Origin of the sequence: Pantoea sp. OXWO6B1, assembly GCF_001641135.1 — a bacterium.
Taxonomy (GTDB): Bacteria; Pseudomonadota; Gammaproteobacteria; order Enterobacterales; family Enterobacteriaceae; genus Pantoea; species Pantoea allii.
In genome coordinates this window covers 2,381,616-2,438,849 of the sequence record NZ_LWLR01000001.1, presented here as the reverse complement: position 1 = coordinate 2,438,849, position 57,234 = coordinate 2,381,616, and the positions used below count along the sequence as shown (strand labels likewise).

57 protein-coding genes (2 of these 57 running past the window's edge) are annotated in these 57,234 nt (G+C 50.7%); 21 read left to right on the top strand and 36 right to left on the bottom strand.

The annotated features are described in order from the left end of the window. The 4 genes in view from glnP to A6A26_RS25510 are tightly spaced (at most 21 nt apart) and all read left to right on the top strand, a layout consistent with a single transcriptional unit that may run on beyond the window. A protein-coding gene (gene glnP, locus A6A26_RS13610) for a glutamine ABC transporter permease GlnP (protein ID WP_063879225.1) crosses the window boundary here: on the top strand, window positions 1-630 show its 3' portion. Its footprint begins 27 nt before the window's first position; only the last 630 of its 657 coding nucleotides appear in the window; its start codon lies off the left edge, out of view; it ends in the stop codon at window positions 628-630. A gap of 2 nt (window positions 631-632) precedes the next feature. Next, window positions 633-1,355 (top strand): glutamine ABC transporter ATP-binding protein GlnQ, encoded by a 723-nt coding sequence (gene glnQ, locus A6A26_RS13605; RefSeq protein WP_063881156.1) that lies wholly within the window; start codon window positions 633-635, stop codon window positions 1,353-1,355. 21 nt (window positions 1,356-1,376) lie between these two features. Next, window positions 1,377-2,396 carry a C45 family autoproteolytic acyltransferase/hydolase gene (locus tag A6A26_RS13600; protein ID WP_063879224.1) on the top strand — a complete coding sequence of 340 codons (1,020 nt, stop codon included), beginning with the start codon at window positions 1,377-1,379 and terminating at the stop codon, window positions 2,394-2,396. Further along, on the top strand, window positions 2,368-2,547 hold the full coding sequence (locus A6A26_RS25510) for a hypothetical protein (RefSeq protein WP_156506665.1): 180 nt from the start codon (window positions 2,368-2,370) through the stop codon (window positions 2,545-2,547). Before A6A26_RS13600 ends, A6A26_RS25510 begins: the two co-directional genes overlap by 29 nt. Before the next feature lie 306 nt (window positions 2,548-2,853). Here the strand turns inward: A6A26_RS25510 and A6A26_RS13595 are convergent, their stop codons facing one another. Genes A6A26_RS13595 through A6A26_RS13585 form a run of 3 tightly spaced genes read right to left on the bottom strand, consistent with a single transcriptional unit; the run spans window position 2,854 to window position 5,118 of the window. Next, window positions 2,854-3,957, bottom strand: a complete 1,104-nt coding sequence (locus A6A26_RS13595) for a M20 peptidase aminoacylase family protein (protein WP_063879223.1) — start codon at window positions 3,955-3,957, stop codon at window positions 2,854-2,856. A 17-nt stretch (window positions 3,958-3,974) separates the two neighbouring features. Continuing rightward, window positions 3,975-4,442, bottom strand: a complete 468-nt coding sequence (locus A6A26_RS13590; RefSeq protein ID WP_063879222.1) for a YjiG family protein — start codon at window positions 4,440-4,442, stop codon at window positions 3,975-3,977. Then, the gene (locus A6A26_RS13585) at window positions 4,435-5,118 is read right to left on the bottom strand and encodes a nucleoside recognition domain-containing protein (RefSeq protein ID WP_063879221.1); all 684 of its coding nucleotides are present in this window, start codon (window positions 5,116-5,118) and stop codon (window positions 4,435-4,437) included. The genes A6A26_RS13590 and A6A26_RS13585 overlap by 8 nt, the downstream gene beginning before the upstream one ends. A gap of 375 nt (window positions 5,119-5,493) precedes the next feature. Here A6A26_RS13585 and A6A26_RS13575 point away from each other — a divergent pair, with 375 nt between their 5' ends. Together A6A26_RS13575 and A6A26_RS13570 are read left to right on the top strand one after the other, a co-directional pair. Next, the gene (locus A6A26_RS13575; protein WP_063879219.1) at window positions 5,494-6,390 is read left to right on the top strand and encodes a LysR family transcriptional regulator; all 897 of its coding nucleotides are present in this window, start codon (window positions 5,494-5,496) and stop codon (window positions 6,388-6,390) included. A gap of 52 nt (window positions 6,391-6,442) precedes the next feature. Next, window positions 6,443-6,673, top strand: coding sequence for a hypothetical protein (locus A6A26_RS13570; protein WP_063879218.1), 231 nt, complete (start codon window positions 6,443-6,445; stop codon window positions 6,671-6,673). 91 nt (window positions 6,674-6,764) lie between these two features. Here A6A26_RS13570 and A6A26_RS13565 read toward each other — a convergent pair whose 3' ends face one another. The 7 genes from A6A26_RS13565 to A6A26_RS13535 all read right to left on the bottom strand — a co-directional run bounded on the left by A6A26_RS13565 (window position 6,765) and on the right by A6A26_RS13535 (window position 13,263). Then, a complete protein-coding gene (locus A6A26_RS13565) occupies window positions 6,765-7,223 on the bottom strand; it encodes a GNAT family N-acetyltransferase (protein WP_063879217.1) in 459 nt (152 codons plus the stop codon). A gap of 100 nt (window positions 7,224-7,323) precedes the next feature. Further along, a complete protein-coding gene (locus tag A6A26_RS13560; RefSeq protein WP_063881155.1) occupies window positions 7,324-8,535 on the bottom strand; it encodes an MFS transporter in 1,212 nt (403 codons plus the stop codon). Window positions 8,536-8,550: 15 nt separating this feature from the next. After that, window positions 8,551-9,831, bottom strand: coding sequence for a tRNA lysidine(34) synthetase (locus tag A6A26_RS13555; RefSeq protein WP_063879216.1), 1,281 nt, complete (start codon window positions 9,829-9,831; stop codon window positions 8,551-8,553). A gap of 56 nt (window positions 9,832-9,887) precedes the next feature. Next, entirely contained in the window at window positions 9,888-10,070 is a 183-nt protein-coding gene (locus tag A6A26_RS13550) for a hypothetical protein (protein WP_063879215.1), read from the bottom strand. A 675-nt stretch (window positions 10,071-10,745) separates the two neighbouring features. After that, the gene (locus A6A26_RS13545) at window positions 10,746-11,366 is read right to left on the bottom strand and encodes a histidine phosphatase family protein (RefSeq protein WP_063879214.1); all 621 of its coding nucleotides are present in this window, start codon (window positions 11,364-11,366) and stop codon (window positions 10,746-10,748) included. Window positions 11,367-11,576: 210 nt separating this feature from the next. Next, a complete protein-coding gene (locus tag A6A26_RS13540) occupies window positions 11,577-11,999 on the bottom strand; it encodes a GNAT family N-acetyltransferase (RefSeq protein ID WP_063879213.1) in 423 nt (140 codons plus the stop codon). 361 nt (window positions 12,000-12,360) lie between these two features. Beyond that, window positions 12,361-13,263 (bottom strand): LysR family transcriptional regulator, encoded by a 903-nt coding sequence (locus A6A26_RS13535; RefSeq protein WP_063879212.1) that lies wholly within the window; start codon window positions 13,261-13,263, stop codon window positions 12,361-12,363. Between the two features lie 393 nt (window positions 13,264-13,656). Here A6A26_RS13535 and A6A26_RS13530 point away from each other — a divergent pair, with 393 nt between their 5' ends. Genes A6A26_RS13530 through A6A26_RS13520 form a run of 3 tightly spaced genes read left to right on the top strand, consistent with a single transcriptional unit; the run spans window position 13,657 to window position 16,838 of the window. Continuing rightward, window positions 13,657-14,319 (top strand): RraA family protein, encoded by a 663-nt coding sequence (locus tag A6A26_RS13530; RefSeq protein ID WP_063879211.1) that lies wholly within the window; start codon window positions 13,657-13,659, stop codon window positions 14,317-14,319. Beyond that, window positions 14,319-15,530, top strand: a complete 1,212-nt coding sequence (locus tag A6A26_RS13525) for an aminotransferase class I/II-fold pyridoxal phosphate-dependent enzyme (RefSeq protein WP_063879210.1) — start codon at window positions 14,319-14,321, stop codon at window positions 15,528-15,530. The genes A6A26_RS13530 and A6A26_RS13525 overlap by 1 nt, the downstream gene beginning before the upstream one ends. Window positions 15,531-15,569: 39 nt before the next feature. Beyond that, window positions 15,570-16,838, top strand: coding sequence for a cation:dicarboxylate symporter family transporter (locus tag A6A26_RS13520; RefSeq protein ID WP_063879209.1), 1,269 nt, complete (start codon window positions 15,570-15,572; stop codon window positions 16,836-16,838). 379 nt (window positions 16,839-17,217) lie between these two features. Here A6A26_RS13520 and A6A26_RS13515 read toward each other — a convergent pair whose 3' ends face one another. Together A6A26_RS13515 and A6A26_RS25505 are read right to left on the bottom strand one after the other, a co-directional pair. Next, entirely contained in the window at window positions 17,218-19,275 is a 2,058-nt protein-coding gene (locus tag A6A26_RS13515) for a sensor domain-containing protein (RefSeq protein ID WP_063879208.1), read from the bottom strand. Between the two features lie 883 nt (window positions 19,276-20,158). Next, complete coding sequence (locus A6A26_RS25505) at window positions 20,159-20,422, bottom strand: hypothetical protein (protein ID WP_156506664.1); 264 nt, start codon at window positions 20,420-20,422, stop codon at window positions 20,159-20,161. Between the two features lie 434 nt (window positions 20,423-20,856). Here A6A26_RS25505 and A6A26_RS13500 point away from each other — a divergent pair, with 434 nt between their 5' ends. Beyond that, window positions 20,857-21,480, top strand: a complete 624-nt coding sequence (locus A6A26_RS13500; RefSeq protein WP_063879205.1) for a pyridoxamine 5'-phosphate oxidase family protein — start codon at window positions 20,857-20,859, stop codon at window positions 21,478-21,480. Window positions 21,481-21,720: 240 nt separating this feature from the next. On the opposite strand, the gene A6A26_RS13495 is transcribed toward A6A26_RS13500, so the two are convergent. The 8 genes from A6A26_RS13495 to A6A26_RS13460 form a co-directional block, all read right to left on the bottom strand. Next, a complete protein-coding gene (locus A6A26_RS13495) occupies window positions 21,721-22,050 on the bottom strand; it encodes a DHCW motif cupin fold protein (protein ID WP_063879204.1) in 330 nt (109 codons plus the stop codon). A gap of 578 nt (window positions 22,051-22,628) precedes the next feature. Beyond that, window positions 22,629-24,389: a beta-glucuronidase gene (gene uidA, locus A6A26_RS13490; protein WP_063879203.1), complete on the bottom strand. Its 1,761-nt coding sequence runs from the start codon at window positions 24,387-24,389 to the stop codon at window positions 22,629-22,631. A gap of 37 nt (window positions 24,390-24,426) precedes the next feature. Further along, window positions 24,427-25,677 carry a glucuronide uptake porin UidC gene (uidC, locus tag A6A26_RS13485; protein WP_063881154.1) on the bottom strand — a complete coding sequence of 417 codons (1,251 nt, stop codon included), beginning with the start codon at window positions 25,675-25,677 and terminating at the stop codon, window positions 24,427-24,429. A gap of 178 nt (window positions 25,678-25,855) precedes the next feature. Further along, a complete protein-coding gene (locus A6A26_RS13480) occupies window positions 25,856-27,133 on the bottom strand; it encodes a PTS sugar transporter subunit IIC (protein WP_063879202.1) in 1,278 nt (425 codons plus the stop codon). Between the two features lie 53 nt (window positions 27,134-27,186). Next, window positions 27,187-27,492, bottom strand: a complete 306-nt coding sequence (locus tag A6A26_RS13475) for a PTS sugar transporter subunit IIB (protein ID WP_063879201.1) — start codon at window positions 27,490-27,492, stop codon at window positions 27,187-27,189. Between the two features lie 16 nt (window positions 27,493-27,508). Further along, window positions 27,509-27,829 (bottom strand): PTS lactose/cellobiose transporter subunit IIA, encoded by a 321-nt coding sequence (locus tag A6A26_RS13470; protein ID WP_063881153.1) that lies wholly within the window; start codon window positions 27,827-27,829, stop codon window positions 27,509-27,511. 107 nt (window positions 27,830-27,936) lie between these two features. Then, complete coding sequence (locus A6A26_RS13465; protein WP_063879200.1) at window positions 27,937-29,850, bottom strand: BglG family transcription antiterminator; 1,914 nt, start codon at window positions 29,848-29,850, stop codon at window positions 27,937-27,939. A 570-nt stretch (window positions 29,851-30,420) separates the two neighbouring features. Continuing rightward, entirely contained in the window at window positions 30,421-31,389 is a 969-nt protein-coding gene (locus tag A6A26_RS13460; protein WP_063879199.1) for a D-2-hydroxyacid dehydrogenase family protein, read from the bottom strand. A 328-nt stretch (window positions 31,390-31,717) separates the two neighbouring features. Between A6A26_RS13460 and A6A26_RS13455 the strand changes: the two genes are divergently transcribed. From A6A26_RS13455 to A6A26_RS13440, 4 genes are read left to right on the top strand one after another with little or no spacing between them, the layout of a single operon-like run. Further along, on the top strand, window positions 31,718-32,296 hold the full coding sequence (locus A6A26_RS13455) for a cytochrome b (RefSeq protein ID WP_063879198.1): 579 nt from the start codon (window positions 31,718-31,720) through the stop codon (window positions 32,294-32,296). A 13-nt stretch (window positions 32,297-32,309) separates the two neighbouring features. Beyond that, on the top strand, window positions 32,310-32,861 hold the full coding sequence (locus A6A26_RS13450) for a tetratricopeptide repeat protein (RefSeq protein ID WP_063879197.1): 552 nt from the start codon (window positions 32,310-32,312) through the stop codon (window positions 32,859-32,861). Next, window positions 32,842-33,399: a sigma-70 family RNA polymerase sigma factor gene (locus A6A26_RS13445; RefSeq protein ID WP_063879196.1), complete on the top strand. Its 558-nt coding sequence runs from the start codon at window positions 32,842-32,844 to the stop codon at window positions 33,397-33,399. Before A6A26_RS13450 ends, A6A26_RS13445 begins: the two co-directional genes overlap by 20 nt. After that, window positions 33,396-34,211 carry an anti-sigma factor family protein gene (locus A6A26_RS13440; protein ID WP_063879195.1) on the top strand — a complete coding sequence of 272 codons (816 nt, stop codon included), beginning with the start codon at window positions 33,396-33,398 and terminating at the stop codon, window positions 34,209-34,211. Before A6A26_RS13445 ends, A6A26_RS13440 begins: the two co-directional genes overlap by 4 nt. A gap of 32 nt (window positions 34,212-34,243) precedes the next feature. Here the strand turns inward: A6A26_RS13440 and A6A26_RS13435 are convergent, their stop codons facing one another. Further along, complete coding sequence (locus A6A26_RS13435; protein WP_063879194.1) at window positions 34,244-34,819, bottom strand: YceI family protein; 576 nt, start codon at window positions 34,817-34,819, stop codon at window positions 34,244-34,246. A gap of 121 nt (window positions 34,820-34,940) precedes the next feature. Between A6A26_RS13435 and A6A26_RS25500 the strand changes: the two genes are divergently transcribed. After that, window positions 34,941-35,105, top strand: a complete 165-nt coding sequence (locus A6A26_RS25500) for a hypothetical protein (RefSeq protein WP_156506663.1) — start codon at window positions 34,941-34,943, stop codon at window positions 35,103-35,105. Between the two features lie 27 nt (window positions 35,106-35,132). Then, window positions 35,133-35,690, top strand: a complete 558-nt coding sequence (locus A6A26_RS13430) for a GNAT family N-acetyltransferase (RefSeq protein WP_063879193.1) — start codon at window positions 35,133-35,135, stop codon at window positions 35,688-35,690. Between the two features lie 236 nt (window positions 35,691-35,926). Here A6A26_RS13430 and A6A26_RS13425 read toward each other — a convergent pair whose 3' ends face one another. Next, window positions 35,927-36,136 (bottom strand): hypothetical protein, encoded by a 210-nt coding sequence (locus A6A26_RS13425; RefSeq protein ID WP_063879192.1) that lies wholly within the window; start codon window positions 36,134-36,136, stop codon window positions 35,927-35,929. Window positions 36,137-36,695: 559 nt separating this feature from the next. On the opposite strand from A6A26_RS13425, the gene cspA reads away from it, so the two are divergent. Beyond that, on the top strand, window positions 36,696-36,908 hold the full coding sequence (gene cspA, locus A6A26_RS13420) for a transcription antiterminator/RNA stability regulator CspE (protein WP_063879191.1): 213 nt from the start codon (window positions 36,696-36,698) through the stop codon (window positions 36,906-36,908). 179 nt (window positions 36,909-37,087) lie between these two features. Here the strand turns inward: cspA and A6A26_RS13415 are convergent, their stop codons facing one another. The 12 genes from A6A26_RS13415 to A6A26_RS13360 form a co-directional block, all read right to left on the bottom strand. Further along, window positions 37,088-37,273, bottom strand: coding sequence for a hypothetical protein (locus tag A6A26_RS13415; protein ID WP_063879190.1), 186 nt, complete (start codon window positions 37,271-37,273; stop codon window positions 37,088-37,090). 32 nt (window positions 37,274-37,305) lie between these two features. Beyond that, the gene (gene excA / locus A6A26_RS13410) at window positions 37,306-37,959 is read right to left on the bottom strand and encodes a plasmid IncI1-type surface exclusion protein ExcA (protein ID WP_256392091.1); all 654 of its coding nucleotides are present in this window, start codon (window positions 37,957-37,959) and stop codon (window positions 37,306-37,308) included. Window positions 37,960-39,292: 1,333 nt separating this feature from the next. Further along, window positions 39,293-40,201 carry a LysR family transcriptional regulator gene (locus tag A6A26_RS13405; RefSeq protein WP_063881152.1) on the bottom strand — a complete coding sequence of 303 codons (909 nt, stop codon included), beginning with the start codon at window positions 40,199-40,201 and terminating at the stop codon, window positions 39,293-39,295. A gap of 638 nt (window positions 40,202-40,839) precedes the next feature. Next, a complete protein-coding gene (locus A6A26_RS13400) occupies window positions 40,840-41,661 on the bottom strand; it encodes a M55 family metallopeptidase (protein WP_063879188.1) in 822 nt (273 codons plus the stop codon). Next, window positions 41,658-42,701: a DmpA family aminopeptidase gene (locus A6A26_RS13395; RefSeq protein WP_063879187.1), complete on the bottom strand. Its 1,044-nt coding sequence runs from the start codon at window positions 42,699-42,701 to the stop codon at window positions 41,658-41,660. The genes A6A26_RS13400 and A6A26_RS13395 overlap by 4 nt, the downstream gene beginning before the upstream one ends. 2 nt (window positions 42,702-42,703) lie before the next feature. Beyond that, a complete protein-coding gene (locus A6A26_RS13390) occupies window positions 42,704-43,588 on the bottom strand; it encodes an ABC transporter permease subunit (protein ID WP_063879186.1) in 885 nt (294 codons plus the stop codon). Further along, on the bottom strand, window positions 43,585-44,517 hold the full coding sequence (locus A6A26_RS13385; protein WP_063879185.1) for an ABC transporter permease subunit: 933 nt from the start codon (window positions 44,515-44,517) through the stop codon (window positions 43,585-43,587). Before A6A26_RS13385 ends, A6A26_RS13390 begins: the two co-directional genes overlap by 4 nt. A gap of 82 nt (window positions 44,518-44,599) precedes the next feature. Next, window positions 44,600-46,141, bottom strand: coding sequence for a glutathione ABC transporter substrate-binding protein (locus tag A6A26_RS13380; protein WP_063879184.1), 1,542 nt, complete (start codon window positions 46,139-46,141; stop codon window positions 44,600-44,602). 22 nt (window positions 46,142-46,163) lie between these two features. Then, complete coding sequence (locus tag A6A26_RS13375) at window positions 46,164-48,029, bottom strand: ABC transporter ATP-binding protein (RefSeq protein WP_063879183.1); 1,866 nt, start codon at window positions 48,027-48,029, stop codon at window positions 46,164-46,166. 15 nt (window positions 48,030-48,044) lie between these two features. After that, a complete protein-coding gene (gene dgcA / locus A6A26_RS13370) occupies window positions 48,045-49,010 on the bottom strand; it encodes an N-acetyl-D-Glu racemase DgcA (RefSeq protein ID WP_063879182.1) in 966 nt (321 codons plus the stop codon). A 1-nt stretch (window position 49,011) separates the two neighbouring features. After that, the gene (gene dgcN / locus A6A26_RS13365) at window positions 49,012-50,019 is read right to left on the bottom strand and encodes an N-acetyltransferase DgcN (RefSeq protein ID WP_063879181.1); all 1,008 of its coding nucleotides are present in this window, start codon (window positions 50,017-50,019) and stop codon (window positions 49,012-49,014) included. 454 nt (window positions 50,020-50,473) lie between these two features. Then, the gene (locus tag A6A26_RS13360) at window positions 50,474-50,863 is read right to left on the bottom strand and encodes a tautomerase family protein (protein ID WP_063879180.1); all 390 of its coding nucleotides are present in this window, start codon (window positions 50,861-50,863) and stop codon (window positions 50,474-50,476) included. A 119-nt stretch (window positions 50,864-50,982) separates the two neighbouring features. On the opposite strand from A6A26_RS13360, the gene A6A26_RS13355 reads away from it, so the two are divergent. The 3 genes from A6A26_RS13355 to A6A26_RS13345 all read left to right on the top strand — a co-directional run bounded on the left by A6A26_RS13355 (window position 50,983) and on the right by A6A26_RS13345 (window position 54,276). Beyond that, window positions 50,983-51,900, top strand: a complete 918-nt coding sequence (locus A6A26_RS13355) for a LysR family transcriptional regulator (protein ID WP_063879179.1) — start codon at window positions 50,983-50,985, stop codon at window positions 51,898-51,900. 612 nt (window positions 51,901-52,512) lie between these two features. Beyond that, complete coding sequence (locus tag A6A26_RS13350) at window positions 52,513-53,376, top strand: arginase family protein (protein ID WP_063879178.1); 864 nt, start codon at window positions 52,513-52,515, stop codon at window positions 53,374-53,376. Window positions 53,377-53,703: 327 nt separating this feature from the next. Continuing rightward, window positions 53,704-54,276 (top strand): TetR/AcrR family transcriptional regulator, encoded by a 573-nt coding sequence (locus A6A26_RS13345; protein WP_063879177.1) that lies wholly within the window; start codon window positions 53,704-53,706, stop codon window positions 54,274-54,276. Between the two features lie 416 nt (window positions 54,277-54,692). Here A6A26_RS13345 and A6A26_RS13340 read toward each other — a convergent pair whose 3' ends face one another. Together A6A26_RS13340 and A6A26_RS13335 are read right to left on the bottom strand one after the other, a co-directional pair. Beyond that, window positions 54,693-55,388, bottom strand: a complete 696-nt coding sequence (locus A6A26_RS13340; protein WP_063879176.1) for a DJ-1/PfpI family protein — start codon at window positions 55,386-55,388, stop codon at window positions 54,693-54,695. Window positions 55,389-55,683: 295 nt separating this feature from the next. Beyond that, entirely contained in the window at window positions 55,684-56,586 is a 903-nt protein-coding gene (locus tag A6A26_RS13335; RefSeq protein WP_063879175.1) for an NADP-dependent oxidoreductase, read from the bottom strand. Between the two features lie 93 nt (window positions 56,587-56,679). Here A6A26_RS13335 and A6A26_RS13330 point away from each other — a divergent pair, with 93 nt between their 5' ends. After that, window positions 56,680-57,234: the 5' portion of a LysR family transcriptional regulator gene (locus tag A6A26_RS13330; RefSeq protein ID WP_063879174.1), read on the top strand. 324 nt of this gene lie beyond the right edge of the window; only the first 555 of its 879 coding nucleotides appear in the window; it begins with the start codon at window positions 56,680-56,682; its stop codon lies beyond the right edge, outside the window.

Sequence of the window (57,234 nt, the reverse complement as noted above, 5' to 3'; positions counted from 1 at the left end):
GAATCGTTGCCGATTCTTTTGCAGGGATTACAGCTGACGCTGATTATTTCACTGTCAGGGTTATTGGGTGGTTTTATTATTGGATTGCTGGCGGGCACCTGCCGTGCCTTGGGTGGCCGAATAGCAAAAACACTTTCGCTGATTTTTGTCGAAGTTATTCGCGGTACCCCGATCATGGTGCAGGTGATGTTTATTTATTTCGCGCTGCCCATGGTGTTGCCTATTCGTATTGATCCGGTCACGGCAGCCATCGTGACGATTGTGATCAACTCGGGCGCTTATATTGCTGAAATCACCCGCGGTGCCATTCTCTCTATTAATAAAGGCTTCAAGGAAGCAAGTCTGGCCATGGGCTTATCGCAACGGAGTACGCTGTGGCATGTCATCATGCCTTTGGCGCTGCGCCGTATGATCCCTGCGCTAGGTAATCAATGGATCATCAGCATTAAAGACACGTCGCTGTTTATTGTGATTGGCGTGGCCGAGTTAACGCGTCAGGGCCAGGAGATTATTGCCGGTAATTTCCGTGCGCTTGAAGTGTGGACCGCCGTGGCGATGATTTATCTGGCCGTCACGTTGTGCCTGAGTTTTCTGCTTAAGCAACTGGAGAAAAGGATGCATATTCTATGAGCATCGTTGAATTTAACGCGGTATCCAAAAACTTTGGCACGACACAGGTTCTGCACGATATCAATTTAAAGATTGAAACCGGTGAAGTGGTGGTCATTATTGGCCCCTCAGGTTCCGGAAAATCCACGCTTCTGCGCTGTATTAATAAGCTTGAGGAGATCTCCACCGGGACGTTGCTGGTCGCCGGAAAACACATTACCGATCCCCATGCCGATGCGTGCGAAATTCGCCGCGAAGCCGGGATGGTGTTTCAGCAGTTTCATCTGTTCCCGCATCTGACGGCGCTGGAAAATGTGATGTTCGGACCGATTCGCGTGCGTAAGCAGAGCAAAGCCGCAGCACGTGAACAGGCGATGGCGTTGCTGGATCGTGTCGGGTTGCGCGAACGCGCCGATCACTATCCTTCTGAACTCTCAGGTGGTCAGCAGCAGCGCGTGGCGATTGCCCGGGCGCTGGCCGTGAAGCCGAAAATGATGCTGTTTGACGAACCCACCTCAGCACTGGACCCTGAACTGCGCCATGAAGTGTTGAAAGTCATGCGCTCTCTGGCCGAAGAAGGGATGACCATGGTCATTGTCACGCATGAGATTGGCTTTGCCCGTGATGTGGCCTCACGTTTGATCTTTATTGATGGTGGCACCATTGCCGAAGATGGCTCACCTGATATGCTGCTCAACGCCAGTAGCAACCCGCGTCTCAAAGAATTTTTGCAGCATGTCTCCTGAACAGAAGTGAATAAAAACGCGATGAAAGCACTCACAGTCCATGGTTCCGCTTTTGCAATCGGTCAGCAGCTCGGTGAATTTGGCCGTGAAGCCTGGCACAGCAAACTCACCTTAACGGCGCTATGGCAAACCGTCACGGCGATGAAAGACGCTGAACAGACACAGGCTATGCGCCAGCTGGTTCAGCAGCAGTACCCACTTATCTGGCAGGAGCTGGAAGGCCTTGCAGAGGGTTTACAGGCACCGGTTGATGAGGTCTTTGCATGGAACTGCCGGGGCGATTTGGTGCGCTCGACCTCCGATGGCTGCACCACCGTGGCGGGAACCAATGCGAAGGGTGAACGGATTATTGCCCACAACGAAGACGGTTTTCCGCAGCTACGGGATGACTGTGCGATGGTCACCGTCATCCCGGAACAGGGCCTGAGATTCACCAGCTTTGCCTATCCGGGTTCGATTTGCGGTCACACCTTTGCCGTGAATGAGAAAGGGATTGTCAACACGGTCAATAACATTCGCGCGGTGCATCGCCCGAAGGGCCTTCCCCGGCAGATACTGGCGCGTGCGGCGCTGAATGCGGCAAGCCTGGATGAGGCAATCACTATCCTGACGGCGGCACCGCGTGCGGGTGCGTTTCACCATACCTTAGGGCAACGGGGCGACAGCCGCCTGTTTAGCGTGGAAGCGACCGGTTCCGGCTGTTCTGTCACACCATTGCGCGATGTCTTCGCCCATGCCAATCACCTGATTCATGCAAAACTCGCTACCACTGAACAGGTGATTACTGAGAGCTCCGGCTCACGCCAGCAGCGTTTAAACGAATGGCTGGAGACACAGGCACACCTTGATGGCGCGGCGGCAAAAGCCATCCTCTCGGATCAACATGACGCTGCCCTGCCCATTTATCGTCTGTCACCCGATGATCCGGATGAAGAGAACACGCTTGCGACGGCCGTGTTTATTGTGGATAACGAGAAAACGACCTTGCAGGTTTTTACGCTGGATCGGCACCATGCGGTGCAACAGTACTGCATTGAATGACAGGCTGCGCCCCGGCTGGCAGCAGCGCGAGATAATGCGAGGTCTGACGGCAGGCAAAGTGTGGCACTGGCGAATGAGCGTTTTTAGCAACGTCGATGAATCAATGTTGCCGCTGTATTTGCGCCATCAGCAGGCTGAACATCAAGGTTAGTAGAAGCCTGATGGAGTGAAACTGATGGCGGCGACAGATAGCGTTAACGCCAGGGATAGTCGGAGCCACCGCGCCGCCCCTGTTCGGCGCGGTGGCTGGTCACCTCTTCTCCGCACACCGCCAGAGCCTGTCAGAAAGGCGCATTGGCGATCTCGCCACAGTCAGCGGCCTTCCCGACCAAAAAGGGCCACAACCACGGCTTTTGTCAGGGCCGCACGCCGTGGGACAACATCGTCAGGTCTGTCTCTTCTCCGACACCGATGTCCGACGAGCGCGAGGCGGCTGTCACGCTGAAAACCCCGATTATCAGCCAAGCACATCCTGCACGCAGGCTTTAAACACTTTCACCCCGAGCGCGAGCGCGTCGCGGTCAAAATGCATCTCCGGATGATGCAGGCCGGGCGTCAGGTTAGCGCCCAGCCCCCAGAAGCCGCCTTTGATCTGCGGACGAAGGCGCAAATAGTGGAAAAAATCTTCACTGCCCGGCGTTGATTTCGGCGCTGTGAGGCCGGTTTCGCCAAACACACGGCGAATACCTCGTGCGATCACCTCGGTTGCCTCGTCATGGATAATGGCGGCGGGCATCTCTTTCAGAACGCGGATGTCCGCACGCGCGCCATACGCGGCGGCGCTGCTCTCAATTGCGCGCAGCACCTGCGGCTTGAGGACATCCATCGCTTCGTTTTCTGCGGCACGCAGATCCCAGCACACCTGCGCTTTATCCGGAATCGAATTGGTGACGCCCGCATCGCAGAGAAAACGCGTCGCTTTTGCGCTCCATGTCAGCGACGGTGCAAGATGAATGCCGTTCACCGCCTGCACCGCATGGGCAGCGGCATCCAGCGCATTGACGCCTAAGTGCGGGCGCGCAGCATGGGCCGCTTTGCCATGGAACATCACTTCAACGGTGGCGGACGCCGAGTAGTACATCGCTGGCACGGCCTGCCCCATCGGGCACTCCTCCAGCGGACGCAGGTGGAAGCCGAGCAACATATCGACATCATCCAACACGCCGCCTTCGGTAAGGGCAATTGCCCCGGTGCCCAACTCTTCGGCTGGCTGGAAGATAAACTTCAGCTTGCCGTTTTTCACCAGTCCCTCCGCCATCACCTCCTGGGCGGTAGTCAATACGACCGTGGAATGGCCGTCGTGCCCGCAGGTGTGGCGCGCCACATGCTGACCATCAATGATATGTCCCAGCGCATCCATATCGGCGCGCAGCGCCAGCGTCGGACCAGGCTTACCGCTGTCCAGTACGGCAACAATACCGGTGGTGTTATTCACCTTGCGCGTAACCTGGTAGCCCGCCGCCGCCAGCACGTCCGCGATATAGGCGGATGTTTTGTACTCTTCGAACCCCAGTTCCGGGATTTGGTGCAGGTAATTAAAGTGCTCAAGTGTACGTGACACGTCTTACTCCTTAGTGCTCAGGCAATAACGCGCATAATCAGCATGGCGATTACGGCATTGAGAATGCTGACCGCCATCAATAACGGCCAGTACTTCTTCGGCACATCGGCCACGCCCAGCAGGCGTCCCATGTACTGGAGTTGCGACCCCATCAAAAAGATAGCGGGCGCGAGAATGGTGATCTGCCCCACATCAAGTTGGCCTTTGCTCAGCAGGCTGACGGCCACACCGGTTCCGGCAGAGGAAGAGAGCCAGGCGGTTAACAGCACGGTGATCGCTTCGCCCGGCAGGCCGAAAAGCCCCATCAGCGGTGCGCAAACGTGCCCAATAATCTGCATCACGCCCAGTAAATTGAGCATTTCGGCGATCACATAGGCCATTAATACATTCGGCATCAAATTATTAATGGCGATATGAAAACCCTTGCGCGCGCCAATAACGAAAATATCAAACGGATTACTGGAGACTTTTGCTTGATTACTCATTGTCGAAATCTCGCTTATAAACAGTATTTAATGCCAGGCGAACCACGGCTGCGCCAACGAATTTAAGGACGAACATTAAAACCAGCGGAATAATGATCGGGATGGTTAAGGAAGCGAACATTGCCGATCCGATGGAAAAATAGTTATTAATCAACCCGGCACCGGAATACTGCCATGACCCCATAATCACCACATCTTTGCGGGTGATCTTTTCGCTGTCATAGAGTTCTTTCGTTAATGCCGCACCGGCATCGGTACTTTGCAGATCGGTAATTAATGCCAGACCGGTGTAACCTGGAATGCCGAGCAGCGGTTTTAACAGCGGCGTGAGTAATTTATGCGCCGCACGGATCGCACCGTAATGGGTGAATATTTCCAGCAGGCCGAGCGCCAGCATCACCGTTGGCACCAGCGAGAGCGCAAAAAGAAAACCGGCTTTGGCGCTCAGGCCGCCGCTGCCGATAAAGGTGTTGGTTTCCGGCGTCTTCATCGTGCCGAACGCGCCGCCAAGCGTGGTGAAATCGAACGCGCCCAACCAGGCCATGCCATCCACTTTAAAAAAGAAACCGGAGAAGACCAGCAGCACAATGACCAGTGAAATCCACGCGCCAGGCCCCACTTTCCACTCCTCTGCTGCCTCTTTTTCTGGCTGCTTCAGTGTTTTTGATTCGCTCATATCATCTCTCTTTACATGTATAATGGAAAAGTCCTGATACTAAGCAGGATCCATGCCTGAATAGCCCAGCCGTAAAATAAACGCCTTTCGCCAGGCTGATTTTTGCAATAAAACCCCTTCCCGAAAAATAACGAGAAATTCAAGCGCATTAGCGGGAAAATTATTTCATCGTGCACGTATAAAAGCGCAATGAAATACGTTCTCCCCTTTTCTGGGCGCACTTTTGGTGCAGTGAGACTGATTTCCTTTTTCTTTTTTACTGACGTACCAAATTTGGCGGTTAATTTGATTATCACTATTTAAACGGCTTGATAAATAGCCATCAAGTGATGTTATTGTTGCTCTCAGGTCAACAGTAATGAGGGAATGCGGCAGATGTTCCAGGATAAACAGGTGGGTTACCTGTATGAAGTGGGTAACCAAGGCGGCATTCGCCGCGCGGCAGATATCCTTGGCGTTAACGCGTCGGTGGTCAGCCGCCAGATCGCCCAACTTGAACGTGCGCTACAGCTTCCCTTGCTGGAACGGCGCGGGCGTAATGTGGTATTGACCGAAGCGGGACGGCTGCTGGCGGAGGACTATTTTGCCAGCCGCCAGCGGCGCGAAAAGCTGGAGAGCCAGCTTAAAGATCTGCGCCATATGCGCGGCGGAACGCTTTCGGTGCGCATTGGCGGCGGACTGATCACCGCGTTTATCGAAGGAGTCATGCGCGAGTTTGCCCAGTCTTACCCGATGGTGTTTGTCGATATTGTGGTCGGCAGCATGCAGGAGATGATGAACGATATCGTCAGCGGCGAAGCCGATATGGCGCTCGCCTTTGGCCCGATTGGCACACCGGAACTGAAGCGCCACAGTTTCCAGTGGGGGCCGATTTGCGCCGTGGTCGCGCCACAGCATCCTATCGCCGGTCACGCCAGCATCACTATTGAAGAGTTGAACGCTCATCCGCTTATCGCTCTGACGGAGAACTTTGGCTTGCAGCGCCACATGAACGCCATGTTCAAAAGCCAGGGCCTGCAATTTCACCCGGCCTACCGATGCAACCTGTTCTCCACCGCCATGAACCTCAGCCAGGCGGGGCTCGGTGTCTCATTTATGACTGCCTATGCCGCCGCCGACCCCATTCGTCAGGGGACACTTGTCGCCGTCCCGCTCGACCACCCGATCGCCAGTAGCGCCCAGTGTCACCTGTTACGGAACTCAGACAGGCGCTTTACCCCAGCCGCCCATCATATGTGGCGACTTCTGCATAATGCGTTTCGTGACAGATAAAAATAGCGACTCCCGTAAGCGTTGAGCGGCGTGATTTTTTTGAAATGTCGTCATGCGGGATGGGTGGATCCTGAACCTGGCCTGTAACAGAGATGCGCTCACAAGGCACGGCATCGCCAGTGGTGTGAGCGTCGGGCCTGACAAAGACCGGGTGGCGGGCAACGTTCTGCTAAAGGTGAGTCAAAATGCCTGTGTACATAATCTCAGCCTGTTGATCAACCGAGGCTTCGGCATCAGTATGACGGGCTTACATCAGTCAGAAGATGGACTTATCGGCATTTAAAGTCGCGGTGAGCGAGGAGCGGACGTCTCACTTATGATATGTATCCAACGCCTTGAGCATAACTTTCCTGAGTAGCATAAAAAACGTGAAGTTAAGAAAGGTCTTTGCACATAAACACACTCAACGGATCTGCTGCATACGGGGGGAATGCATCGCATATTTCGTACCCGCACTTACGATAAAGTGCGATGGCCGGTTGCTGATTAATCCCCGTTTCAAGCCGTAATAAGCACGGAGTCTTCTCTGAAGCCATCGTCTCGATTGCGCTGATTATCCGCTCTCCGAGCTTCCTGCCCCGGTATTCCGATCGAATATAAACCCGTTTAATCTCAGCTGAGCCATTTTCCTGAAACAGCAAAGCACCACAACCCGCAGGTGCGCCGCCTTCATCACGTACGATAACGCAGCGGAGCTGCTCGTCATTAACGGTTGAAAGATCCAGACAGTGATTACTTTCTGCAGGATACAGTTCGCGCTGAAAGGCATCGAGCTCGCTGACCAGCCACGCCAGGTCAGAATCACTTTTATCCACTTCTGAAATGCTGAACATTCACTATCCTCGACAGCTAAAAGTCCTCATGGATATTGATAAAGACTTCACGACTCCATAAGAATTGAATAAACCCATGAGTATAGTCTAAGGAGAACATTTAACCATCTTTTACTTTTCTCAAAATCAAAGGCTTGTATATTGATGAGCTAAAGAAGAGTGATCCAAGCGCAGCGAAAGCGAGAAAAAGAAAACACTTTTCTGCAGTGAAGTGGTCTATACCAACAACAATCACAAAACCTAACAAAGACTGATAGCTTCTTGATATCATATCGGAAGTGGCTATTATTTCTGAAAACTTACTTTTGTCAGTAAGCTCCTGCCCTGAGCTATATAATGAAATTTTAAGTAGCGACAACCCTAAATATATGATGAATGTTCCTGATAAATAACTCAAAACCAGAAATTTAGTCAATGGAACGGACCATATCAGACAGCCTACAGATATTAGCACGGCCCCTGAAATAAAGGATTTATTAATACTTTCAATTTTGAATATTTTCCCTGCCATCAAGCTTCCTACTAACAAAGAAAAAGTACTCATACTTGAAAACAAAGCAACAACAGTAGAGTATGAAGATACATAGATAATATTTATGTGATTAATGAGCTCTTTGTAGTTATCAGTAAGAATGTAAGTCGATATAATTTCATAAGCAACCATAGATGTAATTATGGATAATCTAAAAAAAAGAATGTTTTTTTGAACTTTATCATTGAAAATATAAGTAAAACCTGAAAAAATACTTTTCTTTTGAGATAGATTGTCAGGTGTCCATTCTTCAAGTGAGAAAACTATACATGTAGACATCAGGAAAAGAAAGCTTTCGACATAAAAAATAAATTTTATCCCAAAGATTCCTATTGTCAGTGAGGATATAATAGGTGCTATTAAACCGAAAGAATTATAATAAAACTGCTGTTTTGAAACAAAACTTATTCTTTCTTCACTATCAACAAATTTCTGAAATGCCACGTTTTTCAGTGTCGTGTTTAATCCTGCGCAAAGAGATATCAGAGTTGATAAAATTGCAAGTACATAGATATTCCAAGTGAAAGCTATAGTTAAACAAGTTACAGATCTGGCGAAGTCAGTGAAAATGCTTAGTTCTCTCATTGATAAAATTTTCAGTAAATGAGGAATGAGAAAAAAAACAAGCATACTTGAGATTAGTCTCAAAGATATAATGTAGGCCGTTTTTTCGGGTGATTTGGTAATCATGTAGGCCATTGTAATAATTGCCACATCACTAATGCCCGTGCCAAATGAGGAAATGACATCTGTCAAAAGCAGCTTGTTTTTATTTTCCATTTTCCACCTCTGCATTTATTTTACTTTATTCAAAAATGGTATCTCTCCCAGGCTCATTAAGTGTGAGCAATGATTACATACATGAATAAATTTCCTTTGGTCAATATCTTTCCCATAAGCATGAGTATAGGTTATTCCACAATTGGAACAGATTTCATATTCTGCTTTTTGAATATTGTAATTTTTGTTGAGTCGTTCCAATGACTCAAAGAAGTTAAACCCTAATCCGGGCCAGAGACCTGAAAGCAAATCAATCATGAAATAGTTTATATCCCTATTATGATCTCCCCTGTCATAATCTGTCGGAGAACCTTTTTTTGAATGTGTCTCAGGTGCAACGAATTTTAGATAAAGCGTCAACTCTTTCTTTGTAATTGTCCACAGAGGAGATGTATGAATGAATTCTCCCCATGTTTTCAAAGGTGCGGATTCACCTAATAAAGTCCCGAGTGTGTATGTCCTAAACACGCTGGCAAACAAATCCTCGAAATGATATCCAAATGAAATTGTGGAGATTTCTCTTTCACGGGCAAAGCGTTCCACACATGCACGCATAACGTGATGCCACAGCGTGATTGAGTGGCCACGACCTTCTGTTACAAGAATTTTTTCAATTGCATTTTCAAATCCATTTTTAAAATTCATTGTTTCATTTACATACTCTAAGGGTAGAACCGTGTAATCTTTTACTCCAAGATTTTGAATGGCTTCCATAGCCACTTTAATGTCCTTTGTAGAAGCGGCTGTATCTGCCACTGTCACGCCAACGAGTTCATGAGGAGGGAGCTTATCTTTGTTCCTTCTAAGCAAATAAAGCAAAGCCAGGCTGTCTCTGCCGCCAGACAACGCTAAAACAATTTTTTGATTCTCGATTATGAGTTTTTTTTCCATGATACCCTGGACAAACATATCATCTACATATTTGACAAAGCTATCAGGGTCGAACTGAGTCTCCTTCATCTCACAAATGCCGTTATCGTTGAACCACAAAACATTTTTTGTGTAAACTGATTCAGCATCTGTTTTAGTAGATTCGACCCCTTCATCTTCCCACAGCCTCAACGTTCTGCAGTATTCAGGTAGCTGATAAGCCCGAACCATATCTAAGACGATTTTGTCATTGTTATTAATCTTGTAGGTATGGTCATCAATTATTTTTTCATTGACATAACAAATGACTGAATCTCTAGGTATATAATTTCTCTTCAAAAAAACACGTAACGGTTCTTCATCATGCGCTTTAAGAATGTGAACCTTATCAAGCCTGTCTTTTAGAATGATTTTCACACTATTCATAGTAATTTCCTCATCATAGGCCTGCTGTATTACAGCAGGCCTAAAATTAGTTAAAATTAAATATGAGCGATGAAATCCGAAATGCTCATCAGTAGGTTGGCGTCACGTTTGATTCGACCCTGCACCATAGTGCTTATTGCGCTAAAGCAGATGTCTTTAGGTTCTGATTTATAGAGCTTGATAGGCTCAGGTTTTCTCGCGAAAACAGGCTGATAAAGCTTTTCTGCGGTTGATTGCATCTTATTACTCCTATCTGTTGAAATGGACAGAAATACTTGTGCCGATCAAAATAATACATTGCTTAAGCATTAGGTTAGCTAACCACTACGGGTCGGCTTACATAAATTTACATAACCATAATTTAATGTCAACAATTTGCGTGTAGATTATTTTTACAAATTAATCAATAACTTAACAATTCAACTTAAACAAAACCCAAACGGAATCAGTATAATTTCAACTCTTAAATAACCTTATTAATTTAAAATAATTTCACCATTAATTAGATGACAATAAATAAGGGTGCTAATGGGTTTGCGTCTAACAAGTTCCTCGCAGCTTGTATTCCACTGGGATATTTGGTGAGCGTTTATGTATTTCAGTTGCACATTTTTTGTAAAAGAGAGTCCAACTTTACTGAAGTTAGCTTCTTTGTATCGTCATAGTTAGCCCATTCAACAATTTGATAGACAGCGCGTTTGGAATATTAAATGGTTAAGTTTCGCTTAAATTATCTTCACTCGTTTTCATCCAGCATTAAAAACAGCTTTGTTACCAAAATCCTTGCAAATTTCACAACCGTAGCGGCTTGATCATCTCTTGAATTTAATATTTCTGCGATTATATACAGTATCGTTGAAGAATATAAAGTTGTGCTTAAATCATGATAGCTTTGAATGACTGAAAGGTAACGGCTAATCCAGGAGACGTAAATGTGTAGCAATCCCCCATCTGAGCGCGGCACATCTTCCATTAATCAGATCGAAAACGGAGTAACTCGCGTTGGGTTGTGCATACCTGTGAAAATCATCCACAGTTCCACTTTTTAGAATCGCAAGCACACCCTGAATGACCTGCCCGTGAGACACAATACATATTGTTTCATGATCTCTTTGTTTATCGAGATTGGATAAAAAATGCATAATTCGCTGCGAAGCTTGTGAGAGAGACTCCCCCCCTGGCGGACAATACTCTGCATCAAGTTTGAATAACGCCTTTGCAGCGTCCGGATTTTGTTGCGAGAGCTGTACGGTTGTCATGCCTTCAAACTGACCAAATGCCTGTTCTTTTAGAGCCGGTTCAGCTATCAGTGAGCAACAAAAGCTTTCAGCCAGGCTCTGTCCCATTTGCCAGGCACGGCCAAGCGGAGAAGCGTAGACACATTCTACCCGGTAATCACTCGCTGCAAACGCTGCCAATAAGGCTGATGTTTGGCGCTCCCCCCGAAGAGTCAATGCGCTATCACTCTGTCCCTGAATAATACCTCTCACATTCCACTCGGTTTCCGCGTGTCGAACAAGTATCACTTGCATCATTAAAGGGCCATGTATGTTATTGATTTAAATACTACTAATTAAAAATATATCTCTGATATGATGGGATTTTCCTGCTCTGGGCCAAAACAGGAACAAGTGTAGCTGAATATTGTTATGTTCAGTCTCAGAAGTGATGCTTTGAACGACGTTGACGTCCACTCCTGGCACAAACCGGACAAATTCCACCATGAGCAAGAAGCAGGCATTGTTTTATGTAGCTTTATTTCGTTTCCAGATCCTTGCCATACCTTCACTTGCAGGGCTGACTCGTATGAAACCAAATTTTTCATACAACTCTGGCACATCAGCCATTAACGTAACATAGGCGCCATCACAGGCATTGTTATCGAGCCAGTTTGCCAAACTTTCCATTATTTGGCGGCCCAGCCCCCTGCCCTGATGCTGTGGATCTACAGCTACATCAACAATCTCCATATTGAGGGCGCCGTCACCCACTATACGTCCCATGCCGACGACAGTATTCTGTAAGCAGATATGGACTGCATAACAACTGTTGGGAAGCGCCAGGCGCACGCCCTCTGCGGGACGTGGCGTCAGCCCTGCGATGATGCGTAAACGGCAAAAATCCTCTACTGACGGAACAGTTTCAACAACCTGATAGCAAGCAGACAAAAGGTTATCCTCTGGTTAATAGTCCATTTTTGAGCACCAAATCGACTGGTTTAGGCACAAGGTCCAGTATGAGTGAACAGCACACATTTACTCATGGCGACTGAATATGTTCATTCTGGTAAACATCACATCCCTGCCGTCTCCCCGCATGCGCGCTCAGTGTGCTTCTGACGCGAATACTCTTTTTCCGGCACGCTTACGGTCCGTATAACCAACACTACACCTTATGGTTTCTAGGCCGCTGCGTGGCTGTGCACAGTGCAGTAGTGTTATGCCGTTCTGGACGTCGGAAAGTGCAGGTTTCTGCGGGCGATAAACTGATTTTTATCGCTTAACGCGTTACCTGATTTCAGCACGTTACTCAGAAACCGAAAAGGAACTTATCGAAACTGCAGCAATTCCTGGCAATATCAGCAATATGAGGAATGATGCCTTGTTCACGATCGGCCCGATAAATTGCGCTGTATCTGACAAGAGGCAGCCTGGGTTTGAAATCAAGCTCCCTGAGTATCCCTTTTTCCAGCAAAGGCATTAAAGGTTTTCGGGGAAGATAGGTAATACCCATACCGGCAACCGTCAGCCCAATCTGGGCAAAGAGGTTGTTACAGACAATATTCCGGTCAAATTTAATGCCGCGCATTGAAAAATAGCGTTCATATATCAGACCTGTGCCGGACGTGGGACCCTGCACAAAAAAGGAATATTTTGCTGCTTCGTCAATATCAATTTTCTCTTCAGCGGGTATCAGTGCTGTCGACGACATCCAGGAATTTTCGACACTGCTCAGAAGGCACGCGTTGAGGCGAACGTCGTCGTACATGTCAGGTGCAATAATCAGATCGAGCTTGTCATTCTGGACGGAATCATACAGAACGGGAGAGGCATCCACGGTAGGCACTATCTGTACCCTGGGATAGACTTCCCGGATTTGCTGAATCAGCTCGGGTAGCCAGGTAAGGGATGTCAGCTCAGTTACGCCCAGCCGGAGTTGTGAAATCAGAACCTTCCTGTCGCTGATCCTCTCAAGCAGGTGGTTTCTTTTCTCTACCAGCTCCTGACTGTAAAAAAGAAGCTCTCTTCCCTTCTCAGTCAGCCGCGCATTTCTGCTCGACCGGTCAAATACCTCAATATCAAAAGAGACTTCAAGTTCATGTATGCGCTTTGATATAGCAGACTGCGTCATATTGAGCTTCTCCGCGGCCGCTTCAAAACTGCCGAGATTAACTATCCATATCAGCGCATCCATTTGTTTGAATGTTATCACCTGGGTTACCTCTTAAAACGGCCGACAAAAAGTCCAGAATGCTGCGAAAGCCGCACCCAGTCTCTGGTGTGCCCCACCATGTGTGAAAGAGACCTTTAATAGCAGGGGCGAAAAATTCCTGCTCAGATCACAGAACTGACATAGGAAATTCATATGTCTTCGCCGAAAAGCGCCTTTATTCCCATAAAAGAGGCGAGCTTACTGCTTTTACATTCACCGCTTAACGCCATATGTTTTTGATATTTATCAACTTTATAGCCGAAGTATCTTTCTTTCATGAAAAAAAGGACTGATTAACTATATCAAAATATCGCTAAAAACAATCTTTCATGGCCGATAGTATCAAACATAACCAGTTTGTTAATTTAATGTTAAAAATCACTGAGGCCATTTATGTCCATCCCAGGAAGCCATATCAATCCGCCCGCCAGACCACTGACACGCGCTGAACGTGAATCTTTCAGAGACGTTGTGACCCCACATCTCAGCGACAACATGTCGCGAAATATCGGTATTAGCGGTCTGCAGCGCTTCAATAAAACCGGAAAACTTATCGGTACCGCATTGACTGTAAAGGTGCGCGGCGGAGACAACCTTATGGTTTACAGGGCGATGACCATGATTGAAGAAGGCCATGTGCTGGTCATTGACGCACAAGGCGATACGAATAACGCCATCATCGGCGAGCTGATTAAACTTGAGTGTCTCCGCAGGGGATGCGCAGGATTTGTTGTCAATGGCGCCATCCGTGATGTTGCCTCGTTTGAACATACCCCTCTCTATGCAAAAAGCATCATTCACAAAGGACCTTTCAAAACCGGTCCCGGTGAAATAAACGTGCCTGTGAGCATCGGCGGTCAGGTTATCTGCCCCGGGGACATCATCATCGGAGACGAAGATGGCATCGTGAATTTTGCGTACGAATTTAAGGATGAACTTCTTAGGCTGGCGGCAAAACATGCGCAGAAGGAAGAGGCTGTAAAGGAAATGATTGCTTCAGGCCAGGAAGACCAAACCTGGTACACAGACCTGCTTCGTGAAAAAGGATACCTGTGATGAAACTGAATCAGCGTGTATCTCAACGATTAAAAAGCATCAAGCCATCACCCAGCATTGCCGCGAACGAGCTTGTCACTCAGTTGCGATCCGAAGGTTTTAATATTATCAATTTCACCATCGGAGAGCCTGATTTTGATACGCCCGAACATATTATCAAAGCGACCGTTGACGCCCTTAAAAACTCGGAAACGCATTACACTCCCGCAGCAGGAACGGTGGTTCTGCGTAAGGCAATCTGTGAAAAACTTGAGCGTGATAACGGGCTTCGCTATGAGTTAAACGAAATTGTCTGCGGTAGCGGCGGAAAGCACATCATTTTTCACGCTTTCGCTTCCACGCTGGATAAAAATGACGACGTCATTATTCATGCTCCTTACTGGGTATCTTATCCGGACCTTGCCATTCTGAATGAAGGCACACCGGTTATCGTAGAGGGTGATGAATCCAATGACTTTAAGCTCACGGCTGAGCAACTGGAAGAGAGCATAATGGCAAACACCCGCTGGGTGGTGCTTAATTATCCGAACAATCCCACCGGTGCGGTATACCGTGCTGAAGAACTCATGGCGCTGGCCGACGTGCTGCGAAAATATCCTGACGTGCTCATTATGCTTGATGAGATATATGAGCACTTTGTATACGAAGACGCTACACACCTTTCACTGGCCGCTGTCGCGCCGGATCTGAAAGAGCGGATACTTATTATTAACGGCGCCTCAAAGGGATATGCAATGACCGGATGGCGTCTTGGATTTGGCGCGGGTCCAGAGTGGCTGACCAGCGCTATCACCAAACTGATATCCCAGACAACCACCTGCCCGAGTTCGGTAAGCCAGGCGGCTGCAGTCGCGGCGTTCGCAGGTGATCAGCAGCCCGTAAAGGAGATGCTCACCATCTATACCGCGCGCAGAAAGCGCATTGTCGAACTGCTCAGCACTTTGCCAGGCCTTAGTTTTAACCCACCAGCAGGTGCATTTTACCTTTTCATTAATGTGTCCGGGCTGATCGGTAAAATAAAACCCAATGGAAGCCGTATAACCTCTGACGATGACGTCGTGGAGTATTTTCTACGTGACGCAGGCGTCGCAACCGTTACAGGCAAAGCATACGGGCTTTCTCCTTACTTACGCATTTCTTTCGCAAGTTCAGTTGACGTCATTGAAGAAGGATGCCGGCGACTCAAAACGGCCATTGCATTGCTTCGCTAGCAGATTCTTAATTATTAACCAACACCAGGTACGAACTAAATGAAAAAGCCAGGAATCCCCCTTGTATGGCAGATTGTTGTCGGCCTTGTGGCAGGCATTGTAATAGGTTACCTACTTAATCTATATCCCGCGCACAGTGCGTGGCTTATAGAACAGATATTTAAGCCTGCCGGCAATATTTTCATTAAATTAATGAAAATGATCGTTATTCCGGTTGTTTTTTCGTGCCTGGTAGTGGGTATCGCAGGTCATTCTGACAGTAAAGCGGTGGGAAGAATGGGGCTGAAGACCATTTTTTATTTCCTTTGCGTGACAACCACCGCCATTATCGTGGGCTTGATTGTAGGAAACGTGGTGAAGCCCGGCGCAGGGGCCGACCTGTCTTCGATGGTGCAGCATCAGGTCAGTGTCGCTACGCCCGCGTCAGCGAATCATGGGCTTGGTCAGGTGATCCTGAGCATTATCCCTGAGAATATTGTTGATGCTATGGCAAAAGGCAATCTGTTGCCCGTGATCTTCTTTGCCGTCATGTTTGGCATTGGTATTGCTTCGCTTGAAAATGAAAAAAAGGCGAACATGGTCAATTTCTTTTCTGCCATTGCTGATGGGATGTTCAAAGTTACAGGCATGATCATGGCCTATTCCCCTATCGGGATATTTGGCATGATAGCGGTAACGGTGACCGATTTCGGCGTCGCGTCTCTTCTGCCGCTGGTGAAACTGATTGCCACAACTTATATTACCGCCATTCTGTTTGTTATTATTGTTTTTGGACTCATCGCCCGATCCGTCGGCATTAATATTTTTACCATTATCCGCATTATCAAAGATGAATTGATACTTGCTTTTTCAAGCGCCAGCTCAACATCTGTTCTGCCACAGCTGATCCAGAAAACACAAAAGTGCGGCGTCGATAAAACGGTTTCAGGGTTTGTTATTCCTACGGGGTATTCATTTAACCTTGACGGTGCCTCTCTTTTCCTTGGCATCGGAACGCTGTTTATCGCGCAAATCTATGGCATTCACCTGACCCTTGCCGATCAGATGATGCTTGTTGTGACGATGGTCATTACCTCTAAGGGCGCAGCCGGTGTTCCTGGTTTTATGTTCGTCATTCTTTCCGCCACGCTCTCTAGCGCAGGTATCCCGTTAGAAGGCATTGCTTTCATTGCCGGCGTTTACCGCTTAATGGATATGCCTAATACGGCGCTTAACGTTCTGGGAAATACGCTGGCCCCTATTGTCATAGCCAAATGGGAAAACAAGTTCAGCGATAAACGCTACGCTGAAACTGTGAAACAACTTTAGATTTCAGTCTTTCAGGCAGGTTTACGGCGTATTTCGCTAAGTAAACTTTCATACATCGACGATAAAGAGGGAACGGCGTACAGCACAGACCTTAAATTAGCTCAAACTACGCCGTCGGCATTTACCGAATGGCCGGGCGATGTGGGTGCAGAACATTCCCTATAAAGGTTGTGTAACGCACCGCCCGGCACGCCTGTCAATATGGCCGTCAGTTATCAGGACAGTAACTGACGGGAGCTTTGCCCTAATGACATCCCTGAAAAGAAGGCATGCGTTTTTTGTTATCGATCCCTCAGGCATGCACTTTCTTTCCAGTTAAAACCTGACCCGCGGCGCAAAATGTAAGCGCCGCCGGCAGGTCCTGATAAGGGCAAAGACTTCACTTCTGAATCCAGTAAGGCCCCGGCCTGCCAAAGAGATATCCCTGTAGCAGAGGACATTCATATTTTCTGAGCCACTCAGCCTGTGCAGGTGTCTCCACGCCCTCTGCGGTAACTTCAACCTTTAGTTGACGACAAAGTGAAAGAACGGAGCTGACGATAGCTGCCGCTCCGGCATCCCGGTGCAGGTCGCTGATAAATGACTTATCAATTTTTATCCTGCTGAAAAGTCCGGAGCTGAGGTGGCTCAGGGAAGAAAAACCGGTGCCAAAATCATCCAGCACCATATCAATGCCTGTCTCCCTGAATTTCCGTATTACTTCATAACTGAACTCGGGGTTGTCGAACAGCGCGGACTCGGTAATTTCGAGTTCCAGCCTGTTTGGATGCAGCCCACTATGAATCAGGACGTTTTTCACTCTGTTCGCCAGTTGCGGGTCTCTGAACTGTCGGGGCGAAATGTTTACTGCCACCCGCGCCTGTCCCGACCAGCCTGCCATGTCAGTACAGGCACGCGTAAGCGCAAATGCGCCGATATCATGGATAAGCCCGGTTTTTTCAGCAAGCGGTATGAAAACGTCAGGCGGAACGCTTCCCCTTACAGGATGATGCCAGCGCAGCAGGGCTTCATATGACACGACTTCTTCACTTACGCTGCACACAACGGGCTGGTAAAAAAGCTGAAGCTCACCGTTCTCCAGCGCACCACGCAGGTCGTTTTCCAGACTGAAGCGCTCTTTCGCTGAACTGGCAAGCTCATCTGTAAAGATGACCCAGCCATTACGTCCGGCTGACTTGGCCGCATACAGGGCGATATCTGCTGCCGATAACATGCTTTCAGCATCCCGCGCGTAGCCCGGAAAAAGGCATACTCCGAAGCTGCAACCCGACGTGACCTTGCGGCCTTTCAGCATGAAGGGTTCCTTCAGCACTGCGGTGAGACGTGATACCGTTTCGCTTGCTTCTGCTGCTGAGCTTATGCCCGGTAAGACGGCAACGAACTCGTCGCCGCCTGTGCGGGCCAGTATATCTTCAGGGCGCAGGACGGACTGTAGCCGCGCTGAAACATCAATAAGCAGTGCATCCCCTGTGGGATGGCCCAGAACGTCATTGATGCTTTTAAAGCGGTCAATGTCAGAGACCATGACGGCAAAGGGGCTGTCGCCACTCAGAAGCGTCTCCAGCCTGGGCATCAGGCCACGGCGGTTAAGCAGCCCTGTCAGTGGATCATGCAGTGCCAGGTGATTAGCTCTTGCCGCTGCCTGATACTCTGCGGTGACATCCAGTATGGTATAGAGAAGATAGTCCTCTCCGCCGCCCGAATTCAGCCTTTCTGCAGAAATCCGCAGTGAAAATTCCGGTGCGGTATCGTCTGAAGAGACAGTTTCACTGAACCCTTCATCGGGAAGGAGATCATAGGCTTGCCTGAACACAGCACTCAGATCGGCTGGCAACGCCTCAGGGATACCTGTCAGGGTATTACCGCTCAATACCAGCGCCTGCAGATGGGGCGAATTCATGGCTGTCGGGTTCGCGCGTATTATGCCACCCGATTTTACGTCACACAGAATGAGGGCGCAGGGCGTGTGGCAGAACACAGCGTCGAGCACCTTATTGGTGTCTGATAACTCTGTTTCCCTTTTCTGGATAACCTGTTGAGCGATGCGTAGCGCCGCCCTTTCCTGATAATCATGCGAAACGTCCCGCACGATTTTAATAAAAGCAGCGTGTTCTTCCTCAGATGGGTTGAGAAATTCTATTTCGACTGATGCACGGAATGTGCTGCCGTTTTTCCGGAGGCGCCAGCCCTCGCCTGTAAACTTGCCATGCTCACGTGCATACCCCAGATCGGCCTCAGGTATGTTCCTGGCCTGTTCATCTTCATCGTAAAAAACCGAAATATGTTGCCCTCTGATATCACGGCTTTCCCAGCCCTTAATTTCACGGCATCCAAGGTTCCAGCTCATCACCTCTCCGGTTGAAGAAAGAAGGTATATTGCGCAAAGCGACGTTCTGGCCACGGCGGCCCCCAGTTGGTCATTGGTTACGGATTTCATGCGGCTGTCCTTGATGAGTTCATCGACCTGCTCGGAGATGATCCTGCCTGTAAAATGAGTATCGGCCTCGCTCACCTGATATCGAGAAACAATTTTGTAAAACTTTAGCCTGAAGCATAAAGACTACCGTTAATTCACTTCTGTTTAGCCTTAGCCAGTACCAGGCTTCATGACACCACCTATGGCTCTACCTGTCGGCACCTGCGCGATTGCTACAAACATACCTTCAAATTTTCGGTTTATGCGCTTTTTATCTCTGAGTATGTAAATAATCGAATTACGCTTTTTAAGGCAACTGTTATGCATGCCCGTCATTTTGAGTAAATAACCCACTGTCAGGAACCCTGCACCGTTAATTAACACGGACTGAAGTCAGGTACATCTGTGCCTGGTACACATCTGTATGACAAAACCCTATTGATTATTCAGGATTTTTACGCTCTGCAAATGGCTTATGCGCTGAGCTGATGCCCTGGCCACAGGTTATGGCAGGACGGCCCGCCGAGTTCAGCCAGACCGCTGCCATTTTGAGATTTTTCTGCCTTAAAGGCTATCCGGCTTAAATACTCACTTCACCTTTCAGAGGCAGCCCGGCGCCTGCCGGACCGGTGATGCAGAAGACAATGAGCATAAATAACGTCACCAGACTCAGACGAATTTGTTCCGGCACAGGTTAGAATCTTACAGGGCTGACCAGCCCCCGCCGATGAGCACATCCCGATTTGAGCAATATGCGCTTCTTGCTCATAGCGGACCTTCTGCTTAGTCCGCTCGTCTGCTTCGTGCCAGGAGTGCACAAGGTAGTTGTGAATTTTGATAACGCTACGACTGGCGTTCGCGCGCGGGGTGACAGGACCGATTAGCCCCCTGCTGGAGGCTGCTCTTAATGGAGGCTTTCTTTAGCGCTGGCGCAAGCTGTGGGGCGCTGAGAGTAAAGGTACTCATACAGCAGCAGCATGCCTACCGGATTACCTTCGAGATTTTCGAAATCAACATGCGTTTTCTCCAGAAGATACTTTCTCAAATCCTCTGGAGAGATATTTTTATGGGAAGCCAGTGCCCGGCACAGTTGTGTCACTATCTCGCATTTTACTGCATAGGGCACTTCAGGATTATAAATTTCCGGAACAGAGTGGGTCTGATTCATTAAAATACCCTCTATAAGCGCTTGAAATGACTAGAGAGGCCAGAGTGCACGCCGATGTGAGATAAGATATAGCAAGTATCGAACCTCGTGTAAATGATCAAACTTATTGCCGTCAGGTCCGGACTCAGGACCTGGCTAATCATCGTTTCATACCATAGAGAAGGTGCAGTAAAAAAAGTAGCTTTTGACGCTGATTGCCCGCTTTCCGCTCACAGCGGAGGGCCACCTGGAGCTATCTGATGTCCGCTGAGTGCCAGAAGCGAGCATCACCTAAGTAATATGACTATGCAACGCCAGCGTGCTTTAGGCATATACATTACATCAGAGAGGTTTTGGCTGATTCAAACCAGGCAGATCGTATTTCTGGCTCATCCGTCATGTTTTATTCATAGAACTCGTGCAAATTTGTCATTTTGAATGAAAGGAGCTTTAGGATGATTTATAAAGACATGGTAGTAAGAGATACTTTTGAGTTGGACAAGCTTTACGACGCTGTAGCCAAACCTTCCTTAATGAAAGTTACTGATCATATTCATCAGGCATACCGCCCTTTTATAGAGGCATCCTCTTTTGTCGTCCTTGCAACTTCAGGGCCTCATGGGCTGGATATATCCCCAAGAGGTGATCCGGCCGGCTTTATGCATATTCATGATGCGAAAACCGTTTTTCTGCCTGACCGCCGGGGTAATAATCGTCTTGACAGTCTGCGTAATATTTTAACAGACAACAGAGTAGCGCTTCTCTTCCTGGTGCCGGGAATTGGAGAAACGATACGTTTAAACGGCACTGCTGAGATCTCTATAGACCCAACCCTACTGGAAAAATTTGAAATGAAAGGCCAGTTGCCTAAAACTGTGTTACGTATTTCAGTACAGAGTGTAATGTTTCAATGCAGTAGGGCTATCATCCGCTCGAAATTATGGGATCCTGCCATTCAGATTGACAGGAAAACCCTACCCAGCACTGGCACTATTCTGAAGATGATTTCACAATCAGAAATCGATGGAGATGCATACGATAAGGCCTTGCCGGACAGGCTGAAAAACACGCTTTATTGAACATTGACTAAAATTACCCCTGGTGGACTCACTGATTTCACGGCAGGTCCGCATATTTACGTTCTGAACGGTAAGCGACGACATTAAGCCCCACCTCACTAAACTTACGCTTATCAGGCCGCCCTGGTGCCTTTCTCATCAGAAAGCACCCTTCCCCAACAAGTTAATCTACGATACCGCGCTTCAATCTCCCTATCGCATGAAAAATCCATCCCACCCGCAATAAGGCTACCAATCCCATCAGTCAACAATAAACAGCGTTGCTCCCGCCGTGGTCGTTGAACGATGTGCTTCAGCATCGTCGGCAACCTGATAACTCACGCCGGGCGTTAATACAAACGTCCGTCCGTCATCCAGCTCTGTCACCAGCTCCCCTTTCAGACACAGAAGAATATGCCCTTTGATACACCAGTGATCGGCGACGTAGCCGGGGGAATACTCGACCATTCTGACCCGGATATCGCCAAACGTTGCCACGCGCCAGAGCGCGAATCCGCTTTCCCCCGGATGCCGTTCTTCCTCGATCTGTGACCAGTCGGTTATCCCAAAGGGGATGTTTTCCATCTTCATTTTTATGCCTTATTATCGAGGTTGAGTGGCTTGTGGTAGTGCGTCAAAAATTGTGCCGATAAATGGCTGCCGATTCAGTAAACGTGAATCCGATGCCTAAGGCAATGGAAATCATTCCATGAGGTCTGCGCTCTGGCATTAAAATCATAAGCACCTTTTTCTTGGTGGATCAGTAGGCTGTCGATATTTAAGCGGATAAGCGGATAAGCGGATAAGCGGATAAGCGGATAAGCGGATAAGCCAGACTATAAAAAAAAGGAACGCATCTCACAGAGCGGATTTATTGATACAGATAACACTCAAGCCACATAAAAAATATCAACATGTATAACTAAAACGTTTTATTAGTTTAACCAGCAACAAAAAGCCTTTCTTAAAATAATTTAATCCTCTTATCATAGTTTGATTTAAGATAGGTTTTATTTAAGTTAAAAATATGGCAGCTAAGCCCTGTCCATCCCGCAAAAACAGCCATAAAAACCGATTCTGTCTCTTCATCAGTTAGCTGCGCTGATAACGTCTGCACCTGTCACCTGCCTGGATGCACTTTCGCGCATCCAGGTTCTCACGCACGCCGGTTAAGGCATCGCCGTCCAGCGCTTTCTAAGTAGAAAAGCGGATGCCTTAGGTTTTCTGTCTCGGGTAAATACGCCCTTTTTATTTCCCCCTACCCGAATGATGCCCTGCGAGGTAGCGAAATCGGCAAAGTTCCACACATGCTCACCCACAACAAAGGGTAAGCGATCAAAAACGCTATGGTACATATCAAGAAACGCGCACTGGTACTCTTCAGACCACATTTCGTTATAAACAGAATGAAGGCCCGACAACGTATCAGTTCCGTATTCGGTAATGATGATGGGCTTTTGATGTCGATCGTGCCAGGCGGTAAGTTCCCCTTCCAGCGCTTTTTCCGCTGCCGTCAGATCAGCGGGATTTTCATACCAGCCGTAATACCGATTCAGGCAGAGCACATCAAACAGATCACTGATCTGGTCTTCATCCAGCGAGGATTTCGTAATGTTAACGCAGCAAACCGGACGGCTGGCATCCCGTAGTTTTGTCGCCTCCACCAATGGCAGGAAATACTCTCTGCTGGCGGGTTCACGTGCGTCTGGCTCATTCGCGATACTCCACATCACTACTGAAGGATGATTTTTATCCCGGTCAATCAGTTCGTGTATCGCGTCAAGATGCGCCTGCTGCGTTACCTCGTTAAGCGCCTCGGCGCAAAACAGTTTTTCTGGTCGGGCAATGTTGCGAATCATCGGCAGAGAAACGTTAAACCCGACCGCTGGGGTTTCATTAATCACCACGATGCCGTGCTCATCTGCCCAGTCCAGCATTTCTTCTGCATAAGGATAATGTGCAGTGCGGTAAGAGTTGGCCCCTGTCCAGGACATCAACGCATGATCGTGCACCAGCAGCACATTATCGAAGCCCTTACCGCGCAGATCGGCATCTTCATGGCGGCCAAATCCCTTGAAGTAAAAGGGCTGATTGTTGATAAGGAACTGATCTCCCTTTACTTCGACAGTACGAATGCCCACCGGCAGTTCATAACAGTCGGTGCCTGCATTCACGATCAACCGGTACAGGTAAGCCTTGCCGGGTTGCCAGAGTACAGGCTGAATCACCTCAAGGCATCCCTCACGCCCCGTGCACTGAGCAACCTGCGATCCCTCATGATCCCTTAACTGACAGGTCACGTTACCCGGAGCGTCAATGCGGTAGTGCACCGCACCTGACTGAAGGTCATCACTGAAATCCGTGTGCACCTCGATGTCCCGGATAAACTCACGCGGCGTGGTATAAAGCCAGACGTGCCGGTGAATGCCTGCATAGTTAAAGAAGTCATGAAAGTAGTGCTGCTTCAGCCGCCCCTCCTGCTCGACCACAATGCCGGGCGGGATGGTGTGCCACGACAGTTCATTGTTCACACAAACCGTAAGGCGTAGAGTGCGTTTCGCCGCTATGTGGGCAGTGATATCGCATTCGAATGGCGTGTAACCGCCCTGATGGAACATGATTTGTTCGTCGTCGAGCCATACCGTTCCACGATGCGTGACAGCATCAAAACGCAGCACCACGCGTTGCTCATGCCAGCGCTCAGGAATACGAACCTCAGTCTGGTACCAGACATCGCCTACATGCGAGCGTACGGCTTCATCGGCGAGTTGATCGTTATAGCTGCCAGGAACCGCCACTTTACGCGCAGCGCTGAGTCGGCTTTTCCACCACTTATCGGTTAATCCGCGCCTGTCTGCATCAAGTTTAAATTCCCATAAACCATCCAGTAATTTAGCTTCACGTGACGTCGTTTCAATCGGTTTTAACATCAGGCCTTCCTTCTTTTCGTTATAGAGGTGAGAATAATTATTTCAGCATGAAGTCGTACTGTATTCCGGCTTTAACATCCCAGTAATAGAGGTTATTCCCCAGCGAACTACCCTCCCTTTTCTCCTTAGCAATATCCGACGCGACGTACATTTTCATTCCTGATAACGGCCCTTCTTGTATGTTATAGAAAATACCCGCGAGAATTCCCCGACCATTCATCCGAATGGTTCGTCTTGTATCTTCGTAACCGCGTGTAATCAGAGGTGCAAGCATAACGCTCAGATTTGGCCGAAAGAAATATTGTGCACCCACCTGCAAGGAAAACATGTCTTCTTTATTTCTGTCGATACTGAGGGAATTGGGATAGCCGATATCAGTATCAACATTAGAGCCAATACCATTCATCGCATGGGTAACGATTCCCGCCGCGCCAAAAAAACTTATTTTTGGCATGCTGTAGGTAATCTGACCTGAATAAACCTGAGTATTATTGTGATAGCTCTGAGTACGTGACACGCCATTTAACAGCGCATGAAACGCCAGCAGTTCGACTTTAATCGCGTTTTTGTTTTCAAGCGGAAATTTCTTTTCTATCAATGCCTGATACTGAGAAGAAGCATCGTCCTGCCACGAACCGCCAAGGGAGTAACGGCTGTTTTTATCGTGCCAGCTACCGGCCAGAAAAGAACGTGCCCGTTTGGTATCGTAACGGCCTGTGGACGCGTTGTAGATCCCTTCATTACGCATCCCGACTGCCGCATCGGGCCAGAGAAAAACACGTGTGCGATACATTGCCCATAGATCGATATTGTCGTCAGGCTGATAGCGACCTAATACACCTTCCGAAAGCGTTGGCATGGTTCGGGTGGAGCCAGAAGCAATAAATGGAATGCGGTAGGGCAAACTGCCATAGCCGTTATCAGTACCGAAGCGACCGATTTTAAGATGAATATTATCCTGAGGTTTTAACTTTATTGCTCCCGTCACCAGGCCAAAACTGTCATGGTCGGCCAGATAGCCGCGTGTACTCCATTGTTCTTTGGCACCGAGCTTATAAACATAATATGCTCCCGCTTCGATACCAATGAAATCAGAATAATAGTGCGAATTTGCATCAATCATGGCCCCCTGAACCCAGCCATAAATGTTTTTTTCGTAGTTCCCCGCACTGGGCCGATCCGCACGGCGAAAATCATTTTTTAGTCGGATACGTAACGCATCTTCATTATCGTTAATTTCTGCGGCCTGGAGTAAAGGTGAAGTCAATACCAATAACAATACCGCCATGGTGAGTTTTTTAATTTCCATAATAGTTTTCTTTGTAAAGAGCAGAAGTAGGATTAAGTTATAAATTAATTGATTACATCGACAGGCTATTCCTGTTTACGGTTCTGTTTAAAACGGGCAACTCCATCGAATAACCGCCCTCAGAATCTTATTTATCAGGCAAGCGTATTTTTAATCATTAAACCTGTTTGCCTGTGCCTTCTTTTTCAAGGCGGTAAGACGCTCTATCAGCCTTTTTGAAAAAGGGATACCAGATAATTAACTGCACGGCGACCAGCACAACCTGCAATACCGCTATCTTCCAGCTCCCTTCCATAATACCGCTTAATATAATGGGCACGCCCGTTATCGGTGTAATTCCGGCAACCCGCGGCACAAGACCGATATAGGTTGCGCCATAGGCAATCACCAGACTGATGGCGTTCATAAAGATAAAGGGAATAGCAAACCGGAAGTTAAATACCATCGGCGTGCCAAACACCAGGGGTTCACTGATGCCAAACAGCGCGGGAACCGTGGTGAGTTTACCCAGCGTTTTATATTGCTGACTTCTGGCAAAGAACAACATCAGCAATGTCAGACCAATCGCACTGCCCGACATGGTATAGGTACTGACAAACGCTCGCCCGGTGATGTTCGGCAATGACTCACCGGCAGAATAGGCGGCCAGTTGCATCGCATCCATTGCAGTAAAAATCGGTAACACGACGGAGTAAATGACCATGGTGCCGTGGATTCCGACAAACCACAGTAACTGCGCCAGCGTCCAGAGCAGGATGATGGAGACAATATTTCCTCCCATGCCCTGAAGTGGAATTTGCAGGAAGGTATAGATAAACTGGTGCATGTTTTTGAACGGTGTCGCAGTAAAGATGACCGACACGGCAGCAAACAAGATTAATGAAGCGAACCCGGGGATCAGGCTACTGAAACTGCTGGAAACCACCGGCGGCACGCTGGCAGGCATCTTAATAGTGAACCCTTGCCGCTTGATAAAGATGTAGACCCGGGTTGAAAGCAAGCTGACCACGATGGCGGTAAATATGCCCGTTCCGCCTAACCATTGCACAGGAATAATGGGCAAACCGGTTTCGGAGAGGGCTACGGGCGTCACGATAAAGAAACTTAGCAACGCCAGTATTCCGCAGAATAACGCATCTTCGTCATGTTGCTTTGCATAACTTCCCGCAATGGCGACGCCGAATATCACAGCAAGGAAGTTTGTGGTAAACATAATGATCGTTTTTAGCGCGGTGGCAATCCCCATACTGGCAATAAAGGCTTTATAGGCCGGAATGGGTAAATTCAGGAACAGTGCTGCAAATGCGCCCAGTATCGTAATTGGCATGGCACTCATCATGCCGCCTGTAATGCCATTGACCAGTTTACTGGTCTGGATTTTATTGACTACGGGGTTAATTTTATTGGTTATCGCTTTTCGGTCAAATTTAGGCATAATAATCCCCTGCCACGTTTATTTGGCTATGCACCTGATGTTTAATAAGCGGTTTACTTTACTAATGCGAGCGCGTCTTCCAGAACTTTTTCACCATTCATCATTCCATAGTCCACCATATCGACTACGGCAACACTAATGCCCTGAGGTTCATATTTTTCGCGCAGGTCATCTTCCAGATAAGATATTTGTGGCCCCAGAAGAAGTACGTCTGTTTTCCCATTATGCGTTTTAAATTTTTCTTCGGGCATCGCAATAATGCTCACGTCGATTTGGCGCTGTTTAGCACTCTGCTGCATCTTTGCCATCAACATAGAGGTCGACATTCCAGCTGCGCAAACTAATGTGATGTAGATCATGGCTATTTCCTTATCGTTATTTATTTTTGATCAGCTTGTACATTTCAATCATTTCGATGGCTATGTCTCGTGTTGTCATCGCGCTCATTAAATGATCCTGACCATGGACCATAATGAGCGAAACGGCGCACGGGTTCTCTTCGCGTGCTTCTGCCTGAATCATTTCCGTCTGAAAATGGTGAGCCTTGTGTAAAAAGTCATTGGCTTCTTTTATTCGCTGTTCTGCCAGTTCAAAATCACCCAACCTGGCAGCCTTCATGGCCTGCATGGCTTTACTTTTAGCACTGCCGCCGTTAACGACTAATTCAGTGATAATATCTTCAAGACTAATTTCCATCACGTTACCGTTCCGTTTTCTGATCATTTACCGTCATCATAGTCATCACTTTCTCCTCTCTCCAGCGGGAAATTTACCATGTTGAAAGTGGTAAAATTTGCCTTCGCTTATAGAGATTCACCTCCTTTAAGCAATTTCATGATGACGTCAAACGTCGGGTTAATAAGCAGTTGCTGTATCGCAGCAGAGTCAAACAGGAACTTCGTTGTCAGTTGATAAAAACGGCCGACATCGCTGTCCTCATCGGCAGAAATGGAGATAAGGAATATCACCTGCACATCGTTGTGCCCCCACCATATAGGGCGTTCTAATATCCCGATAGTGACAAAGCTATTTTGGGTCATCACCTGGAATGGATGCGGAATGGCCACCAGATTACCAAAGTCGGTTTGCCCCAATGCTTCCCGTTTTATCACCGCATCGTAAAAGCCGTCTGGCAGCGAAAAGGTTTGTGCCGTGTGCTGGCATAATATTGTGAGGGCTTCTTCTTTTGTGGATGCATTGATATTGGTGACAAACAGTTCGGGCCGATAGTATTTATACAAAAAAACGTTGTTGTTGTTTTCAAATACTTCATTACAGGTTGCGATATCTTTGCTTTCCAGAAACTGCGTCACTTCAAACACAGGTACCGGCACGTCTGTATTAACGGGAACGGTAGTGAAAATGTAATCAATGTTCTTTCCTGCAAAGTCAAAACTCTCCAGCTCCCAGGCCGTACATTCATAAATATGGTCAACGTATTTTCCGAATGCCTGTTTGTATTTGTACATAAATAACTGTGTAGTGCCTTTTCCTGACGCACAGACGACAATGATATTTTTCTTCTCTACTTTTTTATCTTTTTTCATCAGCGCCAGTTCAAAGATGATGGCAAAATAAGCAATCTCATCATCAGGAATACGGGTGGCATAATGTTCTGCCAGTGCAATACAGGCTGTGGCCGCCAGGGTATAGGCGAAGGCATACTCTTTTTTTATTTCCTGCACCAGCGGATTACTGAGTGGGATGCCGTACTGTATGCGGATATCCAGCGGAACCAAATGTTGATTTAACGACATACGCAGCTCCAGATTATCCATGAAATCAATTTTGAAACTCTTGAACAGGATTTCCAGCATTCGCCCGGTCAACTCGTCGATCTTTCGTGAGATAACGATATTGACGCCGGTTTTTTTAACCGCTGTGGAAGACAGCTTAGCGCCCATATGCAGGGCAATATATGAGAATTCGTTGTCATTCAGTGGGAGGTTAAGCGCATCCTCGACCTGTTGTACGATGAGTCTTGTTGCCTCAAGAACGTCAGGTTTAACCAGCATGCGTATTTTTTTGGTATCGACAGATATGGAGTGCGCGTGCTTGGTTCGGTACACCGCAATAAAAACATGTGAAACAAGATTTTCCAGCGAGACTTCGGATATGCTCAACCCATAGCGATGTAAAACAGCCAAAATAATCATGCCGATCTTTTTCAGGCCCTGCTCTTTTTCCCCATCCTCGTTCATAAAACCATTAAATCGGATGAGGTTATTGGCGATACAAACACGTTTATCGAATTCATCACCCTGAACCGCAATCCCATAGTTCGGCCGACGATCAAGTACCAGTTGATGCAGATGCAGGATGTACTCGACTTTTTTAAGGTCCGCCGTCATTGTATTACGGGAAACGTAATAGGTGTCGCAAAGCTCATCTAATTTAATATAGTCATCCCGACTCAGCAGGTTAGCCAGAATAAAAACGACTCTTTCATTTGAGGTGGTTGGCCGCTGCACGTGGCTGTTTTTATTTAGAGAGATCGTCAGACGATGAAAATCATCTTTTTTTTCAACTACCAGCTGATAGCCCATGCTGGATTTGGAATGAATTAAGGCTCCATGCGACATCAGAATGGCATTCAACTCTTTTAATCGGGTCCGCACTGTTTTTTCACTGACGTTTAGCCGGCCAGCCAGATCGCGTGCTGTATGAAAATCCTGGTCAATCATTTCATTAAAAAGGACCGATAATTTACTGTACATACCATCCCCTTTATAATAATTATGTTTATCTTAATAACTTTATCATCGCCGATTTGCCAACTCCACACAGACCATCACCATTAGAATCTGGTAACTGCCTGGGCTAAAAGCCTTTTTTTTAGAGGCGCATCACACAATTGACATTCATGCAGCCCACTCTCGCTCCTGTTTAGCAGGTTGATAACTCACATCATTATGTGGACACAGGTTGAATCACGCTTATAAAGATCAAGACACGATCCAGCCTGAAAAAGATTTTTTCCGGGGAATTGTATTACTTTGATGTACTAAGAGGATATTTCCAGAGAAGTCATGAACAGGATATTTAATCACTTTATCTCATCAACTTTATTATCATTATGAGCAGATAAAGATGTGGTTTGTTAAAAATCCAGCAAAAAATGTTTATTGCATATCGAATCCATTAGCTATCAAGTCGAAGATGGCCTATTCCGATCACGCGTGGATAACTGTTATGACAGAATAGCTCATGTTATTTGCGCCACCTGTCCGCTGGTGGCGCGCCTTAATCTTGAGTGCCTGAAAGCACCCTCAGCGCTAAGGATAAGCTTATCCCCGCACATCCGGGTTGATCACATGGCTTGTATCACCCTCAAAAAAGCGCACCACGTTGTCGAACGCGGTTTTGAAATACAGCCTGTAACTGTCCTTCTCGACATAGCCGATATGCGGCGTGCAGAGCACATTGGACATCGATAATAACGGATGCGCCGGGTCGTAAATCGGCTCCGCCTCAAAGACATCAAGCGCCGCAAAGCCCGGATGGCCCTGCTGGAGCGCACTCAGCAACGCATCGGCGGCCACCAGCTCTGCCCGGCTGGTGTTCACAAACAGCGCATCGGGCTTCATCTGCAACAGATCGACGAGCGTAACGTTGCCCTGAGTTTCTGCCACTAAGCGCTGATGAACGGTTATCACATCGCTGGTCGCAAAAAACGCCTCACGGCTGGCAGGCACGATCAATCCCTCCTGCTGCGCTTCCTGCCTGGCGCGATCGCTGCCCCAGACCTGCACCTGCATACCAAAGGCGTTAGCGTAAGCCGCAATGCGCTTGCCGATTTTTCCGTAGCCCAAAATCCCTAACCTCTGATTGTGCACGCCCTGCCCCAGTTCCGCCTGCCAGTGCCCGGCGCGCATGGCGTTAACGGCCTGCACGAACTTTCTGCGGGCCGCCATGATCAACAGCCATGTCAGCTCCGCCGGGGCAACGGGCGAACCCACGCCTTCTACCACGGCAACGCCAGCCCGTGAACAGGCTGCGAGATCGATATTGCGGGCGATTTTGCCGGTCTGGCTGATGAGTTTCAGATTTGGCGTGCGCTGTAAAAAGGCGTCGTCGACGGTGGTGCGCTCACGGATCAGGATCAAGGCCTGGGCGCTTGCCAGCGCGTCATCCGCGCCAGAATCCCGGCTGATATCCCCAACGGCAGTGCAGTGAAATTGGGGAAGGTTTTGCAGGCAGTCGAGGCCCGTCGTGACCAGCTGATAATCATCGGGAATGCAAACCTGTATCGTCATGGGAACGCGCCTTAAGAGTGGATTTGGCTTTTAACAACCGGGTGATAACTGCCCTACATCATTAAAACACCCTCCCGATGACGTCAATGTCCTTTCGCAGGATGCGCATCATTCGAATAGCTCACCGGCAACCAGAACATACCTGTGACGGCGCATGGCACGACGTGTACTGAAATGGGTAACGATTGCAGGCCGGGCAGTTCAGCCGTTTTCTTGCCCTTCCTCTGGTGAGTGACCTCACCCAAACGCAGCGCGTTAAAAAAATATCGAATAAAAATCCGCACAGATACGTTCACTCATCATAAACCTGACTGAGAGATCGCAAGCCATGATTCAAACACAAGCCAAAAAACCCCGACAGCGCTACGACAGCATGACCCTGGCGCTGCACTGGATTACCGCTGCCAGCGTCATCTTTTTGTTTGCCAGTGCGCACATCTGGGAATGGCTGGAGCGCGGGACACCGCTCCGCAAGGGATTACAGTCGGTGCATATTTCCTGCGGGATCATCCTGGCACTGGTGATGGTGGTCCGGCCGGTCTGGCGGCTGATGAGTCAACGCTCACCGCGTTACGCGATGCCTGCCGCGGCCATTTCTCGTCCGGTAAAATTCCTTTCACACTGCGTGCACGGTGCGCTCTATCTGCTGCTGTTCACACAAATTGTATTGGGCTTTATGTTTCGCTGGGCGCAGCAGGAACCCTTTGGTTTTTTTGGCCTGTTCGATCTGACCGGGCTGGTGCATGTCGATCCCCTGCTCAAACATGCCCTGGGGGAATTACACAACAATGTCGCCTGGGCGCTGATTATTCTGGCCTCGTTCCATGCGCTGGCCGCCCTTATCCACCACTACATTTTACGCGATAACGTGCTGCGCCGCATGCTGCCCGTTCGCACCTACCGTTAACTGGAGCACTACCATGAAAAACACCTCTTCACTGCTGCGTGCCACAGGCCGTAAGCTGCTGGTTCCGGCCCTGCTGTTTGTTATCCACGCCAACCCGGCCCTGGCCGCAGGCGATGACAGCACCAACAGTAACATTCCCGACTGTCCGCGTGGGCAGGTTTACGACAGCAAGAGTAAACAGTGCGTTCCCGACAAGACGGCACGCCTGAGTGACGAAGACAAGACCAACTATGCCTATCATCTGGCAAAAAAAGGCGAATATCAGGCCGCACTGACGCTGCTGGATAGCCTGAAACAGCCCAATACCGCAGAAGCCTGGAATTACCGGGGTTATGCCACCCGAAAACTCGGGCGTACCGACGAAGGTATCGGGTATTATCAACGCTCGCTGGCGCTTAACCCGCGCTATGCGAAAGTGCGCGAATACCTGGGCGAGGCGTGGCTGATTAAAGGCCGTCCCGATCTGGCAAAAGCGCAGTTGAAAACCATCGCCAGCCTGTGCGGTACAGGATGCGAAGAGTATCGTGATTTGCAGGCCGCCATTGATGGCCATCCGGAATCCTGATACGTACCATGAGGACAGTCACATCACTACCAGCGAAGTTCGTCAGCAGCTTGCTGCCCATCTGACGCGCCTGTGGCGCTACGGGCTGGTGCTGTCCCGAAACCACGACGTTGCCGAAGAACTCGTGCAGTCTACCTGTGTTCGCGCGCTCGAAAAGAGCGCGCAGTTTACGCCAGGTACCCGGATAGATCGCTGGCTGTTCTCGATTCTTCACTCCATCTGGATTTCCGATCTACGCGCCCGCCGCGTGCGGTTAGGACAGGGTTTTGTGGAAAGCGATGACCTGCTGGCCCCTGATACGCAGGAACGTGACGATGAACGCCTGCATTTTCAGAAAATCATGCAGCGCGTCAGCGCATTGCCAGAAGCCCAGCGCAATACCATATTTTTAGTGTATGTCGAAGGATTTACCTATCAGGAAGCCGCAGAGACGCTGGCCGTGCCCATCGGCACCATTATGAGCAGGCTGGCAACCGCGCGTTCGGCGCTGGCAAAATCATTTGATGCTCAGGCCGCTGCGAAGGAGAAACGCTCATGAACAGGCTGCATTTTTCGCCCCCTTACAGTGACGAAGCCTTAGTCGCCTGGCTGGATGGCGAGATGGACCCCGAGGATGCACGCCAGTTTGCGTCGCTGCTGGAAAACGATGCGGAGCTGGCTGAACGCGTTGATGAACTGATGAAAAGCCAGCTCGACTTTGACGCGGCCTTTGCGCCCTTACTGGATAAGGCACCGGAAGCCAAACTGCAGCGCCAGCTCGACACGCTATTAGCCGCGCCAAGGCAGGAACCCGCTGCTGCTGCCGTTGCCGCCACATCGGGCGTCAGCCGTCGTTCGCTGATTGCGGCCTCGCTGAGTTTTCTGGTGATCGGATCGGGCCTGGGCTACCTTGCTCGCCCGGCTAAAACCAGGCTGAGTGAGAGCGAGAAAATTCGCGATCTCGAAGCGCAGTACATGTCACTGTACAGCGCAGAAACCCTGCTGGATGCGGATAACTCCCCTGCCGCGCTGCAGCATGGACTGGCGCGAACGGCGCAGGACATTGGCCTGCGTCTTCATGCCCGGCAGCTTGCCTTGCCGGATGCGGAATTAAAGATGGTGCGCATGCTGCGCTATGACAGCACGTCCATTGCACAGATTGCGTGGATTCATGCGGAATACGGCCCGATGGCGCTGTGCATTTCCCCGGACGAGCAGCCTGCCACGGGCGGCCTGCAGCGTGAGCAACGCCATGATATGCGCCTGGTCTGGTGGCATCACGGCGGCTACCAGTTTGTTCTGATAGGCCGCAACCCGGACGGGGAACTGGCCGCCAGTGCTGACGCCCTGAAAAAATCCCTCAACGCTTAACGGCCAGCGGCCTTGCTGGCTGTAACGCCGTTTCACGGCACGTGGCTGGCCTCTGCCTGGATATCAATATTGATGGTCACCGTATCATCCACCAGCGCGGTAAAACGATCCATATGGTAGGCCGAACGGGAAATCGTGGTCATCGCATGTAGCGATATCCTGTCCTCGCTCTGCGCAGTGCGATCGTGCTTTTCCATCGTGGCCTCCAGAATCACCGGCCGCTGCACGTCCTTGACCGATAACGAACCAAAAATTCTGAAATGGCCGTTGCCCTGCGCCACGATCCGGCTGCTGGTAAAAACGATATTGGGATAGCGCGGCGCATCAAAAAACATGCTGCTTTTCAGTTGGTAGGTCAGCAGATTGTTTGAGGCAATCAGCGTGGAGACCGGAATACTGACCTTCACATGATTATCCATTTCATTCGTCGGATTCAGCGCGACCTCGCCGGTCACGCCCGTTAATTTCGCATGTGAAATACCGCCAAAGGCGCGCCATGACAGCCCTATCGCGGTGTCAGGGGTGGAAATCGTGTAATAAAGTGAGGCGGCGTGGGATAACGGACTCAGCAGCAACCCAGCAACCAGAAAAGTAACAGCGCGCGTCATAACGGGATTCTCCAGTGAACAGACAACGCATAAACGCGCCAGGTAGCAACTTTATTCGATTAATACTTACAGTTATATAACATTCATGGGGATGGGGATCTCGCCCGGATGTGGAAACGGCATGATGGTGTACGAGGTGGACTCAACATGCAGGGGAGATGAGTGGGTTTTGCTGATGCTGGAGTGCGAGCGCCGTTCGGCTTATCGCGGGCTGGAGGGGGAAGTTTGCTGCTCACCACATCCTGAAAAGTGGATGCCGCTGTTCCTCGCTTGTGATAAGAAATAAAAATAACCTGTGCACGGGAGATTTAATATGTATCTGGATGATATTCCTTTACATTTTCTGCAGCATGAAAATTTTTATCTGATTGCCCCTGACATGAGCCGTACAGAAGAAATGCAGCAGAAACTGAATGCGTTCAGTTCTCTTCATCATGAATTCTTGCTCTGGTCTCCGGGATTTCATTCTCTTGATTCTGTTAAGAAAAACATGGCGGAGGCGGCTGATAATTTTCTGAATGACAGAGAAGAATATAAATTTTTAATTATTGATCGTCAGTCAGATGAACTCGTGGGCTGTATTAGCTTATTCATCAGAAATCGCGCGATTCCTTACTATGAAATCGGCTACTGGCTCGCTACCGATGTGTTGGGTAAAGGCATAATGTCTGAAGCATGCAAACAGGTCACAAACATAGCCTCAGCATTTTTGCAGGCAAAGAGAATCGAAATTCGTACGGCAGGACGTAACCTGCGCAGTCAGTCGGTTGCGTTGAAATGTGGTTTCAAACGTGAAGCCACTCTCGTGAACGAGCGCCTCGATGGCCTGGGGAGGATTGACGATACCTTTATCTACAGATATGACTGTTGACTCAAACCGCAACGCTTTCAGGTCGGGCTCTTGCGCCTTATCACCTTTCAGAACGGCAACTTTTTGTTGCCGGAATTGCGTTTGATTTTGTCTCTGTCATGTACAGTTTCACTGTAAATTACCCCGAATACAGGGATGCGGGTTTGGCTTTGATTTATGCGCGGTTGGAACAATCTTGAGATTGTTATCTCGCTCTACCACCCGGAAGGTCGAGACATAGGCTTTTCTTGTAGCCTTTATATTCTCATCCTCTGCTTTTTATTTACTTCAATATAAGTGAAATATTCTTGCCCGTTTTCAAATCTAAATTTTGCTGGCTGAATACAAAAAAGACCTGCTTTTGGTTGTTTTTCAGCCGGGAAAATGACCTGCTTATTATACGTCAGTGCTGATACAACGTCTTCGCAATACCAGTCCCGGAAATAAAGCTCGCCGTCAGGACTCATTGTGGTATTTCTTCCCTGAAGTTTGAAGGGAAAGTCACTGGCATGATGAATCCAGACGCGAGGATAAACGATGGAAGGACTAAAACCGATCTTGCCAACGCTATCTCACCCAGTGTCATAAGCCTCTGACGCCCTTCATTATCACTCCTGCAATCCACCATAATTTTTCGTTTCACACGCTTAATGAGAGTTTCCGACTGGCAGCGTCTTAAGAGAACGTCCCCGATTCCTAACCTTTCGTGGACTTTAGCAAAAACAGCCAGCGTCTCTGAGATTCCTCACTCTCTTCCAGCAGCGCGTTTCGGATAGCCGTTCAGCCTTCTGAACGTTCAAATAGACAGAAAAATAAAGGGTTTGCAAAATCAATTTCGCTGTGTCTTAATAGCGCATCGGTTTGGAACACAGACCTTATGAAGCAGTTTTAGTAAAGCAGTCCTCAGTTAAAGCGTTATCCAAAGATACCTTTCTTCGAGAGCCTCCTCCTAAGTGCCCAATAAGTAAATCTCAATGACAGGCCATAACCGCCGCACCTAGTGGCTCATCAATTAAGGAAATATCTATGTCTAACAAAATGACTGGTTTAGTAAAATGGTTCAACTCAGATAAAGGTTTTGGCTTCATTACTCCAGACGACGGTAGCAAAGATGTATTCGTACACTTTTCTGCTATCCAGAGTGATAACTACAAAACGCTTGATGAAGGACAGAAAGTTTCCTTCACCATTGAAAATGGCGCTAAAGGTCCTGCAGCTGGCAACGTTACGCCGCTCTAACCTGCCTTCGTTATCAGCGGCGCTGACAACCGCGAGAAAGACACTGGTCTGCTCAGAACAGCTCTGCCGATAACAAAAAAACCCGCCTTGTGCGGGTTTTTTATTGCCTTGATGTCGTCCGCCCTCTGTTCTGCTTGTCCCCGCGGTCATCATTTAGCAGGCAATCCTGTAGGTAACATTCACGCCATTCCCCATCCCGTCATCTGGTAATGTCCTGCCCTACTCGTGTCCTTGTTTTCCTCACCGCCGCCCTTACCGTCCCAGGCAGGATTAACAAAGATCGCTTTATAAAGCGGTATCTCTCGGGTATGCGCCATCACCCCGTAAGCGGCACGAAGCTGTCCAGAACAGTAACCGATTTTCATGACCAGGCCAGACGAGCAGCCAGCCGGAGGAATCAGATGTCCTGAGGTGCGATAACATTGTGCGCATAAGGAATCAGGCGACTCTGCCGCCTGACATAGTGAGACCAGGATTCTCCGGCAGGCTCGGGATAACGTCTGTGTCTCATTGCCCTGAGCGTTTCGGCTATCAATCCCACTGATGAAGGATGATCGTATACGCACAGTGGTGATACATCCGACCGGCAGGTGTGGATACGTAAACATGCCCCGTCCTGTTCACATTTCACCCAGTCCTCCATGGTCAGCGCCACCACATCAGTGGTGTCCCTGTTCACCCTGTGAATGTAAAGCAGGGTGCCGCGATCGGTGTCCACGCCAAAATACTGACCTCGTTTTGTATCTACCACCTGATGCGCGCGTGGGCTGAAACGATGGGGACAACTCAGAAGCGCAACCATGTGGCCGAGCACTTTACGGTGGCGTAATTTGCTTAATCCGGCTGAAATCAGCGGCACGGCAAAGGCAACCCAGATGGCAACGAAAAGCGACAGCGTCAGATAATCACCTTTCCTGAGCAGTGACGGGATAATGAATACTGAAGGTAAAGTGATTAACAACGCGCAGGGAAAACACGTCATCATGTAGATCCTGAATACCTTTCGCCACAGGGGCTCTTTAACAGGATTTACCCTTTCAACCTGACTCATTATGACCTCTTCTACACCTGTCAAATTGTTCGCCGGGTTACCTAACGCCCGGCAGAGAGAGTTCGGGATACTGTGAGCCAGAAACCACATCGTCTGGCCGCTTCATCACACGCCGGGAGCACGGAATGAAGCCTGACTGAGTCGCTCACTGCCAACAACAGTCTCCGTATTAACAAAACGCTGTACTGCTGTTACCCTTTGACAGCTGAGCATTCAGCTCGCTGGCGCTTTCCACGGGCGAAAAACCACCGGCACCCGAATCGGGTCATTCTGCCCTGCTCCTGTTTCCAGGCTACGACCAGTACCGTTTTCATGATGATGATTTTTCCATATATTTTTCCAGATACGCAATATAACTTTCTTATTTCGTCCTTAACCGATGTCAATGAAAGGCGCTAATTCCCCGGCTGAAGAAAATAATGAGCGATGCACTGGAATGCAGGCTTCTAAATGAATTTGATTGATGTCAAAAAAGCATCGGCCATTTTTCACTGACGTTCGCTCTGGCCCACAGAAATAAAATATTGGGAGCATTCTTAAAGGGAGATTTTCTATGTCACTGATAATTTAAACATGTTTTTAAAAACAGTATTGACTCGGAGAATAAAACCCGTAGATTAGGTTCCTAACAGCACAGAGAAACGAGCATCATTGTTGTACTAATTGGGGTAAGCCATTTTGCATTAAAGGCCATGAAGTCTGTAGTTTGGGATGCAGTTCGCTTTAAGGCCACGTAGTGACAGTGCTGTGCAGCAAAATGGTAGTAAAAGCGCGACGATGTAAGGCCTTGATTTAACCATCTCGTTGCTTCCCTGGGTTCAGGTGAAGGCAACTGTAGTCAGGCAACGCATCAAAGAGTATATGTCGCGATGGGGAATGTACTTGTTTAAGACGCCATGCTTTAGTCATTAATAAAGATGGCAAGTGATATACCAGGATAACTAATGGGAGGTCTTCACGTTTTAATGCCCAATATTATCTGTAGCAAACGGGTGCATTTATACGCAGTATAAATTGCAGTAGTCATTTAGTAAGTTCATTAATGTCAAATCTGAAGTCTGAAGTACCTTAAAAGCCCTGACTGCAATGGTCAGGGCTTTTAACATTTCTCAGGATAGTAACCTCATCCATTTACAACCCGGCGCAGGTTTACATTGCCGTACCCTTGTAAAAAACGCTCAGGTGCGCGCCTTGAATATGCTTATAGCGCGAACAGCGCGATCCCCCAGACAGAATAAATCTCAGGATACCGACCTTCCTCCTGACCTTTTTAAAAAGCTCTACAACAGTATTTTCAATAAGCTGCATGGCTGTAAGTGAGCGCATAGCTTGCTCACTCACGGATAAACTGCGCTTCGCACTGGCGGGCAATCTCCCACAGTCTGTTACGAATGACCTGCTTAAGTTGCAGCGTGGACTGCGATTGGGGGCGATCTCGACGGCTGATCAGCATGACTTCAAACGGCAACGGTTGTGCGACAGGGAGTAATTTTAACTGGTCGGCATAACGGCAAGCCGTGAACAGATCCACGACACCCACGCCGCCGCCCGCCAGTACCATATCCGCAATCACCGAGTAGGTTTTAATCGACAGCGACACGGCTGGATTCAGTTTTTTATCGCGCAGCGCACGGTGCAGGACGCGCCCAAGCGGGTCCTGTGTCTGCATCATCAGCAGGTTATTACTGCATAACCATTCCAGCGTAACGGGCTCGTGCTGGGGATGATTAAGTGGCAGCAGCGCCACCATCGAAGACTGAAACAGCGGTTCGGCCAGCAGATCGGCGTCCACCTGCTGACCAAAGACCAGCGCGAAATCCAGCTGATTATCCAGAATCATCTGGCACAGGGTATTAAAGTGCTCCGTGACCAGTTCGACACTGACCGAGGCCACCTGTTGCCGCCAGGTCACCAGGGCGGGAGCCAGCACCATTTGACCAAAAGCGTGAGCTGCACCGACGCGGACTGTCTGTCCTTCGCCGCGCCGCAGTTGTTCGGTGAGTTGGGTGATGGATTGTAAGCGTTGGTAGAGATCTTCCACCTCCGGCAGCAGCCGTCGCCCTTCTGCAGTGACGCTCATGCCCTGTATACGCCGTTCGAACAGCGCAAATCCCAGTTGCTGTTCCGCGTGATTCAGCACCCGGCTGACATTCGGTTGCGACACATTGAGCAAGCGCGCGGCTGCGCTAATGCTGCCGGTCTGAACGATGGCCTGAAAGACTTCTATGTGGCGGAGCCGCATCATTATTTACCCTAAGTGGATTCATCTGCCCGCAGGCCGTTGTCAGAAGCCTTTATTAGCTGTTCGCGCGCAGAACCGCCAATGTCTGAATCACAGTGTACACCTGTAACATCGTTTATCTCGTCAGGCCTACCGGTAAACCGGACCGGCGCGCTCTGTTACGCGGTTCTCCGTTCCCTGCCCTGGATGGCGCGCAAGCAAATGTGTCGTGATCGCGGCATGGCAATCCCTGCTCTATTCCTGCTTTATTGCAAAAATTGTACCGTAACGCTGGCGAAGCCGCCCACTGTGGCGTTTAGCTGCCGATCGGGGTGATGTTGCCTGTATGCGCGGAAAATAATCGGGAAAGGGAGCCAGACCGGGCCGGTTTTTGCCCATCCCGGCCGACCGCACCCGTGTTGGCAATCTGGCAGGACAGGTATTCGCACCATGAGGGTGCAACGAAAGGCGCATGGCGGGAGCAACGGTGTTCAGGCGCTGTTGTGCTGCAGCGCGGCTGACCCGGCGGTCATCCGCGTGTGCGCGTGATTAGCAGGCACGGCCTGGCGGTCGCCAGACCGTGGGGTTGCAGGAAACAGTCCAGGTGACCGCCAGAGGGACGAACATCGTCTCTGCCCTGACGTCACGAACATCCTTCTCTAGGATTGGGTACTCGCCAGATAAGAAAACGCGCTGAGCAGGCTGATCACCGTATCCATTCGCTCCGCCTGATATTCCACAGTCACCGCATCAATGCGCGTAACGCCCGGAATCAGGCTAAACAGATCGGCCAATACGGGTTTGCTGGCCTGAAGCTGCATGCAATAAGGTGCCGTCAGGCGCGTCGTGCTGACCGAAGGTTGCTGTTGCAGCGCAGCGCTTGCAGCGGCGCATATCGCACGTTGTGCCGCTTTGGGACTGATGGACTCCGCGCAGGTATGGGAAATAGCGCGTTTTACACAGACATAATCAACCGTGGGATAAAATTCTGCTATCCAGTGCTGGAGCTGATCGTCGCCCGTGACCAGCAACAGTGGTGTGCCATGCTCGGCGGCGGCGGCGGCATAAATGTCGGTTTCCCCCATCACCAGGCCATTGATATGGATACGCCAGAATGCACGGCCATTAATGGTGTGCGCCAGTACGCCAGATTCGCCTGCCGCGCTGTGATAGCCCACCAGAAATAATCCATCGAAGGTTTGCTGCTCTATCCCTTCAACCATCGAAAGGCCGCGAGGTTTGCCCTGCACCAGTCGGGCGCGCGGGTCAATATTTTCCGCACGCAGATTGGTCATTTGCGCATGGCTGTCGGCGACCACCACCTCCGTTGCGCCCCCCGCGAACGCGCCCTCAATCGCAGCATTCACTTCCTGTTCCATCAGTCCCCGGGCCAACTGATATTCCGGGTTGCCTGGCGTGCATTGCTCCGGGCGCATCACGCCCGCAATACCTTCAATATCAGCAGAGATAAAAATTTTCATGCGGTTAATTTGTCCAGAATCTGAGTCAGTGAGGGGCGATGGTGACCACGAAAGCCGGTAACAGCCTCCGCGCTCAACAACGCATCCAGTACAGCCTGTTCGGTTGCATCGGCGGCGGCGGCAAGCAGCGGCTCCAGCGTGTCGTCCTGCGGCGGTTGCGGCAGAGGGTGCGTTGAAAATGCCAGCGCAATATCACCCGAACCATGGCCCCAGTAACTGCCCAGCCGTCCAAGACCGGCACCGGCACGCTTCGCGATGCGCTTCAACTGGCGCGCATCCAGCGGCGCATCCGTGGCCATAATCACAATGACAGAACCGGCATCACGCTGCGGTGCGTCACCCGCCATTAGCGGCGCAATCCTTTCACCCAGCCGCACACCGTCAAGCGTGAGTGCGCTAAGCGTGCCAAAATTCGCCAGCACCAGCACCCCGAGCGTTGCGTTGAGCGACGGAATAACACGCGAGGCCGTGCCAATCCCGCCCTTAAGGTTAAAACAGCTCATTCCGCGCCCTGCACCGACGCTGCCGCGCGCAAAGTCGGCCGCAGCCTTGTGCAGTGCTTCCTGCGCCATCGCCTCGCTGATGGCCAGCGCCTGGATATCATTGAGCCAGCCATCGTTGCACTCCAGCGCCAGGGGATTCACCGTGGGTAACGTCCGCCCCAGCTCCGGATTACGACTGATGGCATCCCGTACCAGCGTGGTAAACAGGGTGCCCACTGCCAGCGTGTTACTGAGCAAAATCGGCGTCTGCAACACGCCAAGCTCTTCGACCTGGACCAGCCCGACCGGTTTCGCAAAGCCGTTCAGGACGTCGGCCCCGCATGGCAACGGCGTGAGAAACAGATTGTCGCCCGGCGGTACGATAGCCGTTACGCCAGTCTGCCTCTCTCCGTCATTCAGCGTGTAATGTCCAACGCGCACACCAGCAACATCGCTGATTCGATTGGTGGGCCCACATGCGCTGCGCGGCTGCCCTAACGTTCGCGCATTACGCCAGCGATCCAGCAGCAGATCGCACTGCAATTGTTGAAAATCCATGGTTAGCCCTTGAGTTTCGGGTCGAGCGTGTCGCGCAGCGCGTCTCCGAGCAGGTTAAACGCCAGCACGGTGATAAAAATCGCCAGTCCCGGAAACACGCTCATGTGCCATGCGCCCGCCATCATCATGCTACGGCTCATTGCCAGAATATTACCCCATTCAGGGACATCCGGTTCCGGCCCAAGGCCAATAAAGCTTAAGCCCGCCGCGGTGAGGATACTGGTGCCAATGCGCATAGTGAAATAGACAATCACGCTGGAAAGCGTGCCGGGCAGAATATGGCGCAGGATAATGATTCTGTCTGGTGCACCGGCACAGCGCACGGCTTCAACATAGGCAGCCTGTCTTAATGAGAGCGTTGAAGCACGTACAATACGGGCAAACACGGGAACGCTAAATACCGCGACCGCGATAATCACATTGTTCAGGCCCGTACCAAGAAGCGCCACCACCGCAATGGCCAGCAACATGCCTGGGAACGCGAACAACACGTCGGCACCACGCATGATCAGCATATCAACCCAACCGCCGTAATAGCCTGCCAGTAAACCCAATACGACCCCGACAATCATGCCAAGCGTCACGGACAACACGCCAACATAGAGTGAGATTCGCGCCCCATAGATAATGCGACTGAGCAGGTCGCGCCCCAGTTCGTCGGTTCCCATCCAGTGTGCGGCGCTGGGCGGCGACGATAACGCCATCCAGTCCGGTGCCATCGGGTCCCAGGGTGCCAGCCAGGGGGCAAAGATCGCCACCAGGATCAGCAGCAGCACAAATCCGCCCGAAACCAGCGCCAGAGGGTTACGCACAAAGGCATGCAGGAAATCACGCCACGGCGAACGGATGACCTGAGGCGGGTTTTCAGTCAGCGATTGCATACTCATCTTGGCTCCTGTCGCAGACGAATGGCCGGATTGACGACCGCATACAGCAGATCGACCAGCAAATTAATCACAATAAATTCGAACACGAACAGCATCACCAACGCCTGAATAACCGGTTGATCCTGCGCCTTGATCGACTCAATCAACAGCCAGCCTAACCCCGGCCAGTTGAAGACGCTTTCCACGACAATGGAGCCGCCCAGCAGAAAACCGAACTGCAAACCCAGCATGGTAATCACCGGGATGAGTGCATTGCGCATCACATGTTTCCACGTCACCAGGCGGTTACGTAGTCCCTTGGCTCTTGCGGTGCGCACGTAATCTTCCTGCGCCACTTCAAGAAAGGCCGAGCGGGTAAACCGCGCCATTACCGCCGCCACAGAAGCCCCCAGCGTAATGGCAGGCAGGACAATATCGCTGGCCTTGTTAAAGCCGCTGACGGAAAACACCCCAAAGGGCATCGCGACGAACTGGATAAGCAACAACCCCAACCAAAAAGCGGGCATGGAAATACCGCCAACCGCCATGCTCATCAGCGTCCAGTCTTGCCATTTTCCCCGCTTCAGTGCCGCCAGCACGCCCAGCACCAGGCCGAGAATCACGGACCAGGCGAAACCCGCTAAGGCCAGCCACAGGGTTGGCATGAAGCCCTGCTTAATCACCTGCAGCACCGGTTGCTGGGTTCGGTACGTCGTGCCCAGATCGCCATGCAACAGGCTATCGATCCAGTGGACATACTGCTGCGGCAGAGAATCGTTCAGCCCGAGATGCTGTCGCGCCGCTTCGACGGCCTCAATGGGCGCATCCGGTCCCGCGTAGATGCGTGCCGGGTCGCCCGGCAGCAGCTTGATAAAACCGAAAACCAGCAGCGAGACCACCAGCAAAACCGGGATCATCTCCAGTAATCGGCGAATGATGTATGCAAACATGCCATTCCTTGAAATGAGGTGCGACAGGCACCCTCAGGTTCCTTGCCCGCACAGGGCAAAGAACCTGAAGGCGATCCGCGTCTTATTTAAACGACGCCTGAGTGAAGAGCAAATTGCCATCCGGCAGCATCGAAACGCCGTTCAGGGTGCTGCGTTTGCCAACCAGATTGTCGGGTGTGCCAAGGAAGGCCACTGGTGCATCCTTCCATAACAGCGTCTGCGCTTGCGCATAGGCAATGCCACGCTTTGCCGGATCGGCCGTCGCCAGCCCGGCGGCAATCGCTTTATCGACATCAGGATTGCTGAAATAAGAGACATTGTACGAGGTGGGCACCCAGGATTCTGTGGCAAACAGCGGACGCAGCGCCCAGTCGGCATCGCCTGTGGACGTCGACCAGCCGCCATAATAGAGGTCAAACTCTGCCTTTTTCGGGTCCTGTACGCCCCACAGCTTAGCGTTGCGCGTCCCCGAATCCATTGGTGTCACCGTGGCACGAATGCCCACCGTGGCCAGTTGCGCTTTCAGCACCTGAGCGGCGCGCACGCTGGCCGTGGCATTGGTGACCCAGAGCTTAAGGTCCAGGCCATCAGGATAGCCCGCCGCTTTCAGCAACGCTTTAGCCTTGTCCGGTGCATAGTGGTAATCCGGATCGGTTTGTTTCTGATAGAACTGAACCCCTTCCGGCATCGCGGATGTGGCCGGTTTGCCCAAACCGGCAAAGGCCACCTTCAGCCACAGATTACGGTCAATTGCATAGTTGATTGCCTGACGTACACGAACATCCGCCAGCGGCTTGTGCTGCGTGTTAATCGCCATGTAATAAAGATAAATGCTGGGATCGCGCTGAATCGAAAGTTTGCTGTCCTGCTTCACGGCAGCGATCAGATCGGAAGGCAACGGCCAGATGGCATCCACCTGACCCGATTTTAACGCTGCCACCCGTGTGGCATCTTCCGGGCTGGGTGAGAAAATGACATGATCGACTTTTGGCCATCCCTGCTGCCAGTAACCGTCATACTTCGCCAGCGTCACCGCTTTGCCCTGTGTCCAGTTAACAAATTTAAACGGGCCGGTTCCCACTGGATGCAGTCTAAGTTGAGCTTCGTCCGGATACTGCTTCAGAATCGACGGGCTCCACATCACCGCAGAAGGATGCGCCAGCGTGTTAATAAAGGCACCAAACGACTGATTGAGATCGATTTTGACCTGGTCGGGTGCCAGCACCGTGACCTTGGCGATCATTTTGTACAGGCTGTTGCGCTTGAGCCCTTTTTTCTGGTCGGCGAGGCGATCAAGGTTGGCTTTGACGGCGTCGGCATCAAACGGCGTACCATCCTGAAAGGTAACGCCTTTACGCAGCGTCAGCGTAAATTCCGTTGCACTGTCGTTGGAGGTATAACCGGTCGCCAGCCAGGGCTGCAGCTTCATGTGGGCATCAAACTGGAACAGGCGCTCAAAGATGCCGCTCTGCACCGAGTAGCTGACATTATCGGAGGTATCGTGCGGGTCCAGTCCCGTAATATCGGCATACATTGAAATACGCAGATCCTGGGCCTGCGCGGTCATGACCAGCGTCGTCGTCAATGCGAGGGCGAGCGAAGTACGGCGAAACAGTGTTTTCATAAAATCTCCTGGTCGTTGAGGATTATCGCAATGCAATGCCGTCAGCAACCCAGTGCTGGGGCGCAACCTGCCGATAACGGGGTTTAGTGACCGTTTCACCCACCTTTCGCAACGGCGAAGGGATTTCGCTGTCATCGAAAATACGGGGCTGACGGTTCTCGGGGTCCGCTACCGGCACGGAGGCCAGCAGACGTTGGGTATAAGGATGTTGCGGCTGATTAAATACCGACTGGCGCGGCCCAAGCTCCACAATCTGGCCGAGGTACATCACCGCCACGCGATTGGCAATACGCTCAACGACCGCCATATCGTGAGAAATGAAAATCCATGCCACGCCGGTTTGCTGCTGGAGATCCATCATCAGATTGACCACCTGTGCCTGAATCGAGACGTCAAGGGCCGATACCGCTTCATCAGCAATAATCACTTTCGGTTTCAGCGCCATCGCGCGGGCAATGGCGATACGCTGGCGCTGGCCGCCAGAAAATTCGTGCGGATAACGACGCGCGTGCTCGGGCAACAGGCCGACACTTTTCAGCAACGCATCGATTTGCGAAGAAGCCTGCTCCAGCGAGGACACCATGCCATGTAACAGCAACGGCTCGGCAATGGTGAACCCCACGGTCAGGCGCGGATTCAGTGAGGCATAAGGGTCCTGAAACACCATCTGAATTTCACGACGCAGCGGCTGGAAGGCCGCCTCTTTCAGGTGCGAGATTTCCTTTCCTTCGAAGTGAATGCTTTCGGCATCACTGTTGATCAGGCGCATCAGCGCACGCCCGGTGGTCGATTTGCCGCAGCCGCTTTCACCCACGATCGCCAGGGTTTCACCCGGCCACAGGCTGAAATCAATCTGCTCAACCGCATGCACATGATGTGTATGGGTCGAGAAAATGCCGCTGCGGATGGGATAGTAGACTTTCAACCCGCGCACATCCAACAGCGGCGCCCTGTCGTAGCGAGCGGTATGCTGCTCGTCTTGTGCCGCGTGCCGGGCACCGAGCAGGGGAAAGCGTTGCGGCCACGCATAGTCGCGCATATCGCCCAGTTTCGGCACGGCCGCCAGCAGCGCTTTTGTGTACGCGTGCTGCGGGGCGGCAAAAATCTCTGATACGGTGCCCTGCTCGACCACTTCGCCCCGCAGCATGACTACGACGCGATCCGCGATTTCAGCCACAACGCCCATATCATGGGTGATAAACAGAACGGCCATCTGCTTCTCGCGTTGCAAATCACGCAGAATATGCAGAATGCGCGCCTGCACGGTGACATCCAGTGCCGTAGTGGGTTCATCGGCAATAAGAAGTTGCGGATCACATGCCAGTGCCTGCGCAATCATCACTCGCTGGCGCATACCGCCGGAGAGCGCGTGCGGATAGCTCTTCATCACACGATCCACATCGGCGATACGTACCTGTTGAAGCAATTCACGCACGCGCGCATGGGCCTGTTTCTTGTCGTACTGTTGATGATCGCGTAAGGCTTCAGTGAGTTGATCATCGATGCGCAGCACCGGATTCAGCGAGGTCATTGGCTCCTGAAAGATCATCGCCATTTCACGACCACGCAACGTGCGGCGCTGAGCATCATCCAGTGTTTCCAGCGCATGCACTTTCCCGCCGCGATCGCGAAACTGCATACTGCCGCGATCGATACGGCCGCTGTTCGCCAGCAAGCCCATCACGGCCAGCGAAGTGACTGATTTACCTGAGCCGCTCTCACCCACTACGGCGACAATTTCTCCCGGATTAATGGCGAAACTGATGCCTTTCAGTGCCTGGTTCTCACCACTGCGCCCACGAAATGAGACGCTGAGATCCCGAATGTCAAGCACCGGTGCTGAACAGGCGGCACCTGCGGCTGGGGAAGTGTGTCGTGTGTCCGTCATGGTCGCCTCGTCGCGTTATAGCCAGATACGGCCTTCGGAGTAGTTCAAAAAGGGAGAGCTGTCGGCGGCAAGCCAAATAGGCCCATCTAAGTCGACGTGCTCTGCGTTGACCGCCACGGGCAATGCGGCTTCCATCGCCAGTGATGAGCCCAGCATGCAGCCGACCATGATGCGCATATTCTGCTTTTGCGCTTCATCGACCATCGCCAGCGCTTCCGTCAGTCCACCGCACTTATCCAGTTTGATGTTGATCATCTCGTAACGATTACGCAGTCCGGCGATATCCTCCCGCGTATGGCAACTTTCATCAGCACAGACGGGAATCGGATGATTGAAACGTTGCAGGTCATGATCCTGACCGGCGGGAAGCGGTTGCTCGACCATCGCGATGTTGTAAGCCTGAAGCGCCAGCAGCAGGCTTTCCAAATCCATACCTGACCAGGCTTCGTTGGCATCGATAATGAGCGTGGCGCGCGGTGCCGCAGCGCGAATTGCCGCCACTTTTTCCAGCACCGCATCACGGTCGAGCTTAATTTTGAGCAGGATGGCACCACGAGATACGGCATCCGCCGCCGCCAGCGCCATATTTCCCTGGGTATCGAGGCTGAGGGTTTCCGCCGTGACCACCGACGATGGCTGAGAACAGGCACTGATTTGCCACAGCGTTTGACTGGCGCGTGCGGCATCCAGGCGCCACAGCGCACAATCCAGCACGTTGCGCGCGGAACCGGCGGGTAAACGGTGTTGCAGATCGTGGCGGCTCAAGCCTGCTTCAACGTCAGCGCGTACCGCTTCAAGCTCGGCCTGAACGCTGTCTGGCGTCTCATCGTAGCGCGCCGTCGGCGTACATTCGCCTTGCCCAATGAAGCCGTTTTGCTCAAGCGTGACACGGATAACCGTTACGCTGGTACGAACACCGCGCGAGATAGCAAAGGGCCGCGCCAGCGGCAGCGCTACCACGTCAATCTGCAACTGTCTCATCTCAACCACGCTCCTGCAGCAGCGCGGCGATCTCGTCAATACCAAAACGCACCGGGTCCGTTGCCGGTAAACCAAACTCGGCGCTGATTTCGGCGCAATAGGCACGCGCTTCTTTTTCAGGGTAATTAGAGGTGTTAATGGCAAAGCCAGCCAGCTGGACAGACTCACTGGTCACCTGCGCGGCACGCAGATTGGCTTCAACGCACGCTTTCAGGCTGACCATGGGCTGATGGGGTAAATGGCGCATATGGGGGCGACCCATTTCATGACACATGACCAGCCAGTGCGGTTGTGCACCGTGCATGAGTCCCATACTGACGCCCGCATAAGAGGGATGGAACAGCGAACCCTGGCCTTCAACGATGTCCCAGTGGTCATCATCATTAGCCGGGGACAGCGCTTCCGCCGCACCGGCAATAAAATCAGCGATGACCGCATCCACAGCAATCCCTTCGCCCGCAACCAGAATGCCGGTCTGCCCCGTAGCGCGAAAATCTGCTTTCATTCCGCGCTCGCGCATCGCCGCTTCCAGCGCCAGTGAGGTGTACATTTTGCCCACTGAACAGTCCGTCCCCACCGTGAGTATCCGTTTACCTGTGCGCTTCTTACCGCTGCCCACATTGAGCTTCGGACGCATATGACGTAAGTCAAAAAGCTCCACACCAAACGTCTTAGCAAGCGTTACCAGTTCAGGTTCGTCCACCAGACGATGATGTAATCCACTGGCAACGTTCATGCCCGCTTCGATGGCACTTTTAACCGTCGCCAGCCAGTGTTCTGGCAGATAACCTCCTGCGTTGGCGGTACCCAGCACCAGGGTTTTTGCGCCGCGCGCTTTGGCGCGGGGGATGTCGATCTCATCCAGACCCAGGCTGACAGTGCAGCCCGGCAGTTTAATTTCGCCAACGCACTGTTCCGGCCGCCAGATATGAATACCGCGCGCCGTTTTCGCCGCGAGTGGATCGGTAACATCACCAAGAAAAAGTAAATAAGGTTGTGGGATTAGCATGAGATTTCTCGTTTCAGACAAAGGTAAGGTTCTGAAACCACTATTTCATGCGTTTTGAAAGGTGACGAATGCTTGTTTAGTAGCAGGGTATAACGGCAGGCTATAGTCAGATAAAAAAGTGATGGTAACTCTGTTATTTCAACGTATCAGGATATAATTCGTTCCCAATAAAGGGCGAGCTATAGGAAAATCATCAGCCAGAGACAGAATGGGGCCATAAAGCTTTATGTCAGTCATTTCGACGAAATGCGGTTCACTTCAGCGTTGATGACTCCTTTACTACCTGCATCAACTTACGCCTGGGCATGGCGTTGCGCATGACGGGCAAAACAGGAGGCAGCCGATGATGCCGTGTTAGCTTTCCGCCGCGTTGTGAGAATCCCTTCTGCTTGTTCATACAGGTATCCTTATTTTTTGAAACAACGCGGCTGACAACACAGAGCAAATGCGGTGATTAAAGCTTGCCGGTCAGATATTGTGCTTCTCCATCCGCGAAGCTCCAGTCACCGGGTGCATTGGTAATAAAGCTGATCATCAGGTCTTTTCCGTCCACAGCACAATTTTCTGAAAGCTCCCGTGCCAGTTCCGCCATGAAGCGCGTTTTTTGCTCTTCACTCCTCGGGCTTGTAAACACCCGGACCATGACCAGGCGCTCGGTGCGTTCAAAACCCAGCCCGGTATCCTGGAACACCATCTGATAGTTTTTATTTTCATGAACAATCTGGTAACGGTCCCGTGCAGGAACGTTAAAAGCATTCAACACAGCCCGATGTGCAGCATCCAGCATTGTTTTGATTTCTGCGGCAGATCGTCCTTCAATGATGTCAAATGTTAGTAACGGCATAAATAAAACCTCGGTTGGCGCAAATCGCAAATGTATGATGTTGAGCAATGTTGCCGCCTGCTGTTGAAAATAAAAAGAGAAAGGGCTGAAATGATTATTCACTATTTTGAACAATCCCTATGAAAGCATTCAGAACGGATGGACTGTGGGTACATTTGTACTGGCTGACTGTACTCGCTGAAACGGGGAGTTTTACTCGCGCTGCCGACAGGCTGGAGGTCAGCAAGGCAGCGATGAGCCAAAAAATCAAAGAACTGGAGACGCTGGCCGGCACAGCACTGGTGCAGCGCACCACCCGCAGCGTCCGGCTGACCTCTGTCGGCGAGAAACTGGTGGATAATCTGCGCGATCCTTTTTCGCAGATTGAGCAATCCTTTTTAAGCATTCGTGACGAAACCGGCCCTGTGAGAGGACTGGTGCGCGTCAGTGCCCCGGTGGCTTTTGCGCGTCAGCAACTGGTCCCTATCATTGGTGATTTTGTCAGGGAATACCCGCAGGTAAATATCCAGCTGGATGTCAACGATCGTCTGGTGTCACTGACCCGCGAGGGCTTTGATTTGGCCATACGTCACAGCCAGACCCTTCCGGAAACCCATGTTGCGCTGAAATTGTGTGACACTCATGCGATTCTGGTTGCCTCCCCTGCTTACCTTTTGCAACACGGCATCCCTCAAAAACCCGACGACCTTGAGCAGCATAACTGTTTGTACTATCTGCGCGGACAGGAACCCCCGCGATGGCATTTCCACAAAGTGTCGGGCGGAAATGAAACCATGATGGTGAAGGGCTACGGAAATTTTGCCACCAATAACAGCGAATCCGTCCGCGATGCCGCATTGCAGGGACTCGGTATCGCTTTACTCCCTGATTTCAGTGCAAGAGCCGCGCTGGCTGCCGGGAAATTAAAGCAGGTGCTGCCGGCGTGGCGAACGGTAGATGCGTTTGCCGAAAGCTTATGGGTGGTGCGTCCTTATACTGCGCAGGTACCTAAGGCTGTAACCACTTTTATTCATTGGCTACGTGCCCGGTTTGCATAATCGTGCGAAGCCTCGTGATGGGATATGACGGGGAGCCGAAGGCTTAATATTTTTAACCTTGTAAAATTTTGCTCATTCAGAAAGACAGGCTCTAAAGAAAGATGTAACGGCTGGGCAATGTCATCCTCTGTTGTCTGGTCTGGGATCGCGATGTTGTAAACGGCGGCAATTTTCGTTCAGTGAGATCTGTGCGAAGCGCGAGCCACTTGTTCCCCCACCATCCCCAAAGTGTCGTTCAAAAACGTTGTAGGTAATCATGATGATTTCATCTTATTGAGGACTTAACCGTGGCAAAGAGGTTAAGCCCGATATACGGACAGGCTAAATCATGGCGAATGCGAGGTTCTTTTTTCAACCCTAAAAGAGATTCTCCGCGATGATTTCTGCTTTGTGCCAGAAGCGGACGTTACCTGACATTACTAATATCCAGAGTTTCATGCGCACTTTATTAACTGAATAAGCTTTACTTGCGCAAAATGCGTACATTGCCCATAATGAATGACCGTTCATTCATTATTTTTATGGCTCATTACCCTGGCAGCCAGGTTTTCAGGCCAGAAGCCGCACTGCACGGTAATGCTGCGAAGACAACGAAATCAAGGCAGGTAATATATGGTTAAGACTACTCTTCGACTTTCTTTTCCCCAGTGGCAGGGCGGAAACAATGCCCCCTATCATCTTGGCTCGCTTCTTCTTTCTTTTCTTGCTCCTGAAGCAAAAGGGCCTGTAGAGGAAGTCCCTGTTGCCGCACCCGGGAGCCAGTCACTGACCGAAGTAGACGGAATTACCGGCAAGCCTCAGATTATCGGACAGTTGAACGATGCGGCCAGTCTGATTGAAAAACATGATCCTGATGCTCTTGTCGTTTTAGGCGGTGACTGTCTGGTATCTCTTGCGCCATTTGCTCATCTGCTCAAAAAATACGGTGACAAGCTGGGCGTGCTCTGGGTTGATTCTCACCCTGACGTTCAGACAGCTGAACAGTATTCGAATGCCCATGCCCACGTGCTGGGTGCGCTTATCGGCACTGGTGACAAGGATTTGGTAGACCGCGTCACGCGCAGACTTTCTCCTTCAAAAATCATGGTCGCTGGCATACATGATCCGCTGGCTTATGAAAGCGATTATCTGGCCAGTCATAATATCGCGACATCAAGCCCTGAACAGGTTAAAGCCGGCGCGCATGAGGTGATGGAGTGGATCGCCCGTGAAAAAATCGAGTATCTGGCCATTCACCTCGATCTGGATGTGCTGGACCCGTCTCTTTTCCGCTCGGTCCTGTTTGCCCGTCCTGGCCGGGGAGAGCATGACTTTGGGGATGTGGCCGAAGGCAAGCTGACTATTGAGGACGTGCTCCGGCTCATTAATCAGGCCAGCTCTGTGGCTGAACCAGTTGGGCTTACCGTGGCGGAACATATGCCGTGGGATATGGTAAACCTAAAAAATATGCTCAGTGAATTGCCCCTACTGAAATAACCTGAACGGAGAGGGCCTGCATACGGTCTCCTCATCTCTGCGTCATTATTCTCTGAGTGCCGGTAAATACACCGAAGTCCTTTCGGCAACTATTATATGGTAGCGAAAATCCGGCCAGGAAAGCTTGCATCAGCATATTTGACGGAACGGCGGTCATATATTCTGCTGGCATACCGTCCGCAGAATAAAGCCGCGAAGGTCGAAATACGGTAACCCCTAAGGGCAGCCTCTGAAACAGGGCTACCGGCCTGACCGGTGGCTCTGACTCTGGCCCGGGAAATGAAAGCACGTTAAAGTGCCAGTATGAATCTACTTTCGAAGGCCGCTATGTTAAAGGACACCGAAACCTATCATAAGCTGATTACCGCCGCCGCCGCCTGCTTCGCTGAAAAAGGCTTCAGTGCTACCAGCGTGCGGGAAATCTCCACGCGCGCTGGTATCAGCCAAGGCGCTATGTACACCTATTTCAAAAGCAAGGATGAGCTTATTCGGGCCATTGTTCTGGAAGAGCAGAATTCGGCCCTGACGGCGCATGATGAGCCTTACACAGGTTCGCATTTTGATCGCCTGTGCAGACAGGTCGCTTCCTGCATAAGCGATGTGGGTTACCCGGTCACCCATCATCTCTGGGTTGAAATAATGGCGGAGTCTGCCCGTAATGCGGATTTGCAGAAAACATTCATTTCCAGCGACAAAATTATGCGGCAGGGCATTGCGGGTATCATCGAGAAAGGCATAGCGGCAGGCGAGTTACGCCGGGATCTTAATTCTGAAGAAGTGACCGTCATATTGTTTGCGTTTATAGACGGCCTCATTGCCCGCAAGGCGATTAACCCTGATTTCTCTTTCGGCAGAGATGTCCCCTCTTTCAGAGAGCTGATGGCAAAAATATTGTGTTAAGTCTTCTGTCACTCACTGAGAGGTACAGGGCAACGCGGCAGTGCCGGCATAGATAAACTCCCTGGCGCGGTTACTGTTGAGCTACCCGATCAAACGGCAGGACTCAATGAACTGACTGATCATCTGACTTACCGGCGGAATTTTTCGGATCATTCAGCGTATCTGCCAGTGTGTCCACTGTTCACATCCTGACACAGCACTACACGTGAGGCGAATACGCCATATTTTTATAACCGAAGACGACGTTCAGCTTTTTATCCGCCTGTACAGCTGGACACTCTTCGGGGCTCAGAATGGGAGTTTTTCTGAAGCCTAAGGTCCGCTCCTCGCTCATAGCAGACATCACCTACCCACCGTCCGCTTCGCGCCAGAAGCAAACATAAAAAGTCAAAAAGGCCCCCTCTTCTACTGCGCCCTTATCTAAACAGTCTGGCTGCTGCTTTTAACGTCGCCTGTCGCCTCTTTTCAATAAAAGGCGCGGCCTGCTCCTGTGCGTTTTTTAACTGTTCTTTAGATGCGGTACGGGGTGAGCCGCAGGCAAAGGGAGGTTCGGGGTCATATTCCAAATGCAGTTGAATAGTCTGAGCAATATTGCTTCCGTGAATTTCTGACACAACGTTGAGCGCAAAATCGATACCTGATGTTACGCCTGCGCCGGTGATACGATTACGGTCACGAACTACGCGCTCATTGACCGGCTCCGCACCTAACAACGCGAGTTGATCCAGAGAAGCCCAGTGCGACGTTGCTTTATATCCATTCAGAAGCCCTGCTGCGCCCAGAACCAGCGACCCAGTGCAGACAGACGTCACCAGCCTGGCCTGTTCGCTTTGGGAACGGATAAATGAAAGGACGTCGTCATCGTCCATCAGGTTTATCTGTCCTGGCCCACCGGGAACACAAATTACATCCAGTTGTGGACAGGTTTTAAATGTGGTCGTTGGCTGTATAGCCATTCCACGATCGGACACGACAAGATCCAGGTTTTTCCAGATGAGATGAACCTGTGTGTTCGGTGCCCTGGCAAAAACTTCATACGGGCCAGTAAGATCAAGCTGAGTAAGCGCCGGAAACAGGAGCAGCCCGATGGATGTGCAGACAGAATCACTCATAGAAAATCCTTCTATCTAAAAAAGGTATAATGGCTTTTCCTTTAATAAAGACAACCCTTTGCTTAAAAAACAGACGCGCGCCGAATACATGTCATGCTCAACCCAGCGGTATTATCCTGGCGTTAAACGATGTATTGCTGGCCTGACATCATGACGGCGACGACGGCCAATCATCAGCCTGCTGGCCGCAGGCTGTTCATGATCGATCCCCGCGTCGTAGCCGTCTCAATGCCGCGTTCGTCAGGCGCAACGTCATCCGAAACATGACAAGATTCATCCGCCCGTTTTTTCACGCTTAGCCATTGGTAATAACGAGCCGCCCTGTCACATGGCCCTGCTCGTTGAGTTCGTGCGCAGCCGACACCTCCTCAAGCGTGAAGGTGCGCTCCACCGGCAACGTGAACGCACCCGCGACAAACAACTTTGCGGCACGCTCCAGGGCTGGTGTGGCGTTACTGTCCTCAAACAACGTTCTCACCCCATACTTGGGCGCCTGGAGGTCGGAGATTGAGACAACGCTTGACGGCGTACCGGTGATCGCCACCAAATCAGGTATGACACCGGAGCCGGCGATGTCGACGGCCGCCTGTACACCGCCCACAGCTAGCGCGGCAACCCGTTCGGGAAGTCCGGGGCCGTAGGTCGTCGGAATCGCTCCCAACGATCGCAGATAGGGATGCTTCGCCGCGCTAGCCGTGCCAATGGTATAGATGCCCGCTGCCCTGGCGAGTTGAATGACCGCAGAGCCCACCCCACCGGCGGCACCGCTGACTAACAGCGTTTCACCGGCTTTCAACGCTAACGCCGCAATGATTCGGGTGGCCGTCTCGACAGCCACCGGAAACGCCGCCGCCTCTTCAAACGAAAGGGTTTCAGGCTTGTGTGCCCATTCATAAAGGATCGCATATTCGGCCATCGTCGCATGGCCTCTGCCAAAGACCGGATCGCCGACTGACACGCCGGTCACCTCTTTCCCTACGGCGTCGACAACGCCCGCCGCGTCGTAACCCACGCCAGCCGGAAGCTCAAGCGGCATCATCTCGCGCATATATCCCGCGCGAAGTTTCCAGTCGATCGGATTGATGCCAGCCGCTTTGACTGCGATGCGTATCTGGCCAGGGCCGGGTTCAGGTAGATCGATATCTTCTACCTTCAGGACCTCTGGGCCGCCATATTCATAAAAACGGACTGCTTTCATTTGATAACTCCTTACCCTGTGATGAGAGGCCCCATCTTCCACTGAACCATAAATGGCGTATAGTGCTTAAAAACAAAACAGTTTGTCTCAAATATGGAACGAAATAGGGATCTTAGTGCACTCGCCGATTTCAATCTTGTTGCCACTCATGGCGGGTTTGGGCGCGCCAGCCGCGCGAGCGGACGGCCGAAAGCGACCCTGTCGCGCCATGTCAGCGCGCTGGAAGAGCAGATGAAAGTACGGCTGATCGAACGTGGTGGGCGCACGCTTCGTCTGACGCCGGAAGGCGCGATCCTGCACGCGCGTACCCTTGATCCCTTTGACGAAATTACGCAAGCGGTGGCAGAACTAAAAGCGGGCATAGGCCAGCCGCGTGGCGTATTGCGCGTTAGCGTGCCGCTGTTATTCGCCGATGTCTCGGTTGGGCGCTTAAGCGCGGCCTTCTGCGCCGCCTACCCCGAGATACGACTTGATGTCATTGCGGAAGATCGCCTCGTCGATTTAGTGAGCGATGGCTACGATGTCGTGGTGCGCTTCAATCCCCGCCACGACGACACGCTGGTCGGTCGCAAGTTTTTGAACGATCGCCTGGTACTTGTTGCGCCTCCACACCTGCCGCAGCCGCATTACGACGAAGAACCGCTGAAG

Bases quoted from the DNA above. Each gene is read 5' to 3' on its own strand.
- A6A26_RS13600 (WP_063879224.1), top strand. From the start codon at position 1,377: ATGAAAGCACTCACAGTCCATGGTTCCGCTTTTGCAATCGGTCAGCAG.
- A6A26_RS25510 (WP_156506665.1), top strand. From the start codon at position 2,368: ATGCGGTGCAACAGTACTGCATTGAATGACAGGCTGCGCCCCGGCTGG.
- A6A26_RS13590 (WP_063879222.1), bottom strand. From the start codon at position 4,442: ATGAGTAATCAAGCAAAAGTCTCCAGTAATCCGTTTGATATTTTCGTT.
- A6A26_RS13585 (WP_063879221.1), bottom strand. From the start codon at position 5,118: ATGAGCGAATCAAAAACACTGAAGCAGCCAGAAAAAGAGGCAGCAGAG.
- A6A26_RS13575 (WP_063879219.1), top strand. From the start codon at position 5,494: ATGTTCCAGGATAAACAGGTGGGTTACCTGTATGAAGTGGGTAACCAA.
- A6A26_RS13570 (WP_063879218.1), top strand. From the start codon at position 6,443: ATGCGGGATGGGTGGATCCTGAACCTGGCCTGTAACAGAGATGCGCTC.
- A6A26_RS13565 (WP_063879217.1), bottom strand. From the start codon at position 7,223: ATGTTCAGCATTTCAGAAGTGGATAAAAGTGATTCTGACCTGGCGTGG.
- A6A26_RS13560 (WP_063881155.1), bottom strand. From the start codon at position 8,535: ATGGAAAATAAAAACAAGCTGCTTTTGACAGATGTCATTTCCTCATTT.
- A6A26_RS13555 (WP_063879216.1), bottom strand. From the start codon at position 9,831: ATGAATAGTGTGAAAATCATTCTAAAAGACAGGCTTGATAAGGTTCAC.
- A6A26_RS13550 (WP_063879215.1), bottom strand. From the start codon at position 10,070: ATGCAATCAACCGCAGAAAAGCTTTATCAGCCTGTTTTCGCGAGAAAA.
- A6A26_RS13545 (WP_063879214.1), bottom strand. From the start codon at position 11,366: ATGATGCAAGTGATACTTGTTCGACACGCGGAAACCGAGTGGAATGTG.
- A6A26_RS13530 (WP_063879211.1), top strand. From the start codon at position 13,657: ATGTCCATCCCAGGAAGCCATATCAATCCGCCCGCCAGACCACTGACA.
- A6A26_RS13525 (WP_063879210.1), top strand. From the start codon at position 14,319: ATGAAACTGAATCAGCGTGTATCTCAACGATTAAAAAGCATCAAGCCA.
- A6A26_RS13520 (WP_063879209.1), top strand. From the start codon at position 15,570: ATGAAAAAGCCAGGAATCCCCCTTGTATGGCAGATTGTTGTCGGCCTT.
- A6A26_RS13515 (WP_063879208.1), bottom strand. From the start codon at position 19,275: ATGAAATCCGTAACCAATGACCAACTGGGGGCCGCCGTGGCCAGAACG.
- A6A26_RS25505 (WP_156506664.1), bottom strand. From the start codon at position 20,422: ATGAATCAGACCCACTCTGTTCCGGAAATTTATAATCCTGAAGTGCCC.
- A6A26_RS13500 (WP_063879205.1), top strand. From the start codon at position 20,857: ATGATTTATAAAGACATGGTAGTAAGAGATACTTTTGAGTTGGACAAG.
- A6A26_RS13495 (WP_063879204.1), bottom strand. From the start codon at position 22,050: ATGAAGATGGAAAACATCCCCTTTGGGATAACCGACTGGTCACAGATC.
- uidA (WP_063879203.1), bottom strand. From the start codon at position 24,389: ATGTTAAAACCGATTGAAACGACGTCACGTGAAGCTAAATTACTGGAT.
- uidC (WP_063881154.1), bottom strand. From the start codon at position 25,677: ATGGCGGTATTGTTATTGGTATTGACTTCACCTTTACTCCAGGCCGCA.
- A6A26_RS13480 (WP_063879202.1), bottom strand. From the start codon at position 27,133: ATGCCTAAATTTGACCGAAAAGCGATAACCAATAAAATTAACCCCGTA.
- A6A26_RS13475 (WP_063879201.1), bottom strand. From the start codon at position 27,492: ATGATCTACATCACATTAGTTTGCGCAGCTGGAATGTCGACCTCTATG.
- A6A26_RS13470 (WP_063881153.1), bottom strand. From the start codon at position 27,829: ATGGAAATTAGTCTTGAAGATATTATCACTGAATTAGTCGTTAACGGC.
- A6A26_RS13465 (WP_063879200.1), bottom strand. From the start codon at position 29,850: ATGTACAGTAAATTATCGGTCCTTTTTAATGAAATGATTGACCAGGAT.
- A6A26_RS13460 (WP_063879199.1), bottom strand. From the start codon at position 31,389: ATGACGATACAGGTTTGCATTCCCGATGATTATCAGCTGGTCACGACG.
- A6A26_RS13455 (WP_063879198.1), top strand. From the start codon at position 31,718: ATGATTCAAACACAAGCCAAAAAACCCCGACAGCGCTACGACAGCATG.
- A6A26_RS13450 (WP_063879197.1), top strand. From the start codon at position 32,310: ATGAAAAACACCTCTTCACTGCTGCGTGCCACAGGCCGTAAGCTGCTG.
- A6A26_RS13445 (WP_063879196.1), top strand. From the start codon at position 32,842: ATGGCCATCCGGAATCCTGATACGTACCATGAGGACAGTCACATCACT.
- A6A26_RS13440 (WP_063879195.1), top strand. From the start codon at position 33,396: ATGAACAGGCTGCATTTTTCGCCCCCTTACAGTGACGAAGCCTTAGTC.
- A6A26_RS13435 (WP_063879194.1), bottom strand. From the start codon at position 34,819: ATGACGCGCGCTGTTACTTTTCTGGTTGCTGGGTTGCTGCTGAGTCCG.
- A6A26_RS25500 (WP_156506663.1), top strand. From the start codon at position 34,941: ATGATGGTGTACGAGGTGGACTCAACATGCAGGGGAGATGAGTGGGTT.
- A6A26_RS13430 (WP_063879193.1), top strand. From the start codon at position 35,133: ATGTATCTGGATGATATTCCTTTACATTTTCTGCAGCATGAAAATTTT.
- A6A26_RS13425 (WP_063879192.1), bottom strand. From the start codon at position 36,136: ATGAGTCCTGACGGCGAGCTTTATTTCCGGGACTGGTATTGCGAAGAC.
- cspA (WP_063879191.1), top strand. From the start codon at position 36,696: ATGTCTAACAAAATGACTGGTTTAGTAAAATGGTTCAACTCAGATAAA.
- A6A26_RS13415 (WP_063879190.1), bottom strand. From the start codon at position 37,273: ATGAAAATCGGTTACTGTTCTGGACAGCTTCGTGCCGCTTACGGGGTG.
- excA (WP_256392091.1), bottom strand. From the start codon at position 37,959: ATGAGTCAGGTTGAAAGGGTAAATCCTGTTAAAGAGCCCCTGTGGCGA.
- A6A26_RS13405 (WP_063881152.1), bottom strand. From the start codon at position 40,201: ATGCGGCTCCGCCACATAGAAGTCTTTCAGGCCATCGTTCAGACCGGC.
- A6A26_RS13400 (WP_063879188.1), bottom strand. From the start codon at position 41,661: ATGAAAATTTTTATCTCTGCTGATATTGAAGGTATTGCGGGCGTGATG.
- A6A26_RS13395 (WP_063879187.1), bottom strand. From the start codon at position 42,701: ATGGATTTTCAACAATTGCAGTGCGATCTGCTGCTGGATCGCTGGCGT.
- A6A26_RS13390 (WP_063879186.1), bottom strand. From the start codon at position 43,588: ATGAGTATGCAATCGCTGACTGAAAACCCGCCTCAGGTCATCCGTTCG.
- A6A26_RS13385 (WP_063879185.1), bottom strand. From the start codon at position 44,517: ATGTTTGCATACATCATTCGCCGATTACTGGAGATGATCCCGGTTTTG.
- A6A26_RS13380 (WP_063879184.1), bottom strand. From the start codon at position 46,141: ATGAAAACACTGTTTCGCCGTACTTCGCTCGCCCTCGCATTGACGACG.
- A6A26_RS13375 (WP_063879183.1), bottom strand. From the start codon at position 48,029: ATGACGGACACACGACACACTTCCCCAGCCGCAGGTGCCGCCTGTTCA.
- dgcA (WP_063879182.1), bottom strand. From the start codon at position 49,010: ATGAGACAGTTGCAGATTGACGTGGTAGCGCTGCCGCTGGCGCGGCCC.
- dgcN (WP_063879181.1), bottom strand. From the start codon at position 50,019: ATGCTAATCCCACAACCTTATTTACTTTTTCTTGGTGATGTTACCGAT.
- A6A26_RS13360 (WP_063879180.1), bottom strand. From the start codon at position 50,863: ATGCCGTTACTAACATTTGACATCATTGAAGGACGATCTGCCGCAGAA.
- A6A26_RS13355 (WP_063879179.1), top strand. From the start codon at position 50,983: ATGAAAGCATTCAGAACGGATGGACTGTGGGTACATTTGTACTGGCTG.
- A6A26_RS13350 (WP_063879178.1), top strand. From the start codon at position 52,513: ATGGTTAAGACTACTCTTCGACTTTCTTTTCCCCAGTGGCAGGGCGGA.
- A6A26_RS13345 (WP_063879177.1), top strand. From the start codon at position 53,704: ATGTTAAAGGACACCGAAACCTATCATAAGCTGATTACCGCCGCCGCC.
- A6A26_RS13340 (WP_063879176.1), bottom strand. From the start codon at position 55,388: ATGAGTGATTCTGTCTGCACATCCATCGGGCTGCTCCTGTTTCCGGCG.
- A6A26_RS13335 (WP_063879175.1), bottom strand. From the start codon at position 56,586: ATGAAAGCAGTCCGTTTTTATGAATATGGCGGCCCAGAGGTCCTGAAG.